The 56,085-nt window shown below is 71.0% G+C and carries 55 protein-coding genes and 1 rRNA gene (1 of these 56 only partly in view); 37 read left to right on the top strand and 19 right to left on the bottom strand.

Features of this window, described 5'->3' with window-relative positions; genetic code table 11:
- The 9 genes from rrf to AB0M29_RS35545 form a co-directional block, all read left to right on the top strand.
- A 5S ribosomal RNA gene (rrf, locus tag AB0M29_RS35505) occupies nt 1–92 on the top strand; the annotation flags it as partial.
- An 80-nt stretch (nt 93–172) separates the two neighbouring features.
- The gene (locus tag AB0M29_RS35510; protein ID WP_365390521.1) at nt 173–826 is read left to right on the top strand and encodes an HAD-IA family hydrolase; all 654 of its coding nucleotides are present in this window, start codon (nt 173–175) and stop codon (nt 824–826) included.
- Between the two features lie 72 nt (nt 827–898).
- Nucleotides 899–2,152 carry an MFS transporter gene (locus AB0M29_RS35515; protein ID WP_365390523.1) on the top strand — a complete coding sequence of 418 codons (1,254 nt, stop codon included), beginning with the start codon at nt 899–901 and terminating at the stop codon, nt 2,150–2,152.
- Nucleotides 2,121–3,293, top strand: a complete 1,173-nt coding sequence (locus tag AB0M29_RS35520; RefSeq protein ID WP_365390526.1) for an acetoin utilization protein AcuC — start codon at nt 2,121–2,123, stop codon at nt 3,291–3,293. Before AB0M29_RS35515 ends, AB0M29_RS35520 begins: the two co-directional genes overlap by 32 nt.
- Nucleotides 3,294–3,502: 209 nt before the next feature.
- Nucleotides 3,503–4,327, top strand: a complete 825-nt coding sequence (locus tag AB0M29_RS35525) for a phosphatase (protein WP_365390528.1) — start codon at nt 3,503–3,505, stop codon at nt 4,325–4,327.
- A 128-nt stretch (nt 4,328–4,455) separates the two neighbouring features.
- Complete coding sequence (locus AB0M29_RS35530; protein ID WP_365390529.1) at nt 4,456–4,671, top strand: helix-turn-helix domain-containing protein; 216 nt, start codon at nt 4,456–4,458, stop codon at nt 4,669–4,671.
- Between the two features lie 137 nt (nt 4,672–4,808).
- Nucleotides 4,809–4,907, top strand: coding sequence for an AURKAIP1/COX24 domain-containing protein (locus AB0M29_RS35535; RefSeq protein ID WP_003948845.1), 99 nt, complete (start codon nt 4,809–4,811; stop codon nt 4,905–4,907).
- Nucleotides 4,908–5,092: 185 nt separating this feature from the next.
- A complete protein-coding gene (locus tag AB0M29_RS35540; protein ID WP_365390531.1) occupies nt 5,093–6,139 on the top strand; it encodes an NAD-dependent epimerase/dehydratase family protein in 1,047 nt (348 codons plus the stop codon).
- A 26-nt stretch (nt 6,140–6,165) separates the two neighbouring features.
- On the top strand, nt 6,166–7,440 hold the full coding sequence (locus tag AB0M29_RS35545) for a lysophospholipid acyltransferase family protein (RefSeq protein ID WP_365390533.1): 1,275 nt from the start codon (nt 6,166–6,168) through the stop codon (nt 7,438–7,440).
- Between the two features lie 84 nt (nt 7,441–7,524).
- On the opposite strand, the gene AB0M29_RS35550 is transcribed toward AB0M29_RS35545, so the two are convergent.
- From AB0M29_RS35550 to AB0M29_RS35560, 3 genes are all read right to left on the bottom strand, one after another.
- On the bottom strand, nt 7,525–8,796 hold the full coding sequence (locus AB0M29_RS35550; protein ID WP_365390535.1) for a DUF5667 domain-containing protein: 1,272 nt from the start codon (nt 8,794–8,796) through the stop codon (nt 7,525–7,527).
- Between the two features lie 249 nt (nt 8,797–9,045).
- Entirely contained in the window at nt 9,046–9,861 is an 816-nt protein-coding gene (locus AB0M29_RS35555; protein ID WP_365390537.1) for an ECF subfamily RNA polymerase sigma factor, BldN family, read from the bottom strand.
- A 337-nt stretch (nt 9,862–10,198) separates the two neighbouring features.
- Nucleotides 10,199–11,221, bottom strand: coding sequence for an HAD-IB family hydrolase (locus AB0M29_RS35560; protein ID WP_365390539.1), 1,023 nt, complete (start codon nt 11,219–11,221; stop codon nt 10,199–10,201).
- A 108-nt stretch (nt 11,222–11,329) separates the two neighbouring features.
- On the opposite strand from AB0M29_RS35560, the gene AB0M29_RS35565 reads away from it, so the two are divergent.
- The 8 genes from AB0M29_RS35565 (at nt 11,330) to AB0M29_RS35600 (ending at nt 19,021) form a co-directional block, all read left to right on the top strand.
- Nucleotides 11,330–11,587, top strand: coding sequence for a glutaredoxin family protein (locus AB0M29_RS35565; RefSeq protein ID WP_365390541.1), 258 nt, complete (start codon nt 11,330–11,332; stop codon nt 11,585–11,587).
- Between the two features lie 134 nt (nt 11,588–11,721).
- Nucleotides 11,722–12,438: an exonuclease domain-containing protein gene (locus AB0M29_RS35570; protein WP_365390542.1), complete on the top strand. Its 717-nt coding sequence runs from the start codon at nt 11,722–11,724 to the stop codon at nt 12,436–12,438.
- A 131-nt stretch (nt 12,439–12,569) separates the two neighbouring features.
- Entirely contained in the window at nt 12,570–13,280 is a 711-nt protein-coding gene (locus tag AB0M29_RS35575; RefSeq protein WP_365390544.1) for a redox-sensing transcriptional repressor Rex, read from the top strand.
- Nucleotides 13,277–14,653 (top strand): glutamyl-tRNA reductase, encoded by a 1,377-nt coding sequence (locus AB0M29_RS35580; RefSeq protein ID WP_365390547.1) that lies wholly within the window; start codon nt 13,277–13,279, stop codon nt 14,651–14,653. Before AB0M29_RS35575 ends, AB0M29_RS35580 begins: the two co-directional genes overlap by 4 nt.
- Nucleotides 14,650–15,627 (top strand): hydroxymethylbilane synthase, encoded by a 978-nt coding sequence (gene hemC, locus AB0M29_RS35585; RefSeq protein ID WP_365390548.1) that lies wholly within the window; start codon nt 14,650–14,652, stop codon nt 15,625–15,627. Before AB0M29_RS35580 ends, hemC begins: the two co-directional genes overlap by 4 nt.
- On the top strand, nt 15,624–17,297 hold the full coding sequence (locus AB0M29_RS35590; protein WP_365390550.1) for a bifunctional uroporphyrinogen-III C-methyltransferase/uroporphyrinogen-III synthase: 1,674 nt from the start codon (nt 15,624–15,626) through the stop codon (nt 17,295–17,297). The genes hemC and AB0M29_RS35590 overlap by 4 nt, the downstream gene beginning before the upstream one ends.
- 127 nt (nt 17,298–17,424) lie before the next feature.
- Entirely contained in the window at nt 17,425–18,399 is a 975-nt protein-coding gene (gene hemB / locus AB0M29_RS35595; RefSeq protein WP_365390553.1) for a porphobilinogen synthase, read from the top strand.
- A gap of 73 nt (nt 18,400–18,472) precedes the next feature.
- A complete protein-coding gene (locus AB0M29_RS35600) occupies nt 18,473–19,021 on the top strand; it encodes a hypothetical protein (protein WP_365390555.1) in 549 nt (182 codons plus the stop codon).
- A 24-nt stretch (nt 19,022–19,045) separates the two neighbouring features.
- Here AB0M29_RS35600 and AB0M29_RS35605 read toward each other — a convergent pair whose 3' ends face one another.
- From AB0M29_RS35605 to argS, 3 genes are all read right to left on the bottom strand, one after another.
- Entirely contained in the window at nt 19,046–19,828 is a 783-nt protein-coding gene (locus AB0M29_RS35605) for a DUF4253 domain-containing protein (RefSeq protein WP_365390557.1), read from the bottom strand.
- A 45-nt stretch (nt 19,829–19,873) separates the two neighbouring features.
- Nucleotides 19,874–21,109: a SpoIIE family protein phosphatase gene (locus AB0M29_RS35610; protein ID WP_365390558.1), complete on the bottom strand. Its 1,236-nt coding sequence runs from the start codon at nt 21,107–21,109 to the stop codon at nt 19,874–19,876.
- Between the two features lie 122 nt (nt 21,110–21,231).
- Nucleotides 21,232–23,004, bottom strand: a complete 1,773-nt coding sequence (gene argS / locus AB0M29_RS35615) for an arginine--tRNA ligase (protein ID WP_365390560.1) — start codon at nt 23,002–23,004, stop codon at nt 21,232–21,234.
- A gap of 195 nt (nt 23,005–23,199) precedes the next feature.
- Here argS and lysS point away from each other — a divergent pair, with 195 nt between their 5' ends.
- Nucleotides 23,200–24,933 carry a lysine--tRNA ligase gene (gene lysS / locus AB0M29_RS35620; RefSeq protein ID WP_365390563.1) on the top strand — a complete coding sequence of 578 codons (1,734 nt, stop codon included), beginning with the start codon at nt 23,200–23,202 and terminating at the stop codon, nt 24,931–24,933.
- Nucleotides 24,934–24,955: 22 nt separating this feature from the next.
- Here lysS and AB0M29_RS35625 read toward each other — a convergent pair whose 3' ends face one another.
- The 3 genes from AB0M29_RS35625 to AB0M29_RS35635 form a co-directional block, all read right to left on the bottom strand.
- Nucleotides 24,956–25,813, bottom strand: coding sequence for an SMP-30/gluconolactonase/LRE family protein (locus tag AB0M29_RS35625; RefSeq protein WP_365390565.1), 858 nt, complete (start codon nt 25,811–25,813; stop codon nt 24,956–24,958).
- A gap of 105 nt (nt 25,814–25,918) precedes the next feature.
- On the bottom strand, nt 25,919–27,394 hold the full coding sequence (locus AB0M29_RS35630; protein ID WP_365390566.1) for a DUF2637 domain-containing protein: 1,476 nt from the start codon (nt 27,392–27,394) through the stop codon (nt 25,919–25,921).
- Between the two features lie 142 nt (nt 27,395–27,536).
- Nucleotides 27,537–28,238, bottom strand: a complete 702-nt coding sequence (locus tag AB0M29_RS35635) for a DUF3558 domain-containing protein (RefSeq protein WP_365390568.1) — start codon at nt 28,236–28,238, stop codon at nt 27,537–27,539.
- Between the two features lie 338 nt (nt 28,239–28,576).
- On the opposite strand from AB0M29_RS35635, the gene AB0M29_RS35640 reads away from it, so the two are divergent.
- Together AB0M29_RS35640 and AB0M29_RS35645 are read left to right on the top strand one after the other, a co-directional pair.
- Nucleotides 28,577–28,996: a YciI family protein gene (locus tag AB0M29_RS35640; protein WP_365390569.1), complete on the top strand. Its 420-nt coding sequence runs from the start codon at nt 28,577–28,579 to the stop codon at nt 28,994–28,996.
- 22 nt (nt 28,997–29,018) lie between these two features.
- On the top strand, nt 29,019–30,425 hold the full coding sequence (locus AB0M29_RS35645; RefSeq protein ID WP_365390571.1) for a sigma-70 family RNA polymerase sigma factor: 1,407 nt from the start codon (nt 29,019–29,021) through the stop codon (nt 30,423–30,425).
- Between the two features lie 78 nt (nt 30,426–30,503).
- Here the strand turns inward: AB0M29_RS35645 and AB0M29_RS35650 are convergent, their stop codons facing one another.
- Nucleotides 30,504–31,298 (bottom strand): hypothetical protein, encoded by a 795-nt coding sequence (locus AB0M29_RS35650; RefSeq protein ID WP_365390574.1) that lies wholly within the window; start codon nt 31,296–31,298, stop codon nt 30,504–30,506.
- Between the two features lie 158 nt (nt 31,299–31,456).
- On the opposite strand from AB0M29_RS35650, the gene AB0M29_RS35655 reads away from it, so the two are divergent.
- The 6 genes from AB0M29_RS35655 (at nt 31,457) to AB0M29_RS35680 (ending at nt 37,766) form a co-directional block, all read left to right on the top strand.
- On the top strand, nt 31,457–32,650 hold the full coding sequence (locus tag AB0M29_RS35655; RefSeq protein WP_365390576.1) for an RtcB family protein: 1,194 nt from the start codon (nt 31,457–31,459) through the stop codon (nt 32,648–32,650).
- Nucleotides 32,651–32,668: 18 nt separating this feature from the next.
- Nucleotides 32,669–32,857, top strand: coding sequence for a hypothetical protein (locus AB0M29_RS35660; protein WP_365390578.1), 189 nt, complete (start codon nt 32,669–32,671; stop codon nt 32,855–32,857).
- 42 nt (nt 32,858–32,899) lie between these two features.
- The gene (locus AB0M29_RS35665; protein WP_365390581.1) at nt 32,900–33,415 is read left to right on the top strand and encodes a hypothetical protein; all 516 of its coding nucleotides are present in this window, start codon (nt 32,900–32,902) and stop codon (nt 33,413–33,415) included.
- A gap of 241 nt (nt 33,416–33,656) precedes the next feature.
- Nucleotides 33,657–34,400: a hypothetical protein gene (locus tag AB0M29_RS35670; protein WP_365390583.1), complete on the top strand. Its 744-nt coding sequence runs from the start codon at nt 33,657–33,659 to the stop codon at nt 34,398–34,400.
- A gap of 366 nt (nt 34,401–34,766) precedes the next feature.
- A complete protein-coding gene (locus tag AB0M29_RS35675) occupies nt 34,767–36,515 on the top strand; it encodes a pentapeptide repeat-containing protein (protein WP_365390584.1) in 1,749 nt (582 codons plus the stop codon).
- A 177-nt stretch (nt 36,516–36,692) separates the two neighbouring features.
- On the top strand, nt 36,693–37,766 hold the full coding sequence (locus tag AB0M29_RS35680; protein WP_365390621.1) for a HoxN/HupN/NixA family nickel/cobalt transporter: 1,074 nt from the start codon (nt 36,693–36,695) through the stop codon (nt 37,764–37,766).
- Between the two features lie 58 nt (nt 37,767–37,824).
- On the opposite strand, the gene AB0M29_RS35685 is transcribed toward AB0M29_RS35680, so the two are convergent.
- Complete coding sequence (locus AB0M29_RS35685) at nt 37,825–38,439, bottom strand: helix-turn-helix domain-containing protein (RefSeq protein ID WP_365390586.1); 615 nt, start codon at nt 38,437–38,439, stop codon at nt 37,825–37,827.
- Between the two features lie 99 nt (nt 38,440–38,538).
- On the opposite strand from AB0M29_RS35685, the gene AB0M29_RS35690 reads away from it, so the two are divergent.
- Complete coding sequence (locus tag AB0M29_RS35690) at nt 38,539–39,042, top strand: hypothetical protein (protein WP_365390588.1); 504 nt, start codon at nt 38,539–38,541, stop codon at nt 39,040–39,042.
- Nucleotides 39,043–39,057: 15 nt separating this feature from the next.
- Nucleotides 39,058–39,477, top strand: coding sequence for a nitroreductase/quinone reductase family protein (locus tag AB0M29_RS35695; protein WP_365390589.1), 420 nt, complete (start codon nt 39,058–39,060; stop codon nt 39,475–39,477).
- A gap of 15 nt (nt 39,478–39,492) precedes the next feature.
- On the opposite strand, the gene AB0M29_RS35700 is transcribed toward AB0M29_RS35695, so the two are convergent.
- Nucleotides 39,493–40,206 carry a response regulator gene (locus tag AB0M29_RS35700; protein ID WP_365390591.1) on the bottom strand — a complete coding sequence of 238 codons (714 nt, stop codon included), beginning with the start codon at nt 40,204–40,206 and terminating at the stop codon, nt 39,493–39,495.
- Entirely contained in the window at nt 40,203–41,900 is a 1,698-nt protein-coding gene (locus tag AB0M29_RS35705; RefSeq protein ID WP_365390622.1) for a sensor histidine kinase, read from the bottom strand. Before AB0M29_RS35705 ends, AB0M29_RS35700 begins: the two co-directional genes overlap by 4 nt.
- A gap of 158 nt (nt 41,901–42,058) precedes the next feature.
- On the opposite strand from AB0M29_RS35705, the gene AB0M29_RS35710 reads away from it, so the two are divergent.
- Nucleotides 42,059–43,483, top strand: coding sequence for a cation:dicarboxylase symporter family transporter (locus AB0M29_RS35710; RefSeq protein WP_365390593.1), 1,425 nt, complete (start codon nt 42,059–42,061; stop codon nt 43,481–43,483).
- Nucleotides 43,484–43,498: 15 nt separating this feature from the next.
- Here AB0M29_RS35710 and AB0M29_RS35715 read toward each other — a convergent pair whose 3' ends face one another.
- The 5 genes from AB0M29_RS35715 to AB0M29_RS35735 form a co-directional block, all read right to left on the bottom strand.
- Nucleotides 43,499–44,260 carry a hypothetical protein gene (locus AB0M29_RS35715; protein WP_365390595.1) on the bottom strand — a complete coding sequence of 254 codons (762 nt, stop codon included), beginning with the start codon at nt 44,258–44,260 and terminating at the stop codon, nt 43,499–43,501.
- Nucleotides 44,261–44,311: 51 nt separating this feature from the next.
- Complete coding sequence (locus AB0M29_RS35720) at nt 44,312–45,073, bottom strand: SDR family oxidoreductase (RefSeq protein ID WP_365390597.1); 762 nt, start codon at nt 45,071–45,073, stop codon at nt 44,312–44,314.
- 120 nt (nt 45,074–45,193) lie between these two features.
- Nucleotides 45,194–45,688, bottom strand: coding sequence for a hypothetical protein (locus AB0M29_RS35725; RefSeq protein WP_365390599.1), 495 nt, complete (start codon nt 45,686–45,688; stop codon nt 45,194–45,196).
- Nucleotides 45,689–45,817: 129 nt separating this feature from the next.
- Nucleotides 45,818–46,135 (bottom strand): DUF1330 domain-containing protein, encoded by a 318-nt coding sequence (locus AB0M29_RS35730; RefSeq protein WP_365390600.1) that lies wholly within the window; start codon nt 46,133–46,135, stop codon nt 45,818–45,820.
- A gap of 240 nt (nt 46,136–46,375) precedes the next feature.
- Complete coding sequence (locus AB0M29_RS35735; RefSeq protein ID WP_365390602.1) at nt 46,376–46,972, bottom strand: hypothetical protein; 597 nt, start codon at nt 46,970–46,972, stop codon at nt 46,376–46,378.
- Nucleotides 46,973–47,078: 106 nt separating this feature from the next.
- Between AB0M29_RS35735 and hemL the strand changes: the two genes are divergently transcribed.
- The 7 genes from hemL to ccsB all read left to right on the top strand — a co-directional run bounded on the left by hemL (nt 47,079) and on the right by ccsB (nt 55,081).
- On the top strand, nt 47,079–48,386 hold the full coding sequence (gene hemL, locus AB0M29_RS35740; RefSeq protein ID WP_365390603.1) for a glutamate-1-semialdehyde 2,1-aminomutase: 1,308 nt from the start codon (nt 47,079–47,081) through the stop codon (nt 48,384–48,386).
- Complete coding sequence (locus tag AB0M29_RS35745; RefSeq protein WP_365390604.1) at nt 48,383–49,069, top strand: histidine phosphatase family protein; 687 nt, start codon at nt 48,383–48,385, stop codon at nt 49,067–49,069. The genes hemL and AB0M29_RS35745 overlap by 4 nt, the downstream gene beginning before the upstream one ends.
- A 347-nt stretch (nt 49,070–49,416) precedes the next feature.
- Nucleotides 49,417–50,697 (top strand): hypothetical protein, encoded by a 1,281-nt coding sequence (locus AB0M29_RS35750; protein WP_365390606.1) that lies wholly within the window; start codon nt 49,417–49,419, stop codon nt 50,695–50,697.
- An 84-nt stretch (nt 50,698–50,781) separates the two neighbouring features.
- Complete coding sequence (locus tag AB0M29_RS35755; RefSeq protein ID WP_365390608.1) at nt 50,782–51,390, top strand: TlpA disulfide reductase family protein; 609 nt, start codon at nt 50,782–50,784, stop codon at nt 51,388–51,390.
- Nucleotides 51,391–51,413: 23 nt separating this feature from the next.
- On the top strand, nt 51,414–52,163 hold the full coding sequence (locus AB0M29_RS35760) for a cytochrome c biogenesis protein CcdA (RefSeq protein ID WP_365390624.1): 750 nt from the start codon (nt 51,414–51,416) through the stop codon (nt 52,161–52,163).
- A gap of 3 nt (nt 52,164–52,166) precedes the next feature.
- A complete protein-coding gene (locus AB0M29_RS35765) occupies nt 52,167–53,996 on the top strand; it encodes a cytochrome c biogenesis protein ResB (RefSeq protein WP_365390610.1) in 1,830 nt (609 codons plus the stop codon).
- A complete protein-coding gene (ccsB, locus tag AB0M29_RS35770) occupies nt 53,993–55,081 on the top strand; it encodes a c-type cytochrome biogenesis protein CcsB (protein ID WP_365390612.1) in 1,089 nt (362 codons plus the stop codon). The genes AB0M29_RS35765 and ccsB overlap by 4 nt, the downstream gene beginning before the upstream one ends.
- Nucleotides 55,082–55,099: 18 nt before the next feature.
- Here ccsB and AB0M29_RS35775 read toward each other — a convergent pair whose 3' ends face one another.
- The gene (locus AB0M29_RS35775) at nt 55,100–55,492 is read right to left on the bottom strand and encodes a PLD nuclease N-terminal domain-containing protein (RefSeq protein ID WP_365390613.1); all 393 of its coding nucleotides are present in this window, start codon (nt 55,490–55,492) and stop codon (nt 55,100–55,102) included.
- Nucleotides 55,493–55,610: 118 nt separating this feature from the next.
- Here AB0M29_RS35775 and AB0M29_RS35780 point away from each other — a divergent pair, with 118 nt between their 5' ends.
- Nucleotides 55,611–56,085, top strand: partial view of a menaquinone biosynthesis decarboxylase gene (locus AB0M29_RS35780; protein WP_365390615.1) — the beginning only. The gene runs 977 nt beyond the window's last position; 475 of the gene's 1,452 nt are visible here — the first part of the coding sequence; it begins with the start codon at nt 55,611–55,613; the stop codon falls past the right edge of the window.

The following is a 56,085-nucleotide window of genomic DNA, read 5'->3' on the forward strand; positions in this document are numbered from 1 at the left end:
CGCCCGGTTACATTCCGAACCCGGAAGCTAAGCCTTTCAGCGCCGATGGTACTGCAGGGGGGACCCTGTGGGAGAGTAGGACGCCGCCGAACAATTTTTGTAGCTCGGGTCCCCCGGATTTATTCGGGGGACCCGAGCTTTTTCGCGTTACAGGCCGCGATAGCGTCTCCTCGTGCGCTACGACCTCGTGATCTTCGACAACGACGGTGTGCTCGTCGACAGCGAGCCCCTCTCCAATCGCATCCTCGCGGGTCATCTGACCGAGCTGGGCCATCCGACGACGTACGAGGAGTCGATCCGCGACTACATGGGTGCGGCCGTGCACCGCATTCACGACGTCGTGTGGGAGCGCTCGGGGCAGCGGCTGCCGGAAGGCTTCAACGAGGCGTACCACCAGCGGGTGTTCGAGGCGTTCCAGCGTGAACTGGAGCCGGTCGCGGGCGTGGTCGACGTACTGGACGAGCTGACGGCGGACGCGGTGCCGTACTGCCTTGCCTCGTCCGGGAGTCATGAGCGGATCCGGGTGGCGTTGCGCAGGACCGGGCTGTACGAGCGGTTCGGGGAGGAGCGGATCTTCTCGTCGCAGGACGTGGGCCGGGGGAAGCCGGCGCCTGATCTCTTCCTGCACGCCGCCGCGGTGATGGGCGTTCAGCCCGGGAGGTGTGCCGTGGTCGAGGACAGTCCGCTGGGGGTACGGGCGGCGGTGGCGGCCGGGATGGACGTGTACGGGTTCACCGCGATGACGCCGGCGGAGCGGCTGGAAGAGGCCGGTGCGACGGTGTTGTTCGGGGCGATGGAGGCGTTGCCGGGACTGCTGTGGGCCTGATCCTGGGCTGATCACAATTGTGACTCCCGCGACCCTACTCATCCGTAGCTTCCGCGCCTACGCTGCTCGCTCATGGACGACGCTGCGAAGAACAGCCCGGTGAGAGCGGCCAGGGCGCCCCGCCAGGAGGACGATCGGCTGCGCCGCGGCCGGGCGGCCCTCGCGGTGAGTTTCTTCGCGCAGGGCACGCTGTTCGCGTTGCTCGTCACCCGTATCCCCGCCATCCAGGACCGGTACGGGATCAGCGACGGGCTGTTGCCGGTCTTCCTGGCCGCGGTGCCGATCCTGGCGGGCGCCGGGAGCGTGGTGACCGAGCAGTTGGTCAAGCGGGTACGGCCGAGCGTGGTGCTGCGCTGGGTGCAGCCCGCGGTGGCGGTGATCCTGCTGGCGCTCGGAGCCGGGAACGCGCTGTGGGTGGCCGCGGTGACACTGGCGCTGTTCGGGGTGTGCGTCGGCGGCCTGGACGCGTCCATGAACATGCTCGGGGTGAGTCTGCAGCACGCGTACGGGCGGAGCATCATGCTCGGCTTCCACGCCTCGTACAGCCTCGGCGGGATCATCGGGGCGTCGCTGGCGTGGGCGGGCGCGCACTGGCATCTGTCGCTGGTGGTGCTCTACGGGCCGGTGGTGGCGGTGCTGATCCCGCTGACGCTGACGGCCAGCCGCTGGTACGCCGACCAGGAGCAGCCGGCGCCGGCGGACGGCGACGGGGTGCGGGAGGCGCAGGCCGTGGTCATGCGGCTGCTGCTGCCGCTCTGCCTGGTGATGGCCTTCGCCTACATCGGTGACTCGACGGTCTCCAACTGGAGCGCCAAGTACCTCCAGGACACGCTGCACAGCTCGGAGCAGCTCTCCACGGTGCCGTACGCCGTCTACATGGTGACGACGCTGATCGGGCGCTCGGTGGGCGACTTCGGGGTGCGGCGGTTCGGGGCCGTGGCGGTGGTGCGGCTGGGGACCGTGGTGGCGATGGCCGGGTTCGCGGTGGTGGCGGCCGCGCCGGGGGCGTGGGTGGGGATGCTCGGGTTCACGCTGCTGGGGCTCGGGCTGTGCGTGATCGTGCCGCAGACCTTCGCGGCGGCCGGGCGGCTGTTCCCGGGGGCGTCCGACTCGGCGATAGCGCGGCTGAACATCTTCAACTACGTGGGTTTCCTGGTGGGCTCCCCGCTGGTCGGCGCCCTGGGTGACGTGTGGAGCTACCGCGGGGCCATGCTCGTGCCGATGGTGCTGGTGGGGGCGACCCTGCTGTACGCCGGATCCTTCGAGCCCGCGCCCGCCGGGTACGGTGTCGGCCATGAACGGCCGCGCACAGTTGATGTGGGATGAGCAGGTAACGCAGTACGACTTCGGCCCGGGGCATCCGATGGACCCCGTGCGGCTGTCGCTGACGCGTGGCCTGGTACGGGCCTTCGGCCTCGACAAGGTGCTGCCGGTGGTGGCGGCGCCGCCCGCCGGGGACTCGACGCTCGCGCTGGTGCACCGGGCGGACTACGTGGCGGCCGTACGGCGGGCTTCGGCGGATCCTTCGGCGGCCGATCTGGCGTACGGGATCGGGACCGACGACAACCCGGCGTTCGCGGGGATGCACGAGGCGTCGGCGCTGATCGCGGGGCAGTCGGTGGGCGCCGCCGAGGCGGTGTGGCGCGGTGAGGTGCTGCACGCCGTGAACTTCGCCGGGGGCCTGCACCACGCGATGCCGGGTTCGGCGGCGGGTTTCTGCGTCTACAACGACGCGGCGCTGGCGGTGGCGCGGCTGCTGGAGCTGGGCGCGGAGCGGGTGGTGTACGTGGACGTGGACGTACACCACGGGGACGGCGTGCAGACGGTGTTCTGGGACGATCCGCGGGTGCTGACGATCTCGCTGCACGAGCATCCGCGCACGCTCTTCCCGGAGACGGGCTGGCCGGAGGAGACCGGCGGGCCTGGGGCGGAGGGGGGCGCGGTGAACGTCGCACTTCCGGCGGGGACCGGGGACGCGGGGTGGCTGCGGGCCTTCCACGCGGTGGTGCCGGACCTGGTGGCCGCGTTCCGGCCGCAGGTGGTGGTCAGCCAGCACGGGGCGGACACGCACATCGAGGACCCGCTGGCGCATCTTGCGGTGTCGCTGGACGCGCAGCGGATCGTGGCCGAGGCGTGTCACGAGCTGGCGCACACGCACGCGGAGGGGCGGTGGGTGGCGCTCGGCGGGGGCGGGTACGCGATCGTCGACGTCGTACCGCGGACGTGGACGCATCTGGTGGCGATCGCCGCGGGGGCGCCGGTGCCACCGGAGACGGAGGTGCCGGAGGAGTGGCGGCACGAGGTGTACGCGCGGACGCGGCAGCAGGGGCCGATGCGCATGACGGACGGCCTTCGGCCGCAGTGGGCGGACTTCGCGGACTCCGGGTACAACCCGGCGGACCGGCTGGACCAGGCGATCATCGCCACGCGACGGGCGGTCTTCCCCCACCACGGCCTTCTCCCCTAGCGGGGAGGGGCTTCTTTTCCCGCCCGCCCACCCGTACAACTCCGATGTCGCCTTCGGTTCTCCCCGCGGCACGACCCGCCGTTGGCGGCTGCGCGTCCTTGGATCGAACAAAATTCAACATCTTGGGGGCGCGCCGGAGGCGTCACTCGCTCGGGGGGTTTTTGGGGGTTTGGGGGGCGGTGGGGCAGTTGGGCCGGGACGATCAGGGGGTGCTGAGTGTGGGAGCGTTGCGCGCGCATCTGGTGGCGGCCCGGTTGGCCGGGACGGTGTCGACGTCGCGGGAGAAGAGCCTGCACAGTTATCGGCTCTTTGCGGCCCGGGACCCGCGGCAGACGTGGGGGCTGGACCCGGAAGGGGCGTGGGGCGCGGCGGAGTTGCTGCGGCTGATGGCGGACCGCTGCGGCGTGTCGCCCGACCCGGGGGAGACGTCGGGGCAGGACGTCATCGACCCCGACTGCACACTCGCGGCGCTCGACGCCTTCGCGGAACGCCTGGCGAGAGCCGCGCAGGACCGGATTCCGGTGCTGCTGGGCACCGGGCACCCGCACCGTCTCCTGGGCTTCTACGCCTCTTTGGCGGCGGCTCTCTCGGCGGCGGGATGTGTCGTCCTCACCCCGGCGTACGGCCGTTGCGTCTACATGCCGACGCAGTTCGGCGTACGTCGGCACAGCCTCTGGTACGTGGGCGGAGTGGCAGTCGTCCGACCTGTGGACGGTGCCGCGGGCACGGACGGCGAGGTCGAGCACGGGGTGCACACCCACTCGCCGCTGCCTGTGCGGGCCGCCCTGGCGGCCGCCGCCGAGCAGGGCGGGGTGCTCCCGGGGCTGGTGGTCGGCGATCACGGATTCATCTGCGGCGCAGGTCAGTTGGGTATCGAGGCGATCGGCCTGGCGGATTCCGACGATCCCGCGGTCTTCGTGGCGGAGGCCGAGGGGCGTGTTTCGGTCGCCGTACCACTGGATGACACGGTGCGATCCGATTACTACCGGCCACTGACGCGCTACGTACTCAATCGGGCGTGGCTGTCACAGTAGTCAACCATTCGCAACTCCTCTTCCCCACTTGCATCATGCGCCCCTAATCTGGGGGGGAGCGCACTTGACTGTTGGAGTCGCCGGAGGGGAAGCCGGTGGCCGTCAGGTGCGGAAGGTTCAGGTGTGTCATGGCTACAAGCGAAACCAGGCCTCTCAACGAGGTCGTGTTCCTTACCGTCGCCGAAGTGGCCGCGGTGATGCGAGTGTCCAAGATGACGGTGTACCGCCTGGTGCACAGCGGTCATCTGCCGGCGATCCGGGTGGGGAGGTCCTTCCGGGTTCCGGAGCAGGCCGTCCACGACTACCTGCGCGAGTCCTATGTGGGGGTGGGGGAATCTGCCTGATACCGCCCGTCGAGGACTGCTGACCGCCTGCGTGGGGCTCGGTTTATGCTCGTCCGCTTCGGGCGGGTAGGCTTGGCCGACGTAGGTCGTGTGGGCTCGGACGCCCCGCACCGAGTGAAAACGAAGCGAGGGTAGTCGTGGGCTCTGTCATCAAGAAGCGGCGTAAGCGTATGGCCAAGAAGAAGCACCGCAAGCTGCTGAAGCGGACGCGCGTTCAGCGTCGCAACAAGAAGTAAGCGGGCCGCGAGCCATTCGTCGCTCTTCCTGCCCCTCTCCACCGCCCGCAGGCGGCGGAGAGGGGCAGTGGCTTTTTCCGGGGCGGGCCGCCGGGTTTCCCCGCCGGGATTCCCGGGCGGGCCGTCACCGGCAGGCAACATCGAACGGGTACGGTGCGTACATCCCCGTAGGAAGGCGCTGAACCGTGGGCAAGGTGGTACTCGTCACCGGAGTCGCGCGACAGCTCGGCGGCCGATTCGTCCGGCGCGTCCAGCGGGAGCCCGACGTCGACCGGGTGATCGCCGTCGACGCCGTACCGCCGGAGCACGACCTGGGGGACGCGGAGTTCGTCCGGGCCGACATCCGGCAGCCGATGATCGCCAAGGTGCTGGCCCAGCACTCCGTGGACACCGTGGTGCACATGGACGTCAGCGGCACCCCGCTGGGCTCGGGCGGCCGGACGCAGGTCAAGGAGACCAACGTCATCGGCACCATGCAGCTCCTGGGCGCCTGCCAGAAGGCGCCGACGATCCGCCGCCTGGTGGTGAAGTCCACCACGAGCGTCTACGGGTCCGCGCCGCGCGACCCCGCGGTCTTCACCGAGTCGATGCCCGCGAAGGCGCTGCCGAGCGGCGGCTTCGCGAAGGACGCCGTCGAGGTCGAGGGGTATGTACGGGGCTTCGCGCGGCGGCGGCCGGACGTGGCGGTCGCGGTGCTGCGCTTCGCGAACATCCTCGGGCCGAACGCGGACACGCCGCTGGCCGAGTTCTTCGCGCTGCCGATACTGCCGACGGTCTTCGGCTACGACCCCCGGCTGCAGTTCGTCCACGAGGACGACGTGACGGCCGTGCTGGTGCTGGCCGCGCTGGAGGCGCGCCGCGGGACGCTGAACTCGGGGACCTTCAACATCGCCGGAGACGGCGTACTGCTGCTGTCGCAGACCGCGCGGCGGCTGGGCAAGCCGACGGTGCCGGTGCTGCTGCCCGCCGTCACCTGGCTCGGGCAGATGCTGCGCACCGCGGGGATCACCGACTTCTCGCGCGAGCAGATCCGGCTGCTCACCCATGGCAGGGTGGTGGAAACCCGGCAGATGCGTGAGACGCTCGGGTTCGAACCCACGTATACGACAGCGGAGGCGTTTCACGACTTCGCACGCAGCCGTGGTCCCGGGCTGCTGCCCCCGCAACGGCTGGCGAGCGCCGTCGACCGTCTCGCGGCGGCGCTCCCGGCAGACGTCGACGACCACGTGTGACCGTTCCAGCAGAAGGAGCCGGAGCCATGGCAGACGCCAAGGTCATCCCGTTCGACGAGGATTCCAGGACCCGTCGTGGGGGCGCGGGCCGGTCGCGGGGGCGGGCGGCGGGTGCGCGGAAGAAGGACGCTGCGGCGGGCGGCGGTGCCGCCTCGGCCGGTGCCGCGGGTTCGGCCGCCGGCCAGCTGCCGCTGACGGCCGTGCCGGAGGCGTCCGCGGCTGATGTGGCCGCCGCGCCGGACGCGGCGGGGGGAATCCCCGGGCAGGGTGCGGGAGGCGGTTCCAGGGCGGCTCAGGCGGCCGCGAGGGGCGGCGGGGCGCGGGCGTCGGTGCCCTTGCCGGCGCAGCAGCCGTCGCCTGCCGGTGCCACGGGCGTACGGCCGGATCCCGGTGCCGCCGCGGCGGCCGCCGTCACCTCGGTCGCCGAGGCGCTCGGCGGTGTCGCGGACCGGATGCTCGGCGGGCGCTGGGACCGCAAGGTCGCGCACGGCCTGTCCTTCCTGCGGCGCCGGGTCACCGGTGACTACGAGGTCGACGAGTTCGGGTACGACGCCGAGCTGACCGACCAGGTGCTGATGTCGCTGCTGCGGCCGGTGTTCGACACGTACTTCCGGGTCGAGGTGAAGGGCATCGAGAACATCCCGTCGGAGGGCGGGGCGCTCGTGGTGTCCAACCACTCCGGGACGCTGCCGATAGACGGGCTGATGGCGCAGGTGGCCGTGCACGACCACCATCCGGCGGGCAGGCATCTGCGGCTGCTCGCCGCGGACCTGGTCTTCATGCTGCCGGTGGTGAACGAGCTGGCGCGCAAGGCCGGGCACACCCTGGCGTGCGCGGAGGACGCGCAGACGCTGCTGGAGCGCGGTGAGGTCGTCGGGGTGATGCCGGAGGGCTTCAAGGGCCTCGGCAAGCCGTTCTCCGACCGCTACAAGCTGCAGCGGTTCGGGCGCGGCGGTTTCGTGGCGACGGCGCTCAAGACGCGGGTGCCGATCGTTCCGTGCTCGGTGGTCGGCGCCGAGGAGATCTACCCGATGGTCGGCAACTCCCGCACCCTCGCCCGGCTCCTGGGCTTCCCCTACTTCCCCCTGACCCCCACCTTCCCCTGGCTGGGCCCACTGGGCCTGGTCCCCCTCCCCACCAAATGGACCATCCAGTTCGGCGAACCCATCCCCACCGACAGCTACCCGGCCGAGGCGGCCGAGGACCCGATGTTGGTCTTCAACCTGACGGACCAGGTCCGCGAGACGATCCAGCACACGCTGTACAAGCTGCTGGTGCAGCGGAGGTCGGTCTTCTTCTGAGGGGCGCTGCGCTGGGCTGTGCGGAGGTCGGTCTTCTTCTGAGGAAGAGGACCGACCTCCGGGGTGCGCTCGGGGGGCGGGGTGTCAGTCGGAGGACTCGTCGCCGCTGAGGCCGAGGCCGGGGAGCAGGCCGGGGAGCAGGGGCGGGAGGGTGACTGAGCGGGGGGGTGTCGCGGTGCCCGAGGGGGTGGTGGTGGCACCGGACTGCGGCGGCGGGTTGAGGAGGTTGCCGGAGCCGCCGATCAGGCCGTTGGGCGCGGTGGTGCTCGGGGCCGGGGTGGCGGTGCCGCCCGGGTGGCCGGAGCTGTCGCCGCCGGTGGCCGTGGTGGACGGCGAGGCCGTACCCGTACTGCTCTGGTCGCCGTTGCCACCGGAGCCCGTACGACTGCCGCCGTGCGAGGACGGCGAGTCGTCGTCGTCCTTCGACTTGGGCAGCACCGACTGCAGCGGCGCCACGTCATGGTCTATGGCGGCGAAGACCGAACTCACCTGGTCGGAGACGTCGGTGAGCTGGCTGGGCAGCTTGCCCCGCAGATCGCTCCAGCCCTGGCGGTGCGTGGCGGCGAAGCTGTTGAGCAGCTCCATCGGCTGCAGCGAGCCGTCCTTCTGATACGCCTGGCTGAGCAGCCGGTGGCCCTCGGCGGCTTCCTGGTGCATGCCGGAGAGCGCCTTGCGGACCTCGCCGACCGACTCGTCGTCGAGCTGCCCGCCGCGGCCGCGGTCCATCAGCCGACGGGCCTCCTGCATACGGGTGGCCGCCATGTCGAGGTAGACCTTGCCGCGGGAGGCGTCGCCGCTGGCCATGTCCAGCTTGAGGTCCTCCATGCCGCGCTTGAGGCCGTACAGGGTGTCGCCGGGCAGCGCGTTGGTGCTGGCCGCCGCGACCCCGCCGAAAGCCCCGGCGGCGACGCCGACGGTCAGGCCGCCGACCGCGAGCCGCCGGCCCAGTTTGGAGCGCGGGGTGAACTTGCGCAGGCCGGTGGCGCGGTGGGCGCCGTGGCCGTCGGTGCGCTGCTCGGGCACCCGGGCCGAGACCTCGAAACTGCCGTCGGCGAGGGCCTGCTCCATCGCGGCGATGAGCTGCGCGCGCTGGACGGTCTTCTTGTCGGCGTCCATCACCGGCGCCGGCCGCTTGCTGATCGCCGCGGCGACCGACAGCAGTACGGCCTGGTCGGGGTCCGCGTGCCGGGCGGCGGCATGGTGGGCGCCGTGGGCCCCATGGGTGCCGCGCTCGCCGCCCGCACTGTCGGCACCGCCACCGGTCTCGCCGGTGCCGGTCTCACCGAGGACGGCAGCGTCCTCCAGGGCCTGGGCGAAGGCGTTCGCCCGGCGATGTGCCGTTGCCTGTCCGATCACGGGCGGCACCTCCTCTCGTCATCCACACTCGACTCCCCGTGCCGTCCGGAGGTTGCGCTCCTCCTCGCCGTCCACCCGATCGAGTGAACAGCACTGGGCAGCGCGCGACACGGAAATGCCTGCATGTGATGCAACGAGTGCCGGTCCAGTTGGGTTACGCAGGTCTGATGATCGGGTCGGCTGTGATGATCGCACTGGTCGGATCGGCCGACGGCCGACAAAGGGGGCAAGGGTCTGGACAACGGTCACTCACCGGGCGTCTTCCGGCAGCAACCGGGCAAGTGTGCGCACCGCCCGGTACTGCAGGGTCTTGATCGCACCCTCGTTCTTGCCCATGATGCGGGCGGTCTCGGCCACCGAGAGGCCCTGCAGGAAGCGCAGCGTCACGCACTCCTGCTGCTGCGGATTGAGCTTGCGCACCGCCACCAGCAGCGCCTCGTTGGAGAGCGACTCCAGGACGGAGTCCTCGGGGCTGCGCTCGACCTCGTTCGCGTCGAGCATTTCGCCGGTGGTCACTTCGAGGCGGAAACGGCTCGACTTGAAGTGGTCGGCGACCAGATTGCGGGCGATGGTGACGAGCCAGGCGCCGAAATCGCGGCCCTGCCAGGTGAAGGTGCCGATCCTGCGCAGTGCGCGCAGAAAGGTCTCGCTGGTGAGGTCCTCGGCCGTGGCTTTGCTGCCGACCCGGTAGTAGATGTACCGGTAGACGGTGTCGGAGTAGTGGTCGTAGAGCCGTCCGAAGGCCTCGGTCTCGCCTTCCTGGGCGCGTTCGACCAGGTCCATCATCCGGCCGCTGTCGGTGTCGGACGCGGGGCGGCGGGCGTGCGCGCCCTGTGCCGTGCCGCGCCCTGCCGGTGTGTCGCCGGTGCTGCCGGAACTGCTGCGGGTGCGTCTGCCTGCGGCTGTGCTGACTTCGGCCAGCGCGTAGGCGTGGCCGGGGACGGTGGGACCGGACGTGGCGAATGCGGGCCCGGCGTACGTGGGGACTGTGCGCATCAGGCGGTCAACCACCAGTGCGCGCAACGCAGCCAGGCCAGAGGTGTCAACCCCGTCGTGTGGGTACACGGGACTCCCAGAGGCAGAACTTTCCATCACGTGCAGTACGGGACCGTTCACCCGTCGTGGCGACGTGTGGGTACCGGAATGCGTCTGAGGAGAATAACGCTTCGTACAGGCGACGCTACACCGAGTTGCCCAAATCGCCGTTTCCGCCACTTCCTGTGCGTAATGGCGATCGACCAATTATCGAACGTGTGGCCTGAGTTGACCACTTCCACTCGTGAAATGGTCGCGCAGAGTGCGTGTTGTGCCCGTGTGAGCCCCCGCCTCCGGCCCCGCCAGGGGCAAGGCGGCCCCTGCCCGGCGGCCGCGCCGGGCCCGTCGGCTCAGGTGCCCGCGCGGCTCAGGAGTGGCGGTGGCGGCGGGTGAGCGCGGCGGCCGCCAGCGCCCCGCCCGCGACCGCTCCCATGCCCGCCGCGGCCGGGATGCCGATCCTGGCCGCCTTGCGGCCGGTGCGGTAGTCGCGCAGCCGCCAGCCCTCGGCGCGGGCGTGCTTGCGCAGCCGCGAGTCGGGGTTGATGGCGTACGGGTGGCCGACCAGGGTGAGTATCGGGATGTCGTTGGCCGAGTCGCTGTAGGCGGCGCAGAGCGACAGATCGAGGTCCTCGGCGGCGGCCAGCGCCCGTACCGCCTCGGCCTTCGCCGGGCCGTGCAGCGGCTCGCCGACGAGACGGCCGGTGTAGACGCCGCCGACGGACTCCGCGACCGTGCCGAGCGCGCCGGTCAGGCCGAGCCGCCGGGCGATGATGGTCGCGGTCTCCACCGGCGCGGCGGTGACCAGCCAGACCCGCTGCCCGGCGTCCAGGTGGGCCTGGGCGAGCGCGCGGGTGCCGGGCCAGATCTTGCCGGCCATGTACTCGTCGTAGATCTCCTCGCCGATGGACATCAGTTCCTCGACGCGGTGTCCCTTGACGATGGACAGGGCGCTGTCGCGCGCGTCCTGCATGTGCTCGGGGTCCTCGGCGCCCGCCATCCGGAAGTACGCCTGCTGCCAGGCGAACCGCACCAGGTCGCGCTTGTCGAAGAACTTCCGCTTGTACAGGCCGCGTCCGAAGTGGAAGAGCGCGGCGCCCTGCATCACGGTGTTGTCCAGGTCGAAGAAGGCGGCGGCGCGCGGGTCCCCGGCCACCGGGAACTCCGGTTCGGCGCCCGCGTCCTCGGCCGGGCTCGTCGCGTCCGCAGTGCCCGCGGTCTCCGCCGCGTCCTCGCCCTTCGTCCGCCGCGCCCGCGTCGCCAGCGCGGCCTCCGCCGCCTCCGCCGCTGCCTCGCCCGCCAGCACGCTGCGTTCGGTGACGGCGTGCCTACGGGAGGTGATGCGCGGCGTGATGTGGGGAGTGAGGGGGGTGAGCCATCTGTGAGCGGCCATATCGCGAGCATAGCCATCCGGCACGGCACTCCAGGACCGTGTGTGGTGCGGGGACGTGAACTCCGGGTATCGGAGGTGTGGCGTGGGGGCCGGTCCACAATGGCTGTCATGACGCATGCGAGCTCCGCGAGGACAGTGACCCTGATCGGCAAGCCCGGCTGCCATCTGTGCGACGACGCCCGTGTGGTGGTCGAGAAGGTCGCCGGCGAGGTGGGCGCGGTGGTGGAGGAGCAGGACATCACCCAGGACGAGGCGCTGTACGCGCGCTACTGGGAGCAGATCCCGGTCGTGCTGGTCGACGGCGAGCAGCACACCTTCTGGCGTGTCGACGAGAAGCGGCTGCGGGCGGCACTCACCGCGAAGTGACCTGGCGCACGGTCACCCACCGCGAGGTCAGCGGTCCGCAGGGTGATTTGGGCGCGTTACCCGTACTCACGCATATTCGATTACCATCGAGGTCGTTTTGTACTGCCGGGGGCGAAGCGTGAGGAGTGTGGCACGTGCTCTCGGTGTCCTCGGGCCGCGGTGGCCGGAGTTCGCGTCCGCCGTACGGCTATGCCGTCGTCGACGTCGAGGCCACCGGTTCGTCCTCGCACCGGCACCGCGTGCTGGAGCTCGCGGTGGTGCTGCTGGGCCCCGATCTCGACGCGCAGGGTGAGTTCTCCACGCTGGTCGATCCGCAGGGCCCGGTCGGCCCGACGCACATCCACGGCATCGAGGTCCACCACCTCGGCGGGGCGCCCCGGTTCGCCGGGATCGCCGCCCGGCTGCTGACGCTGCTGCGCGGCCGGGTGCTGGTGGGACACAACGTGGGCTGCGACCGCGCCTTCCTGGCCGCCGAGTACGCCCGGGTCGGCGTCCCGCTGCCCGTGGTGCCGGAGCTGTGCACGATGCGGATGGCCGCGGCAGGCAGCGCGTACCGGCTTTCCCCGCACGGACTGTCACTGCGCGACTGCGCCGCGGCGGTCGGTGTCACGGACCGGCACCCGCACACCGCGCTCGGTGACGCCCGTGCCACGGCCGCGCTGTTCTCGTACTACGCGCAGGGCGGCGAAACGGTGGAAACCGTGGATCTCGGCGAGCGGCTGGCACTCGCGGCGGCCGTCGAATGGCCCGAGTCACTGGCACTTCCCGAGGTCACGGACGCACTCTGGAAGCGCCGCAGCAACGATTCCGCACGGCGAATGGTGCCCAATGTCCGCAATGGGAGTGCGTGATGCCCATCACTTCGCCCGGGCAAATCGGACACTATCTTTGTGCACGCGTTCACAAAGACATAGCCTGCTGTCCACGGGGCGGCCCCAAAGACCGTGGTCGTCTTCAGCCCAGCTCTACCCGCAGGAGCACCGTGGCAACTGGCCGATCTCACCGACCGGCGACCCGCAGCCGAGGGATTCCCGAGGCCACCGTCGCCAGACTTCCGCTGTACCTGCGGGCACTGACAGCACTCTCCGAGCGCTCGGTGCCCACCGTGTCGTCGGAGGAACTCGCCGCGGCAGCCGGGGTCAACTCGGCCAAGCTGCGCAAGGACTTCTCCTACCTCGGCTCCTACGGCACCCGTGGTGTCGGATACGACGTCGAGTACCTCGTCTACCAGATCAGCCGTGAGCTGGGACTGACCCAGGACTGGCCGGTCGTCATCGTCGGTATCGGTAACCTCGGCGCCGCCCTCGCCAACTACGGCGGGTTCGCCTCCCGCGGCTTCCGGGTCGCCGCGCTCCTCGACGCCGACCCCGCCATCGCGGGCCGTCTCGTCGCCGGGCTGCCGGTGCGGCACATCGACGAGCTCGAGACGATCGTTGCGGACAGCCAGGTCTCCATCGGTGTGATCGCCACCCCGGCCGGCGCCGCCCAGGAGGTCACCGACCGGCTCGTCGCCGCCGGTGTCACCTCCATCCTCAACTTCGCCCCGACCGTGCTGACCGTCCCGGACGGCGTGGACGTGCGCAAGGTCGACCTCTCCATCGAGCTGCAGATCCTCGCCTTCCACGAGCAGCGCAAGGCAGGCGAGGACCGCCAGGAACCGGACGGGGACGTACCCGCCGTGATGCCGGCATGAGTTTGTTGGTCGTCGGGCTGAGCCACCGCAGCGCCCCCGTCAGCGTCCTGGAGCGGGCAGCGCTCGCCGAGGACGCGCGGGCCAAGCTGCTCCACGACACGCTCGCCGCCGAACCGGCCACCGAGGCGGCCGTCCTCGCGACCTGCAACCGGATCGAGCTGTACGCGGACGTCGACAAGTTCCACGCCGGCGTCGCGGAGCTGTCCACACTGCTCGCCCAGCACAGCGGCGTCGGCCTCGAAGAGCTGACCCCGTACCTGTACGTGCACTACGAGGACCGCGCCGTCCACCATCTGCTGTCGGTGGCCTGCGGGCTGGACTCCATGGTCATCGGCGAGGGGCAGATCCTCGGCCAGATCAAGGACGCCCTCGCGCTCGGCCAGGAGCTGCACACCGCGGGCCGCCTGCTCAACGACCTGTTCCAGCAGGCGCTGCGGGTCGGCAAGCGGGCCCACTCCGAGACCGGTATCGACCGCGCGGGCCAGTCCCTGGTCACCTTCGGACTCGCCCAGCTCGCCGCCGCCTCCTCCGGTCTGGCCTCGCTCACCGGTCGCCGCGCCCTGGTGGTGGGCGCGGGCTCGATGTCGTCGCTGGCCGCGGCCACGCTGGCGCGTGCCGGTGTGGCGGAGCTCGCCATCGCCAACCGCACCGTCGCCCGCGCCGAGCGGCTCGCCCGCGTGCTGGCCGAACCGGGCGGCGTCGCCACCCGGGCGCTCGCGATGGCCGACGTGCCCGCCGCGCTCGCCGAGGCCGACCTGGTCGTCTCCTGCACCGGCGCGACCGGCCTGGTGCTCACCGCCGACGACGTGAAGGCGGCGCTCGCCGCCAGGGCGCGGACCGGGGACGGATCCGGACTCGCGCTGCTCGACCTGGCCATGCCCCGCGACATCGACGGCGCGGCGCACGGCATCGAGGGCGTCCACCTGGTGGACATAGAGTCGCTGGCCGCCGCGTCCGCCGACGCGCCCATGGCCGCCGACGTCGACGCGGTGCGCGCCATCGTCTCGGAGGAGGTCGCCGCCTTCGGCGCGGCCCAGCGCGCGGCCCGCATCACCCCGACCGTGGTGGCCCTGCGTGCCATGGCCGCCGATGTCGTGACGGGTGAACTTTCCCGGCTCGACGGTAGGCTGCCCGATCTGGACGACAAGCAACGCGCGGAGATCACCCAGACCGTGCGCCGCGTCGTCGACAAGCTCCTGCACGCGCCGACCGTGCGGGTCAAGCAGCTCGCGGGCGAGCCCGGTGGCGCCGGGTACGCCGACGCGCTGCGTGAACTCTTCGACCTCGACCCGCAGGCGGTCGCCGCCGTCAGCAGGGCCGACACCCAGGGCTCCGCCCCGGGCCCCGCAGACCCGAATCGAGGGCGGCCATGACGAGCCCCACCACCCCAGGCGCCGCCGCGCCGCTGCGTCTCGGCACCCGCCGCAGCAAGCTGGCCATGGCGCAGTCCGGCATGATCGCCGAGAGCGTACGGCGGCTGACCGGGCGCGCGGTGGAGCTGGTCGAGATCACCACGCACGGCGACGTCTCGCGGGAGCACCTCGCGCAGATCGGCGGCACCGGCGTCTTCGTCTCCGCGCTGCGGGACGCGCTGCTCGCGGGCGAGATCGACTTCGCCGTGCACTCGCTCAAGGACCTGCCGACGGCGGACGCCGACGGGCTGACGCTCGCCGCGATCCCGCTCCGCGAGGACCCCAGGGACGCGCTCGTCGCCCGCGACGGGCTGACCTTCGAGGCGCTGCCGGACGGCGCCCGGGTCGGCACCGGCTCGCCGCGCCGCATGGCGCAGCTCAACGCCTGGGCCCGTTCCCGCGGACAGGTGATCGAGACGGTCCCGATCCGTGGCAACGTTGACACCCGCATCGGGTACGTTACTTCCGGCACGCTCGACGCGGTCGTACTGGCCGCCGCCGGGCTGAACCGTATCGGCAGGCTCGCGGAGGCGAGCGAGCTGATCGCCGCCGACGTCGTACTGCCCGCCCCCGGACAGGGGGCACTGGCTGTCGAATGCGCCGCCTCCAGCCTGGAGTTGGCCGCACAGCTCGCCGGGCTCGACGACCCGCTCACCCGGGTCGCCGTGACCGCCGAGCGATCCCTGCTCGCCGCCCTCGAGGCCGGCTGCTCCGCCCCTGTGGGCGCGCTGGCCGACCTTGTGGACGACGGGCAGATTTCCGAGCTGCGCTTGCGCGGTGTCGTCGGCACGACCGACGGCACCTCGCTGGTGCAGATGTCCACCACCGGTTCCGTACCGGCATCGACCGACGCAGCACGGGCCCTTGGCCGCGAGCTGGCCGAAGAGATGCTCGCCAAGGGTGCGGCCGGTCTTATGGGGGAGCGCGCACTTTGAACCCCGCCGCCGTCGCTGCTACGACGAACACTGCCGGACCCGCCGGAACCCCCGGTTCCAAGAACGGGCCCGCGTCCGGCCACGTCACCTTCCTCGGTGCCGGACCCGGAGACCCCGGGCTGCTGACCCTGCGCGCCGTCGAGGCGCTCGCCCACGCCGACCTGCTGGTCGGCGAGGGACATGTACTCGAAGTCGTCCGCACGCACGCCCGCGCGGACGTGGGCACGGCTGAACCCGCCGCCGACGGCGAGGTGTTGGACCTCACGGCCGTCTCCGCCGCTGCCACACAGCTTGTCATGGCGTCCGCGCGGACCGGCAAGCGGGTCGTCCGTGCGGTCGCGGGCGACCCCGGGCTCGACCCTTCCGCGGCCGAGGAGATGCTGGCCTGCGCCCGCGCCGGGATCCCCTTCGAGGTGGTCCCCGGTGTCGCCGCGGCCGTCGGTGTGCCCGCCTACGCGGGGGTGCACCTCAGCGGTGACGTGCGCTTCGTCGACGCGGCCACCGCCTCCGACCGGTGCTGGAACGAGGTCGGCGCGAGCGATGCCACGCTCGTGATCTCCACCACGCTGCAGACGGTGGCGCTGACCACCGCCGAACTCATCGCGTCGGGCCGCAAGCCCGAGACGCCGCTGTCGGTGACCGTCGCGGGGACCACCACCCGGCAGCGCACCTGGACCGCGACGCTGGCCACCATCGCCGCCGAACTCAAGGCCACCAAGGCGCTGCCGACCCCCGAGGGGCCGATCGCCGCGATAGCCGTCGTCGGTGAGCGCACCGAGCAGCGGCAGCACCTGTCGTGGTTCGAGACCAAGCCGCTGTTCGGCTGGCGGGTCCTGGTGCCGCGCACCAAGGAGCAGGCCGCGTCGCTCTCCGACCAGCTCCGCTCCTACGGCGCCGTGCCGCACGAGGTGCCGACCATCGCGGTCGAACCGCCGCGCACCCCGCAGCAGATGGAGCGGGCCGTCAAGGGGCTCGTCACCGGGCGGTACGAGTGGATCGCCTTCACCTCGGTGAACGCGGTCAAGGCCGTCCGCGAGAAGTTCGAGGAGTACGGGCTCGACGCCCGTGCCTTCGCCGGGATCAAGGTCGCCGCGGTCGGCGAGCAGACCGCGCAGTCGCTGGTGGAGTTCGGCGTCAAGCCGGATCTCGTGCCCAGCGGTGAGCAGTCCGCGGCCGGACTGCTGGAGGACTGGCCGCCGTACGACCCGGTCTTCGACCCGATCGACCGGGTGTTCCTGCCGCGCGCCGACATCGCCACCGAGACGCTGGTCGCCGGGCTCGTCGAGCTGGGCTGGGAGGTCGACGACGTCACCGCCTACCGCACGGTGCGGGCGTCGCCGCCGCCGGCGGACACCCGTGAGGCGATCAAGGGCGGCGGGTTCGACGCGGTGCTCTTCACTTCGTCGTCGACCGTGCGGAACCTGGTGGGTATCGCGGGCAAGCCGCACAACGTCACGGTGATCGCCTGTATCGGTCCGGCCACCGCCAAGACGGCCGAGGAGCACGGGCTCCGGGTCGACGTGATGGCCCCCGAGCCGTCCGTCCACGCCCTCGCCCAGGCCCTCGCCGACTTCGGCACGGCCCGCCGCGTGGCGGCTTCCGCCGCGGGTGACCCGGTGACCCGCCCCAGCGAACGCCGCCCCGGCAGCCGCCGCCGCACCCGGGTCTGAGGGCGCCCCTATCGGGGCTAGGTCTTCCGCGACCCGGCCGGAGGCCGACTTGGCGTCGGCAAAGGCACCCCGGGGGCGGGCGTACCGTGGAAGCGGCCTGTAGGACGCGAGGAAGGCGGCGACGCTGATGAGTGGGTTTCCGGGGGTGCGGCCGCGGCGGCTGCGGACGAGTCCGGCGATGCGCCGGCTCGTCACGGAGACGCGGCTGAGCCCGGCCCAGCTGATCCTGCCCGCCTTCGTGCGCGAGGGCATCGGTGAGCCGGTTCCGGTGTCGTCGATGCCGGGAGTGCAGCAGCACACAAGGGACTCGCTGCGGAAGGCCGCCGTGGAGGCGGCCGAGGCCGGCGTCGGCGGCATCATGCTCTTCGGGGTGCCCGAGGTGAAGGACGCCGTGGGCAGCCAGGGCACCGAGCCCGACGGGATCCTCCAGGTCGCGATCAGGGACGTCGTCGCGGAGGTCGGCGACGCGATGATCGTGATGTCGGACCTTTGCCTGGACGAGTACACCGACCACGGCCACTGCGGCGTCCTGGACGCGGAGGGCCGCGTCGACAACGACGCCACGCTGGAGCGCTACGCCGAGATGGCCCAGGTCCAGGCGGACGCGGGCGTCCATGTGGTGGGCCCCTCGGGGATGATGGACGGTCAGGTCGGCGTCGTACGCGACGCGCTGGACGAGATCGGCAAGCAGGACGTGTCGATCCTGGCCTACACCGTCAAGTACGCCTCCGCGTTCTACGGCCCGTTCCGGGAGGCGGTGAACTCCTCCCTCAAGGGCGACCGCAAGACGTACCAGCAGGACCCGGCGAACTTCCGCGAGGCGATGCGGGAGTTGGAGCTCGACCTGGCCGAGGGCGCCGACATGGTGATGGTCAAGCCCGCGCTGCCGTACCTGGACGTGCTGCGGAAGGTCGCCGACGAGTCCAGCGTGCCCGTGGCCGCCTACCAGATCTCCGGCGAGTACGCGATGGTCGAGGCCGCGGCGGCGAACGGCTGGATCGACCGCGAGCGCACCATCATGGAGTCCCTCACCTGCATCCGCCGCGCGGGCGCGGACATGATCCTGACGTACTGGGCGACGGAGGCCGCACAGCGGTTGTAGGACCGCTCCGGCGGCGGGCGGGTAGGCTGCGCCGCAGGGGAGTCAGCGAGGGGAAGGCAGGGGGATACGTCACATGGCTCGTGGCATACCGTCCTGGGCCGCCGTGTCCGGGCTGACGGCGGCGGCGTTGGTGGCCGTGTCGTTCCTGGCGATACAGGCGAGCGGCCAGACTCCGCAGACCCCGCGGGCGGTGGCGAGCCCGCACCCGACCGCGTCCCACCCGCACACCCCGCCGCCCCCGCCCGCCGTGCCGGGCACCTCGGGCACCGGCAAGCGCGTGGTGTACTCGCTGAGTCAGAAGCGGGTGTGGATCGTCCCGACGACCGGCAAGCCCGTCGACACCTTCGTGGTGCACCCCGGCACGGTCGCACCGAAGGTGGGCCTGCACCATGTGTCGGGCCGCAAGGCGACCAGCGTCGGCAGCGACGGCGCCAACGTCGAGCACGTGGTCTTCTTCTCCTTCACCGCCGAGACATGGATCGCCTTCTCCGCGCAGCTGGACGACAAGCTGCCCCCCGACGGCGCGACACTGCGGACCGGCGCGGTCAGGACGCACCGCAAGGACGGCGACGCGCTCTGGAACGCCACCGCGATCGGCACTCCGGTCATCGTCGTCCCCTGACCCACCGGTCGGGCGGCAGCGCCGTCAGTCCCACCAGAAGTGCCAGGCCTCGCGGTCGAGGACCTCGTGCTCGGCGTACGCGGACAGCGTCTTGTGGTGGCCCTGGTCGATGTTGTCCGGGCAGAAGGCGTAGTGCTCCGCGGCGATCGCCTCGGCGTCCTCCAGAGTGCGGGGCGGGGCGGCGACCGACAGCGTGAGCTGGTCGAAGGTGAGCGCCACCACGCGTATGCCGAAGCGGTCCTCCCAGGAGCGCAGCACCGCGCACAGCACCGCCACGTCGTTCTCGTGGTTGAGGGGGCCGCACCAGCCGATGGAGGCGGGGATGTCCGCGCTGCGGCGGGCGTGCACCAGGGCGGCGCGCGCATGGCGCAGACCGCCGCTCTCCACCAGCGACCTGGTCACCTCGGCGGCCCGGGTGTCCGGGTCGGTCTCGAAGGCGGCCGCCGCCGGGGCCAGGCCCGGCCACTCCTCGTCGGCGCACTCCTCCCACAGCTCGGCGAGCACCTCCTCGGCGTCGTGACCGCCGGGGTAGGACATCATTCCGGGCGCCAGCTCCCAGTGCTCCAGGCCCTTGTACTCCACCCCCGCCTCGATGAGCACCGGGTGCAGCCCCGCGGCCGCCCGCGCGGGCAGCAGCCGCGACCAGGTGTCGGAGGCGGCCGGCTCGTCCGCGTACCAGAGCAGTGGCTCCAGCCACGGGCCGTCCGCGGTCGCGTCGATGAGCGCGCCCGGGGGGAGTGCGAGGCCGAGCGTCCGGCCGGTCGGGTCGGCCGCCAGTTTCGGGAGGGGGTTCGGAAGCATCGCCATGGGCCCGACTCTAGAGCCAGGGTCTGACAGCGCGTGGGCGTCGGGTCACAGCCGCAGGATGACCAGGGCGGTGTCGTCGGAGTCGCCGCCGTCCTGGAGCAGCTCGGCCAGCAGCGCGTCGGCCAGCTTCTCCGGGTCGGCGCCCTGGTGGCGGACCAGGGAGTCCGCGAGGCGGGCGAGACCGGTGTCGATGTCCTCGCGGCGGCGCTCGATCAGCCCGTCGGTGTACAGCACCAGCGTGGAGCCCACGTCGAAGGCTGTGCTGGCCTCGATCCTGGGCAGGTGCTCGGGCCGGGCGCCCAGCGGCGGATCGGTGGCGTCCTCCAGGAACCGTACGGTGCCGTCCGCGGACAGCAGCGCGGGCGGCGGGTGGCCGGCGCTGCTGTAGGTGAGGGTCAGGGTGGACCAGTCGATGAGGGCCATGACCGCGGTGGTGGACTCTGCGCCGTCGATCGAGCGCGAGTACAGCCCCAGTGCCTCCAGGGCCTGCGCGGGGCCCTCGGCGACCCGGCTGGCGGCGCTCAGCGCGCTGCGCAGCTGGCCCATGACGCACGCCGCCCGCAGCCCGTGCCCGACGACGTCCCCGACGGCGACCGCCATGTTGCCGTCCGGCAGGTCCACCAGGTCGTACCAGTCGCCGCACACGTGCAGCGCCCCGACGGCGGGCTCGTACCGTACGGCCGCGCGGTGGGCGCCCCCGTAGAGGGTGGGCAGCAGTGCCGCCTGGAGGGCGAGTGCCACCTCGCGCTCCCGGGCGTGTGCCTGCCGCAGCCGCTCGTTGAGTTCCTGCAGCTCGCGGGAGCGGGTGTAGAGGTCGGCTTCGAGGACGCGGGTCTGGTCGGAGTCGTTGCTGTTGTCGGCGCGGGCGCGCGCCTTCACCAGTTCGGTGACCTCTTCCACCCGGTGCACGATCATCGTGAGTTTGCCTTCGGCGTCGTGCACGGGGGTGTTGACGGTGCTCCAGTACCGCTCCTCGAACACGCCGGGGCGGTCGACCGGCTGCACGTCGTAGCGGTTGAGCGCCATGCTGTCGCGCTCGCCGGTGTCCAGCACGCGGTTCAGCGACGCCCTGAGGTCGTCCACGCCGGAGGTGTCGCCGTTGCGCGGGTTGTCGGGGAAGACGTCGAAGACGTAGTGGCCGACGAGCTGGTCGGTTCGCCGGCCCGACAGCCGTAGATACGCGGCGTTGACGTGCAGGTACTCCAGTCGCGGGGTGAACAGCGCCACCGCGCCGGGGAGGGCCTGGAAGACCGCCGCGAAGTCGATCTCCGAATCGTTCACGTGCCGCCGCCTGAATCGCTACCGCGTCGTGGGTAGTCTCACGATAGGCCGCGCCAGGGCCGCGGGCGACCCTGGCGCTCTTGACCTGCGTGTTCGCCGATCCGTACGGGTTCGGCTACGGCTCAGAGCCGCTCGGGGGTGCGGATGCCCAGCAGGGTGAGGCCCTGCCGCAGGGTCCGGGCGGTGACGTCGCAGAGGAAGAGGCGGTTCTCGACGACCTCGGGGGCGTTGGCGTCGTCCAGCACCTTGCACTGCTCGTAGAAGGTCGCGAAGGCCGACGCCACCTGGAAGAGATACGCGGCCAGCTTGTGCGGCTCGTAGGTCTCCACGGTGGAGTCGAGGACCGCCCCGAACTCGTCGAGCAGCAGGCCCAGCGCCCGCTCGGCGGGGGCCAGCGGCAGCTCGGGGTGGGCCACCGGCCGGGCGTCGCCGGAGCGCCGGATGATCGACTGGATACGGGCGAAGGCGTACTGGATGTACACGCTCGTGTCGCCGTTGAGGGAGACCATCCGGTCGAGGTCGAAGATGTAGTCCCGGCCGAGCGAGGTGGACAGGTCGGCGTACTTCACCGCGCCGATGCCGACCTCGCTGCCGCGCGCCTCGATCTCCTCGTCGGTGAGGCCCTGGCCCTCGCCCTTCTCCCGGACGACCGCGGTCGCCCGCTCGATCGCCTCGACGAGCAGGTCCTCCAGGCGTACGGTCTCGCCGCCCCGGGTCTTGAACGGCTTGCCGTCCTTGCCCAGCACGGTGCCGAACGGGATGTGCTTGGCCGTCACCTCGTCGGTCAGCCAGCCCGCCCGCCGGGCGGTCTCGAAGACCATCCGGAAGTGCAGCGCCTGCCGGGCGTCCACCACGTACAGCAGCGTGTCGGCGTGCAGGTTGCCGGTGCGGTCGCGGACCGCCGACAGGTCGGTGGCCGCGTAGCCGAAGCCGCCGTCGGCCTTGCGGACGATCAGCGGGACGGGTTCGCCGTCCTTGCCCTTGATGTCGTCGAAGAAGACGCACAGCGCCCCGTTGGACTCCACCGCGACGCCCGCCTTCTCCAGCAGGTCGCAGGTCTCCACGAGCATGTCGTTGTAGCCGGACTCGCCGACGATGTCCTCGTCCGCGATCTCCATGTCGAGCTTGTCGTAGACGGAGTAGAAGTAGATCTTCGACTCGTCCACGAACCGCTGCCACAGCGCCAGCGTCTCCGGGTCGCCCGCCTGGAGGTCGACCACCCGGCGCCGCGCCCGGTCCTTGAACACCTCGTCGCTGTCGAAGAGGGCGCGGGCGGACTTGTAGATCCGGTCCAGCCGCGACATCGACGCCTCACCGGCGTCGTCCCTGGCGGACTCGGTGTGGTCCAGCTCGTGCGGGTGCTCCAGCAGATACTCCACGAGCATGCCGAACTGGGTGCCCCAGTCGCCGATGTGGTGCCGCCGTACGACCTTCTCGCCGCCGAACTCCAGGATCTTCGCCAGCGCGTCACCGATCACGGACGACCGCAGGTGGCCGACGTGCATCTCCTTCGCCACGTTCGGCTGGGCGTAGTCGATGACCGTGGTGCCCGGCCGCGCGGCCGGCGGCACGCCGAGCCGGTCGTCGGCGGCGCGGGCCGCCAGGTTGGCGGTGATCGCGGTGTCGGCGACGGAGATGTTGAGGAAGCCGGGGCCCGACACCTCGATCTCGGCGATCAGGTCGTCCACGGGCAGTGCGGCGGCGACGGTGGCCGCCAGCTCCCGCGGGTTCGCCTTGTTCCGCTTGGCGAGGCCCAGCACGCCGTTGGCCTGGAAGTCCGCCCGGTCGCTACGTCGCAGCAGCGGGTCGGCACCGTCGGCCGACGGGACGGCTGCCGCGAGGGCGGCCGACACACGCTGCTGGATCGAGGCGGCAAGGGAAGTGACCGAGGCCATGGGGTGGGTGCCGTTTCGTTGGTAGGGGTGGGTCGGGACCATTCTCCCATGCGGTTACTGCGCTGTTGGCGCATTATCGTGTGTGCCACAGCGCTGTGCGCCGGCCGGGAGCACCGGCCGGGGCCGGGCGCCGGGAACACTCCGGCAGCACCCCGGCGACACCCCCCAGGTACACCCCCAGGAAAGAAGAGGATCGTGGCTCAGAGCACCGAGGCCGACTGGGTCTCCCGTTTCGCGGACGACGTCATCGCCGAGTCGGAGCGCCGCGCACCCGGGAAACCCGTCGTCGTCGCGTCCGGGCTGAGCCCCTCGGGCCCCATCCACCTGGGCAACCTGCGCGAGGTCATGACCCCGCACCTGGTCGCCGACGAGATCCGCCGCCGCGGCCACGAGGTGCGGCACCTGATCTCCTGGGACGACTTCGACCGGTACCGCAAGGTGCCCAACGGCGTGCCCGGCATCGACCCGTCGTGGGCCGAGCACATCGGCAAGCCGCTGACCTCGGTGCCCGCTCCCGCCGGGTCGGCGTACCCGAACTGGGCCGAGCACTTCAAGGCGCAGATGTCGCAGTCGCTCGCCGAGATGGGCGTCGAGTACGACGGCATCAGCCAGACCGAGCAGTATCTGGCGGGCACCTACCGCGAGCAGATCCTGCACGCCATGCGGCACCGCGGTGACATCGACGCGATCCTCGGCCAGTACCGCACCAAGAAGGCCCCGGCCAAGCAGGGCCAGAAGGCGTCGCAGAAGCCGGTCGACGAGGCCGAGCTGGAGGCCGCCGAGGGCTCGGGCGCGGCGGCGGAGGACGACGGCAGCGCGGGCGCCGACTACTACCCGTACAAGCCGTACTGCGCGGCCTGCGGCAAGGACCTCACCACGGTCACGTCGTACGACGACGAGACCACCGAGCTGACGTACACCTGTGCCTGCGGGCACGGCGAGACGGTACTGCTCAGCGAGTTCAACCGCGGCAAGCTGGTGTGGAAGGTCGACTGGCCGATGCGCTGGGCGTTCGAGGGTGTGATCTTCGAGCCCAGCGGTGTCGACCACTCCTCGCCGGGGTCGTCGTTCCAGGTCGGCGGGGAGATCGTCGGGCCGATCTTCGGCGGTGTGCAGCCGATCGGGCCGATGTACGCCTTCGTCGGGATCTCCGGCATGGCGAAGATGTCGTCCTCCAAGGGCGGTGTGCCGGTCCCCGCGGACGCGCTGAAGATCATGGAGCCGCAGATCCTGCGCTGGCTGTACGCCAGGCGGCGGCCGAACCAGTCGTTCAAGATCGCCTTCGACCAGGAGATCCAGCGGCTGTACGACGAGTGGGACGCGCTGGAGCGGAAGGTCGCCGACGGCACCGCGCTGCCGGCCGACGTGGCCGCGCACGGCCGTGCCGCCCGTACCGCGGCCGGTGAGCTGCCGCGTACCGCGCGCCCGCTGCCGTACCGCACCCTCGCCTCCGTCGCGGACATCACGGCGGGCGCCGAGGACCAGACGCTGCGCATCCTGTCGGAGCTGGACCCGGCCGATCCGCTCACCTCGCTGGACGAGGCGCGGCCGCGGCTGGACCGGGCGGAGAACTGGATCACCACCCAGGTCGCGCCCGAGCAGCGCACCGTGGTGCGCGCGGCGCCCGACGCGGAGCGGCTGGCCGCGCTCGGGGAGTCCGAGCGGGCCGGGCTGAAGCTGCTCGTGGACGGCCTGGACTCGCACTGGTCGCTGGACGGGCTCACCACGCTCGTCTACGCGGTCCCCAAGGTGCAGGCCGGTCTGGAGCCGGACGCCAAGCCGACCCCGGAGCTGAAGGTCGCCCAGCGCGCCTTCTTCGCGCTGCTCTACGAACTCCTCGTCAGCCGTGACACCGGCCCCCGGCTGCCCACCCTGCTGCTCGCCGTCGGCCAGCAGCGGGTGCGGGCGCTGCTGGGCGCCGAGGGCTGAGACGGCGTCGGTCGCGGGCCGCTCACGGGCGGCCCGCGGCGGCGGACGGGGCGCGGGTGGTGAACACCACACCGGTGCGGTCGCCGCCGAACATGTGCTCGGGGCCGCGCCACTCCGCGGCGAGCACGAACAGGGTGCGGCCGTCGGGGCCGCCGAGCGCGCAGGCGAAGCAGCCGCGGTCGAGGTCGACGGTCCGCAGCACCTCGCCGCCCTCGCGGACCCGCACGCAGCGGCGGTTGGGCACGTCCGCGTACCAGACAGCCCCGTCGGCATCGAGGCAGATGCCGTCGGGGACGCCGTCGCCGAGGTCGGCCCACACCCGGCGGCCGGACAGCCCGCCGTCGGCCGCGATGTCGAACGCGGTGAGCCGGTGGCCGTAGCTCTCGGCCACGATCAGGGTGGAGTCGTCGGCGGTCACCGCCATCCCGTTGCCGAAGGCGATGCCGTCGGCCACCTTCCGCACCTCGCCGCCCGGTGTGACCACCACGACGCCGCCGGGCGCGAACGGCTCCCCGGCCATCAGGTCGAAGCCGCCGCCGTTGACGAAGACGTTGCCGCGTCCGTCGACGACGATCTCGTTGAACCCGCGGTCCACTGCGCTGAGGTCGGCGTGCGTCACCAGCGCGCCGTCCGGCTCCTGCCGCAGCAGCAGCCCGTCGGGCCCCGACACGATCAGCAGCCGCCCGTCCGGCAGCCAGTCGATCGAGTACGGCAGCGTCGTGGACGGCACCCGCGCCACCACCTCGCTCTTGCCCGCGTCGTCGACCGCGACGACCTCGCCCGTCCCCCAGTTCGCCAGCCACAGCCGCCCGTCGTGCCACCGCGGCGACTCCCCGTACGCCAGCCCGCTCAGCAGCGTCCCGATCTCCGTACCGCCCATCACACCCGCCTCCTCATCGCCGGGGCCGCCCGGTGCGGGCGACCCTCCCCGTGAACGAAACGAACGGGGCGGGCCGAAATCGACACCTGGGTGCGGAAGACGGGGTTACGGGATGTACTCGGTGTCCGATTCGGACTGGTAGCGGTAGCGCAGGTCGCGCAGCGGACGGATGAGGTCGCGCTCCTCGGGCGGGGTGCCCGCGTAGATGTTGGCCAGGTAGCGGGCGAACTGGCGGGCGTTGGGGAAGATGCCGTGCTCGCGGACGTAGCGGCGGTAGGCGGCGAAGTACGCCTCGGCGGGCGGGATGCCGTCGGGGAGTTCGAGGCCGGAGATGTACTCGGACTCGGGTTCCGGCTCCGGCTCCGGCTCGGGCGCGGGTTCGGGTTCCGGCTCCGGTTCCGGGGTGAACTCGGGCTCCTGGCGGGCGGCTTCGGTGCGCTGGCCGGGGAAGGGGCGGCCGTTTGCGCCGTTGGCGGGCGTGAAGATCCCCGCGCCGCCGAGGGGGCGGGAGCGGTTCGGGCCTGACGGGACCATCACCTGCGGGGCCTGCTGCTGGGCCTGCTGCTCGTACTGCTGCTGCTCGTACTGCTGTTGTTCGAACTGCTGCTGCTGGTACGCCTGCTGGGCCTGCTGCGCCTGCTGGGCCCGCAGTTGGGCCTGGAACCAGGGGCTGTCGTGGGCGCCGGGCACGTCGTACGCGACCTCGTACGGGCCGAACTGCTCGTACTGGTCGCGCTGTTGCTGCTCGTACGGGCCGTACTGCGCGTACTGCTGCTGTTCGCGGGCCTGTTGGTGCTCCTGGCCGCCCGATTCCTGGGTGGGCGCGGGCGCGGGGGCCTGCTCCCTGGCCGGTGCCGGGGCGGCGGGCAGTTCCTTGGCGCTTGCCCGCTGGATCTCGATCCCGGCCGCTTCGAGCCCCGCCTCCGCGGTGTCGGCCAGCGGCACCCCGTACTTGGCCAGCCGCAGCGGCATGATCGCCTCGACCGGCGCCTTGCGGCGCCACGCGACGCCGTAACGGGCACGCAGCCGGGCGCGGTAGACGAGACGGTCCTGCTCGCGGCGGATGACCTCCTCGTAGGACCGCAGCTCCCACAGCTTCATGCGGCGCCACAGGCGGAAGGTGGGGAATGGCGCGAGCAGCCAGCGGGTGATGCGGACCGACTCCATGTGCTTGTCGGCGGTGATGTCCGCGATCCGCCCGATCGCGTGCCGGGCGGCCTCGACGGAGACCACGAACAGCACGGGGATGATCGCGTGCATCCCGACGCCGAGCGCGTCCGGCCAGGCGGCGGCGCCGTTGAAGGCGATGGTGGCGGCGGTGAGCAGCCACGCGGTCTGCCGCAGCAGCGGGAACGGGATACGCAGCCACGTCAGCAGCAGGTCCAGCGCCAGCAGGACGACGATGCCCGCGTCCACGCCGATCGGGAAGACGTTCGCGAACCATCCGAAGCCCTTGTGCAGGGCGAGCGTGCGCACCGCCGCGTACGAACCGGCGAAGCCGATCCCGGCGATGACCACCGCACCGGTGACGACCACGCCGATCAGCACACGGTGAGTCCGGGTCAAACGTATCGCGGCCACCCGCGACCCCTCCTGCCAACTCGGCGACCAGGGCCTGTCCCAGCGCCTGTTCCAGCGGGGTCAGACTGCCATATGGGTCAAGCGCGGACCCACCGGGTTGACGTACAAACGCACGAATACCGGGCGGGCGGCGCGGTAGTTGTTATCCGTTCGCCGCAACGACCGCCGCGAGCGCGTCCTTCGCCGCCCGTTCCGCGCCGCTCTGCACGGTCTGCGCGGTGGGGTTCTTCTTGCCCTCGAAACCGGCCCCGTTGTACTCGACGATCACCACGACGTTGCCGGAGCGCGCCAGCAGCGTGTCGTTCTGCGTGGTGATCTTCGCGACGGTCGCCTTGCCGCCCACCGACGTGGCCTGGTCGCCGTAGCCGGTCAGCGGTGTGGCGGTGGCGCCCGGCGCGTGGCCGAGGGTGGTGACCTGGCTGACGTAGCGGCTGCGCGCCTGGTCCTCGCCCGAGCCCAGCGCGGCGGAGGAGTCGAAGCGCTGCAGGGTGACCGACAGCCAGCGGTACTGGAAGCCGTCGGCGCCGTTGCCCGTCCACGAGCAGGTGCTGCGGGCGTTGGCGTCGTCGGAGGTCTCCGGGGTGCCCGCGGCCCGCTTCGCCTTCGGCACCAGCGCCGCCACGGTCGACTGCGTCGCCGACTTGCAGGCGTCGGGGAGCTTGGCGTACTTGACGGGAGCGGGCGCCGCCGACTTCGAGGAGCCGGCCGGGGAGGACGTCGACCCCTTCGACCCGCTGTCGGAGCTCGACCCTGAGCTGGAGGAGCAGCCGGCGAGCGCCATCGCGGGGACGGCGGTCGCGGCGAGCAGCAGGGCGAGTCGCGGGGCGGTGCGGCGTCGTTCCATGGTTCCTTCGCTCACTCTCGCGCGGTCAGCGCATCGCTACGGGTCCGATCGGCCACCCACCCTAGGGCCTGACCGTGACAGCCCGCGATGCGCTCGGGGCCGCGCCCCGGCCCCGCCCGGCGCCGCCGGGAGCGCCCTGGCCTGGGATCCCGCGCGCGATCGCGGCCCGGCGCGGGCCCCCATCCTTGAGACGAACGTCTCGCGCGGCAGCCGGGCGCGGACCTCGGCGTCCGCCCGCCGGGAAAACGTTCCGGGGGCGTGTCGATTCGCCGCTGCGCCGTTCGACCTTGGGGTGAGAGGGTCGAGGAGCGGCCCCCCGTAGTGAGGAGAGAGCGACGATGCCGAAGTACATGCTGATCATGCGAGGCACGGACGAGACCATGGGCAAGATGATGGAGACGCCGTTCGAGGAGATCCTCGAGACGATGGGTCGCTTCAACGAGGAGCTGATCCGGGCGGGCGTGCTCGTCGCCGCCGAGGGCCTGGACGACCCGGCCCAGACCGTCGTGGTCGACTTCAGCGGGGAGACGCCGGTCGTCACCGACGGCCCGTACGGCGAGACGAAGGAGCTGTTCGGCGGCTTCTACCTGCTGGACGTGGCCTCGAAGGAGGAGGCCGTGGAGTGGGCCAAGCGGCTCCCCGCGTTCCCCGGGACGAAGGTCGAGGTCCGGCGGGTGCCGACCATCGACGAGTTCCCGCAGGACAACGAGTGGGTCGTCAAGGAGCGGGCGTGGCGCGAGCGGACCGGCCAGGCCTGATACGGACCACCGGCCGTATCCGATGACCGAGTCTGCGGGCGGGCCGCCGCGGGACAGCGCTCCCGCCGGCGGCCCGCCGGACGCCGAGGGGGCCGGTGGGCGGCGCGATGCCGAGCCGGGCGCCGAGTCTGTCGGCGGCCCGACCCTGGGGGACGCCGAAGGTGCGCGGCGGGCCGTTGATGCCGTGTGGCGGATCGAGTCGGCGCGGATCGTGGCCGCGCTCGCCCGCTACACCCGCGACTTCGCCCTCGCCGAGGACGTCGCGCAGGAGGCGGTGGCGGAGGCGCTGGTGGCCTGGGCGCGCGAGGGCGCCCCGGCGAACCCGGTGGCGTGGCTGCTGGCGACCGCCCGGCGGCGCGCCATCGACAGCTTCCGCCGCCGTTCCGCGCTCGACGAGCGCTACGCCCTGCTCGCCGGGCAACTGGCCGAGGGCGAGGCGCTGTCGGGCGCCGCGCCCCCCGACGACCGGTCCGGCGACCTGCCCTGGGATCCCGACCGGGTGGAGGACGACATCCTGGCGCTGATGTTCGTGGCCTGCCATCCGGTGCTCTCGCCGGAGGCGCGCGTCGCCCTGACGCTGCGCGCGGTCGGCGGCCTGTCCAGCGAGCAGATCGCCCGCGCGTTCCTGGTGTCGGTCCCGACCGTCCAGGCCCGGATCACCCGGGCGAAGAAGACGATCGGCGCGGCGGGGGTGCCGTTCGAGCTGCCGCCGTACGAGCAGCGGCGCGAGCGGCTCGGCGGTGTGCTGAGCGTGCTCTACGTGATCTTCACCGAGGGCTCGACCGCCACCGCGGGCGACGACCTGCTCCGGCCCGACCTCGCCTACGAGGCGATCCGGCTGGCCCGGATGCTGGCCGCGCTGCTGCCCGACGAGCCGGAGGTGCACGGACTGCTGGCCCTCTTCGAGCTGACGGCCGCGCGCTTCCCGGCGCGTACCGGCGCGGACGGCGAGGCGGTGCTGCTGGAGGACCAGGACCGGCGGCTGTGGGACCGGTCCGCGATCCGCCGCGGCCTGGCCGCCCTCGCCCGCGCCTCCGCCGTCGGGCGGGGACTGGGACCGTACGGGCTCCAGGCGGCGATCGCGGCCTGCCACGCCTCGGCGGCGTCGGTGGCGGAGACCGACTGGGAGCGGGTGGTCCTGCTCTACGAGGCGCTGGGCCGGGTGGCCCCGTCACCGATCGTCGAGCTGAACCGGGCGGTCGCGGTGGCGATGGCGAGCGGGCCGCTGCGGGCGCTGGCCCTTGTGGACGATCTGATCGCGTCCGATCGTCTCGCGGGCTCCTACCTGCTGCCGAGCGTGCGCGGCGAACTCCTGCGCCGCCTCGGCCGCGTCAACGAGGCTCGCGCGGAGCTGGAGCTGGCCGCGCGGCTGTGCCAGAACGTCCGCGAGCGGGCGGTGCTGCTGCGCAAGGCGGCGGCGCTGGCGTAGCGACGTACGCGTACCGGGGCCGCCGGACCGCGCCGGCGGCCCCCTCGGCGCTCCCTGGTGCTCGACCTGGAGCTCGCCCTAGTGCTCGACCTTGCGCTCCAGCTGGTCCGCCACCTGCTGCGCGCCCTGCTGCATGTCGGCGCTGGAGGGCTGCTTGCCGCCGCGCGGTGAGGTCTCGGAGTACGTGATCCGCACCAGGACGTTCGCGGTGCGGAACATCAGCGTCACGTCGCGCCGGGGGGCGGCGGGGGAGTGGGTCTTGAGCACGTCGTCGATGAACGCGGCGTTCCCCACGTCCGGCAGGCGGCGCGGCGCGAGGTCGGGGCTGCTGCCGCCGGACCCGGTGCCGTCCGTACTCGCGCCGCCCGCGGCGTCGCCGGTCGTCGTCGGGGTGCCGGTGGGCGTCGGGGTCGTGGTCGGGCTGGAGCCGGCGTCCGGCGGGATGGACGCCAACCCGGCCTGGTTGTCGAAGTCCGCACCGGCCTGCACCTCGGCGCTGACCGCGGGGTCGTACGAGACCACCCGCTCCATGTCGATCGTCAGCGTGTCGGACGTACCGGCCGCCGTACGCCCGGTCCACGAGCAGCCGACGCGGCGGTCCGTGTCGTACGTCAGCGCCTCGGTGCCCGAGAGGTCCTTCGCGGCCGGGACCAGCGTCTTCAGCATGTCGGGGTCGACGGCCGTGCACGGTTCGGGCAGCGTCTGGTACTTCCCCGGCGGAGCGGGCGAGACCGTACTGCCACCGCCGATCGGCACCGCCTTGCCGTCGCTGGCCGAGCCGCCCGACCGCCCGCCCCCGGAGCACGCCCCCAGGACGGCGACCGCCAGCACGGCCGCCCCGAGGGCGACCGGCAGTCTTCGCGTGGACCGCACTGGGCGAGCCCCTTTCCTGGTGTCTGCCGCGACGTAAACCTTTGGCGCGTGTGAGCGAGTCCTGGACACAATGTCTACCGCAAGCTTCACCGAAACCGCCCGCTGGGGTAGTGCTATCGGGCGGAGCATCCTATTTCTGGCGTTACTGGGGGATTGTCATGTCGTACACCGAGGTGCCGGGTATCCGCGTACCGATCCGCATGTGGACGGATCCGTCCACGGTGGAGGACGGTGCGATGCAGCAACTGCGCAATGTCTCCTCCCTGCCGTGGATCAAGGGCCTCGCCGTCATGCCGGACGTGCACTACGGCAAGGGCGCCACCGTCGGCTCGGTCATCGCCATGCACGGCGCCGTCTGCCCGGCGGCCGTCGGTGTCGACATCGGCTGCGGCATGAGCGCGGTCAAGACCTCGCTCACCGCCAACGACCTCCCGGGCGACCTCTCGCGGCTGCGCTCCAAGATCGAGGAGGCCATCCCGGTCGGCCGCGGCATGCACGACTCCCCGATCGGCCCCGACGCCGTCCACGCCCTGCCCACCGGCGGCTGGACCGACTTCTGGCAGCGCTTCGACGGACTCGCGCAGTCCGTGAAGTTCCGCGAGGAGCGGGCGACCAAGCAGCTCGGCACCCTCGGCTCGGGCAACCACTTCATCGAGTTCTGCCTCGACGAGTCCGGCGCCGTCTGGCTGATGCTGCACTCCGGCTCGCGCAACATCGGCAAGGAGCTCGCCGAGCACCACATCGGCGAGGCCCAGAAGCTGCCCCACAACCAGGGCCTGGTCGACCGCGACCTCGCCGTCTTCATCTCCGACACCCCCCAGATGGCCGCCTACCGCAACGACCTCTTCTGGGCCCAGGAATACGCCAAGTGGAACCGCGCCCTCATGATGGCGCTGTTCCAGGACGTCGTCCGCAAGGAGTTCAAGAAGGCGAAGCCGACCTTCGACTCCGTCATCTCCTGCCACCACAACTACGTCTCGGAGGAGCGCTACGACGGCATGGACCTCCTGGTCACCCGCAAGGGCGCCATCCGCGCGGGCAGCGGCGACTACGGCATCATCCCCGGCTCCATGGGCACCGGTTCCTACATCGTCCGCGGCCTCGGCAACACCGCCGCCTTCAACTCCGCCTCCCACGGCGCCGGCCGCCGCATGAGCCGCAACGCCGCCAAGCGCCGCTTCACCACCCGCGACCTCGAGGACCAGACCCGCGGCGTCGAGTGCCGCAAGGACTCCGGCGTCGTCGACGAGATCCCCGCCGCCTACAAGCCCATCGAGCAGGTCATCGACCAGCAGCGCGACCTGGTCGAGGTCGTGGCAAAACTGAAGCAGCTCGTCTGCGTCAAGGGCTGACCCCCAGGAGCCGGCCCGATGAGCAGACGCCGCTACGTCGCCCGTGGCGTCCCAGGCGGCTACCGCATCTGGGACACCACGGGCCGCCGCTGGTGGGGCGACCACTACGAGCTGTGCCCCGACGACCTCCTCACCGAACTGAACACCACGGCCGACCCGCAGCGACTCACCGCCTTGCTCAAGCGGTACCGGGCGCTGAAGCGCTGAGCGGGGGCTCTGGGTCCGGCAGCGGATTGGAGGGCCGGCGAGATGACAGCTCCGGGACGGCACTACCGCTACATCGGACCTGCTGATGTGAAGGCCGCCGTCCGCCCCGGACGCGAAGGCGCAGGCATTCGGACGCCTGAAGACCTTGCCGAATGGGCGGCAGGGCGGACGTCGGAGGAACTGGCGGAACCGTTCACCTTCGTCATCGGCGCGGACGGCATCCTGCGGTTGTCTCCGCGCCGGAGCGAGCACGTCGCGTGCGCGGGTGGAGACGTCGTGGCGAGCGCCGGTGAGATCGCCTTCGTACGCAACGCGGCGGAGTGGGTGGTTGACGAGGTCAGCAACCAGTCGACCGGCTACTGCCCCGACGTCACCTCATGGTCGGCGGTGGCCGAGTCCCTGGACCAGATCGGGCTGAGGCACCCCGGTGCCTTCACCCACGAGGTGGTCTTCCGGCGCTGTCCCGTCTGCCAAGAGCACAACATCGTGCGGGAGGCGCACTTCGTCTGTGTCTACTGCGACGCGGACCTACCTGCTGAGTGGAATATCGACACCTGAGCGGTCGCTCGTAGCCCACGAAATGCCTTGGGCAAGGTCTTCGATAGGGACTACGAGTTCCGCATCCCTTGGGGCAGGATGGCTTATCCGGCCCCGTCGATCTGTGCTTCGACCATCCACTCGTCGTAGGGGACGAGGTCCTGGACGTAGAACTGCCCGTGATCCGCGTCGATCAGGAACCGCAACGAAGTGTCAGCCACCGGCGCAGGCTATCGAAATGGGCCCTGGCTAGGCTTCGGCCATGATGGAGCATCCGGGTTTCAGCGTGCCGCTGGCGCGGTTGCTGGGCCACAGGGAAATTGGCGCCCAGGAGCTGGCCGACCGCGCGGGGCTGGCGGCAGGCGAGGTCCACGCCGTTCTTGCGGGGAACAACCCGGGCGAGGGACTGCTCCGGCGGCTGGCACCGGCGTTGAATTTCCGCGCCGTCGATCTGTTCATCCTCGCAGGGCTGGCGGTCCCGGAGGACATGGCGCCGCTGGATGCCACCGCCGCGCAGTCGATAGCGAGTGCCGTGACGGATGCGGTGCGCCTCCCCGCAGCAGGACGCCGTGAACTTCTCCAGATGATCCGCTCGATGCCGCAAGAGGAACGGTGTTCCCGCTTCTCCCCGAAGTCCCTCATGCCTCTCACCGGCGGTCCGGGTGCTTGGGTCATCCGCATGCTCCAGTACCGCAACTTGAACTGGACGGGCATGGCAAGGACGCTTGCCTTCGTGACGCCCACGTACCTGTCGGCGGCCACTTACGGGGTGATCGGTTCCGGTCGCAAGGCGCTGTCTCCGCGCCTGGTGACGGACTTCGCTGCCCTTCTCGGAATCGACGCCCGTGAACTGGCCACGTTGACAGGCGTCGCTCTGCGCGGGAGGCCGGCCCCTCCCTCCCCGGAGGCCGTGGACGCGGCAGAGTTCCTGTGGGCGGCGCGGCAACTGTCCGCCGCCCAGGCGCAACACGTCTCGGAGCTGGCACGTTCCCTCCGCCGGGGCTGACTCAGCGTGTGTCGCAGCAGGCCGCCGATGCGTAACGAAGCGGGAGAGACGTCGCCGAGCGGTCCGGCGATGGGCTAACACCGGGGCATGGCTACTGCTGCGCCCCGTTCGTGGGCCCACTGCGGAGACGGTGCGGGTACGACTGATTCCTTCCACGATTGCGGCGGGCTCAACGTCACCGGCTCCGGCCGGTGTCTCGCCCATGCCGACGCCGCGGAGCAAGACGCGTTTCTGGCTTCCCTGTCGCCCGGTAGCGATCTGGACTTACGGGGGACGACCATCAGCGAAGGACTTCTAGGTCGGATACTCGCCCGGGTCACCGACCCGGCTACCGGGGCGCCGAAGATAGGCACAGCCAGATTCCACTTGGCCGTCTTCACCGGGGACGCCGCGTTCGGATCCACCACCTTCGCTGGGGACGCGTGGTTCCGATCGGCTTTCTTCGGCGGGACCGCCGGTTTCGGAGCGGTCACCTTCGGCGGGGATGCCTGGTTCAGGGGAGCTGAATTTCGAAGGGACGCCGGATTCGGATCGGCCGACTTCACGCGAGGCGCGGTGTTTGAGTCCGTCACCTTTGCCGGGGATGTGGTGTTCGACCGGGCGAACTTCAGCGGGACCTCGGAGTTCATGTCGGCGGTGTTTGCCGGAACTGCCTGGTTCTACTCGGCCACCTTCGGCGGGGACGCCGTGTTCGAGTTGGCCACTTTCGACGAGCCCGCCATGTTCGACTCGGCCACCTTCACTACGGATGCCTGGTTCGTCTCGGCGGACTTCAACGGGGACGCCGTGTTCGTCTCGGCCACGTTCAACGGGCGGGCCGGGTTTCGGCGGACCACCTTCAACCGGGACGCGATGTTCGCCTCCGCCGTCTTCGCCGGGGAGGCACGGTTCTACTCGGCCGCCTTCAGGGGAACCGCCGGTTTCGTATCAGCTGTTTTCGCGGGGGACGCCTCGTTCGGCTCGGCCTCCTTCAGAGGGACCGTCGATTTTCGATCGGCGACGTTCAAGAAGGAACCGTTGCTGGGGCCCCTGGTGTGCGAGGGGACGGTGGATCTGTCCGGCGCGTCGTTCACCTCGCCGATCAGTGTCGTGGTGGCAGCGAGAAGGGTTGAGTTCCAGCGCACACGGTGGGAACAGAAGGCGACGGTTTCGCTGCGCTACGCCGAAGCCGATCTCACCGACGCGGTGTGCGAGTACCCGCTGGTGATCGTCGGCACGCAGCGCCCCTTCGTCACCGACTCGGCCACAGCGGTCGATGAGAGCGTCCTGGCCGGGGTGCCGGAGCGCGCTCGTGTGCTCTCGTTGCGAGGCGTGGACGCCGCCCACGTGGTTCTCACCGATATGGACCTGAGCGCCTGTCTGTTCGCGGGCACCATCCACTTGGACCAACTGCGTCTGGAGGGCGACTGTGTCTTCGCCCCCGCGCCGAGTGGCATCCACCAGCGGGGCCGATTGCTGCCGTTGCGTCACGCCCGCCGCAGAACCCTCGCGGAAGAGCAGCACTGGCGCGCTACGGGGCCCGGTGCCAACCCGGGATGGCTGGCCGCTCCACCATCGGCCGAAGTGGTGCAACCCTCCACGTTGGCGGCCGTTTACCGCGCCCTGCGCAAGGCGTACGAGGATTCCAGCTACGAGCCGGGCGCCGCGGACTTCTACTACGGCGAGATGGAGATGCGCCGCGCTGACTCCGGCGCCGGCAAGGCCGAGCGCGGACTGCTGACCGCGTACTGGGCTCTCTCCGGCTACGGGCTGCGAGCCGCTCGCGCCTTGGGCTGGCTGCTGGCCGCCGTCGCGGTGACCATGCTCGTGATGATGCTGTGGGGGCTGCCCCGACAGGGCACGCCCGCCCTCAGCACCGGCACTGTCATCGGCCATCGCATCACCTTGACCACCGACGATCCGGCCCCTGCCAACCCCCAGGGTCCGTTGACGAGGCGCCTGACGAGCGAGCGCTTCGAGAAGAGCCTGCGCGTCGTTGTCAACAGCGTGATCTTCCGTTCCTCCGGCCAGGACCTCACCACGACCGGCACCTATACGGAAATGGCCTCTCGCCTGACCGAACCCGTCCTCCTCGGCCTCGCAGCCCTCGCCCTCCGGAGCCGCATCAAACGGTGAGGACCCCGCACTCGCCAGGCTCCGCCCCCGGGGCCTTATTGCGTATGAGTTGCAACTAGAAGCCGTGCGCGTCTAGCTTGTCCTTCGGGCCGACGACGAAGGACGGACTGATCCATGACCACCACCGCTCCCGCCCCGGCCACGGCCGGGTCCCGTTGGCGCCGGATTTCTGGCGCCATGACCCGGGCCGAATGGGGTCGGATGGGCGGGATGGTGGCGTTCATCGTGGCGCTGCATGTGATCGGGTGGTTCACGCTGGTGGCGATCGTCGCGCCCGAGCACTACAGCCTGGGGACGAAGTCCTTCGGGGTGGGGATCGGGGTGACGGCGTACACGCTGGGGATGCGGCACGCGTTCGACGCCGATCACATCGCGGCGATCGACAACACGACGCGCAAGCTGATGCACGAGGGCAAGCGGCCGCTGTCGGTCGGGTTCTGGTTCTCGCTCGGGCACTCCAGCATCGTGTTCGGGCTGGCGTTCCTGCTCTCGCTCGGCGTCAGGTCGCTGGCCGGCCCGGTCGAGGACGACGGTTCCGGGCTGCACAGCGTCACCGGCTGGATCGGCACCACCGTCTCGGGGACGTTCCTCTACGTCATCGCGTTCATCAACATCGTGATCCTGGCCGGGATCTGGAAGGTCTTCCGGCAGATGCGCGACGGCCACTTCGACGAGGCCGCGCTGGAGGAGCAGCTCAACAGCCGCGGGTTCATGAACCGCATCCTCGGCCGTCTGATGAGGTCCGTCACCAAGCCGTGGCAGATGTACCCCATCGGTCTGCTCTTCGGCCTCGGCTTCGACACCGCCACCGAGATCGCGCTGCTGGTGATGGCCGGCTCCGGCGCCGCCTCTGGCCTGCCCTGGTACGCGATCCTGTGCCTGCCGGTGCTGTTCGCGGCGGGGATGTGCCTGCTGGACACCATCGACGGCTCGTTCATGAACTTCGCCTACGAGTGGGCCTTCTCCAAGCCGGTCCGCAAGGTCTACTACAACCTCACCATCACCGGCCTGTCGGTGGCCGTCGCCCTCATCATCGGCACCGTCGAACTCCTCGGCCTCATCGGCGACAAGGCCCACCTCCACGGCGCCTTCTGGGACTGGATCGGCGGTCTCGACCTCAACATCGTCGGCTACGTCATCGTCGGCCTCTTCTTCGTCACCTGGGCGGTCGCCTTCGCGGTGTGGCGCTTCGGCGACATCGAGGAGAAGTGGACGGCGGGGCTGCGGGCGGCGGAGCAGGAAGCCGACTGAGGAGGCGATCCCCGCGGGCTGCCGCGGGCTGACCGGGGCTACCTGGGGCTACCGCGGACTACCGGGGGAGATCGTCCCGCGGGTTGTCCGTGGCGGAGTTGAGGGCGCCCAGCAGGGCGCCGAGGCAGACGTCACGGAGGGCCTGGCGGGAGAAGGTGGCGTGGCTGAGCCATTCGACGCACAGGGCGCGGACGAAGACGAGCCAGGCGTAGAGGGCGGCGGAGGCGACGTCGCGGTCCAGGCCGCCGAAGTCGTAGGCGTCGAGCATGCGGCGGCGCAGTTCGCCGAGTTCGTCGGAGATGATCGCCTGGATCATCGGGTCGCCCGCCAGGACACGATTCGCGGAGAGCACGGTCTGCCGGTTCGCCACGAAGTAGTCGATGTGGGCGTCGAGACAGGCCAATACCTGGTCCGCCATCGGGGCGGAAGGGTCGACTTTCGTGGCCGTGAGCAGTCCCTCGGCCGCGTCCCGATAGATGGCGGCGAACAAATCGCGTTTGCTCGGGAAGTAGCGGTACAAATTGGCGCGCGATACACCCGCCCGTTCCGCCACGTCTTCCATCAGGACAGCGTCATAGGGCCTGGTGGCAAACAACCGTGCTCCGGCTTCACGCAACTCACGGCGCCGGTCGTCCGGCATCAGCCGACGGCGTGGACTCGTACCCGTACCCATGGCTCAAGACACTACTTGACGTGTGTCTCTTAGCGGACATAGCGTGGGCGGAGTTCTTTTCGGTAACACACGTCTACAACGTCTACGAGGGAGCGTTGCGTGACGAATACCGAGCTGAGTGCCGGGCGGTCCGCGAAACGGATCGCGGTGCCCGACGAGGCCCGATTACGATCGCCGCTGAAACGCCCCGACTACCAGGACACGTTCGCCATCGGCGCCCCGGGGGCGGACGCGGAGAGCGCCGAGCAGTGGGCGCGGCGGGTGTTCGAGGCCGCGCCCGCGCCGGTGCGGATGATCACCCGGCTCGGCTGGCTGTCGTTCGGCGCCAAGCTCGGGCCGGCCGGCTCGCCCGGCCATGTGGCGGGCTGGACGATCGGGCAGGCCGAGAAGGACTGGATCCGGCTGGAGGTGGTGTGGGCCGTGGGCCTGCGCGCACACCTCGTGCTGCGCCCGAGGACGTCCTCCTTCGCGCTGTCCACCTTCGTCGAGTACGACCGCCGGGCGGCCAGGTTCGTGTGGCCGGGGGTCATGCCCGTCCACTGGGTGATCGTGCGTTATCTGCTGGGCCACGCGGCGAAGACCTTCGCGGGCGAGAGGGCGTAAGTGGAACGGCCGTTCGTGATCTGGTACCAGCGGAATCTGGTGAATCCGCTGGCCCGCAGATTCTCCCGCTTCATTCCTGGTTCGGCCGTCATCGAAACGGTGGGGCGGAATTCCGGACTGCCGCGGCGTACTCCGGTGGGCGGCCGGGCGGACGGCTCGACATTCTGGTTGGTCAGTGAATTCGGCCGCCATTCCCAGTACGTGCGGAACATCGAGGCGAACCCGAACGTAAGGGTCCAGGTCAAGGGCCGCTGGCACACCGGGAAAGCCACGCTCGTCGATGACGACGACCCGCGGGAAAGGCTCAGGAGCCTGCCCACGATGAACAGCGCCGTCGTACGGATGGTCGGCACGCGCCTGCTGACGGTCCGAATCGATCTGGACGACGACCACGGCGACATCGACGTCATCGACGACCGCGGTGCCCCGCGCTGACTGCCGGACTCCGGCTCACGGCTTTCCGGAAGCGGAACCGGATCCGGCCCCCGACCCCGCCCACCGGTAGCAGAGTTCCGGGCGCCCGACCTGCCCGTACTGCGGCGTGCGGACCGCGCGCCCCGAGTCGACCAGGTGCTCCAGATAGCGGCGGGCGGTGATCCGGGAGACACCCGCGGCTTGGGCGGCCGCGTTCGCGGACAGGCCGTCGTCGGACGCCTGCCGCAGCGCTGCCGTCACCGCTTCCAGGGTCGGGCCGCTCAGGCCCTTGGGCAGGACGGCGGCCTGCGGGGTCCGCAGCGCGGCCAGCGCGCGGTCGACCTCCTCCTGACCCGCGGCCTCGCCGCCCCCGGCCAGCTCGCTGCGGTACCGCTCCCAGCGCTCCAGCCGGTCCCGCAGCGACGGGAAGGTGAACGGCTTCAGCAGGTACTGCACCACCCCGACCGACACCGCCTGCCGTACGACGCCGAGGTCGCGGGCCGAGGTGACCGCCACCACGTCCGCGGTGTGGCCCGCGGCGCGCATCTTCCGTACCAGGTGCAGGCCGTGGCCGTCCGGCAGGTTGAGGTCGAGCAGCACCAGGTCCACCGGGGTCTGTGTGAGCGCCCGGAGGGCGGCGCCGCCGGTGTGGACGACGGCCGCGACCTCGAAGCCGGGCAGCCGCTCCACGTACATCCGGTGCGCGTCGGCCGCGACCGGATCGTCCTCGACGACCAGCACCCTGATCATGTGCGCGCCTCCTGCCGCGAAGGCCGCGAGGGCCGCGTCGGCCGCGTCGGCCGCAGCGGCAGCCGTACGGTGAACTCCGCGCCGCCCGCCGCGCCCCGGTCGAGGCCGACCGTACCGCCCGCCCGCCGTGCCGTCTGCTCGACGAGGGCCAGGCCCAGGCCGTGGCCCTCGCTCTTGGTGGTCCAGCCGCGGCGGAAGACCTCCTCGATGGTGGCCGGGTCGACGCCCCGCCCGGAGTCGCTGACCCGCAGCAGCAGTTCGCCGTCCTCGACCCGGGCGACCACGGTGACCGACGGGCGGCCGCCGTCCTGCCCCGCGCCCTCGATGGCCGCGTCGATCGCGTTGTCGATCAGGTTGCCCAGCACGGTGACCAGGTCGCGGGCGACCAGCGTCGGGGGCAGCACCCCGTCGTCGATCCTGCTGTCCTCGCTCACCGTCAGCTCTACGCCCCGCTCGCTGGCCTCGGCGGCCTTGCCGAGCAGCAGGGCGGCCAGCACCGGCTCGCCGACGGCCGCCACCACCTGGTCGGTGAGCGCCTGGGCGAGCCGCAGTTCGGAGGTGGCGAAGTCCACTGCGTCGTCGGCGCGGCCCAGTTCGATCAGCGAGACCACGGTGTGCAGCCGGTTGGACGCCTCGTGCGCCTGCGAGCGCAGCGCCTCGGCGAAGCCGCGTACGGAGTCCAGTTCGCCGGTGAGCGCCTGGAGGTCGGTGTGGTCGCGCAGGGTCACCACGGTGCCGCGCGCGTCGCCGCCGCGCACCGGCGAGGTGTTGACCACCACGACCCGCTCGGCGGTCAGATGCACCTCGTCGATCCGCGGCTCGGCGGCCAGCAGGGCGCCGGTCAGCGAGACGGGCAGGCCCAGTTCGTGCACATAGGAGCCGACCACGCCGGTGCCCAGGCCGAGTAGTTCGCGGGCGGCGTCGTTGCAGAGCACCACCCTGCGGTCGGCGTCCAGCAGCACCAGGCCCTCGCGCAGCGCGTGCAGCGTCGCCTGGTGGTAGTCGTACATCCGGCTCAGCTCGTCGGCGGCCATGCCGTGGGTGTGGCGGCGCAGCCGCCGGTTGGCGACGTACGTGCCCAGGCCGCCGAGGGCCAGCGCCGCCAGGGCCACCGCCACCAGGACGGTGAGCTGGTCGCGCACCTGGTGGCTGATGGTGTCGACCTTGATGCCGACGCTGACCAGCCCGACGATCGCCGTGCCGTCCCTTATCGGCGTCACCGCACGCACCGACGCGCCGAGGGTGCCGGTGTAGGTCTCGGTGAAGGTCCGCCCGCGCAGCGCGGGCGCGATGTGGCCGAGGAAGTGCTGGCCTATCAGTTCCTCGTCGGGGTGGGTCCAGCGGATCCCGTGGGTGTCCATGATCGTGACGAAGTCGACCCCGGCGTCCTTCTGCACCCGCAGCGCGTACGGCTCCAGGGTGGCGCTGGGGTCGGGGGAGCGGGCGGCGCCCACCACGGAGTCGGCGTCGGCGATCGCGGTGGCGGCGGCCACCACCCGGTGCCGGGCGGCGGTGTCGGCCTGGCCGCTGTCGTTGACGTAGGCGAGCACCGCGCACCCGGCGACCACCACGGCCACGATCACGACCTGCATCGCGAAGAGCTGACCGGCCAGGCTGCGCGGGCGCCGCGTGCGAGGCGTACGCCGTGGGGCACGGCGAAGGGCACGCCGTGCGATACGGCGCTCCCTGATCATGCTCAGCACGTTCGGCATGCCAACAGTGTGCACACCGGGCGCGAACTCAATGAACGCAAACGTGACCTGCCTCACTTCGGAAGCGCATAGTCACCGGGACCCGACCGACCACCAGCGCCCGGGACGGCGCTCGTGGACCGAGACCGAGGGAGACCCAGGTGTCATCCGAAGCCACTCCCGGCACCCCGAGCCGTAGAGACCGCACCCACTACCTGTACCTCGCCGTGCTCGTGGCGACCCTGGCCGGCGCCGTGCTCGGCCTGGTCGCCCCGGACGCCGCAGTCCAGCTCAAGCCGGTCGGCACCGGCTTCGTGAACCTGATCAAGATGATGATCTCGCCGATCATCTTCTGCACCCTGGTGCTCGGCATCGGTTCGGTGCGCAACGCCGCGAAGGTCGGCAAGGTCGGCGGGCTCGCGCTCGGCTACTTCGTCGCGATGTCGTTCGTGGCGCTGGCCATCGGCCTGCTGGTCGGCAACATCCTGCACCCGGGCGACGGGCTGCACCTGACCACCGCGCTCAAGCACGCGGGCCACGCGCAGGCGGCGAACGCGCCCGCCGAGGGCGTCGACTTCGTGCTGGGCATCATCCCGACCACCCTGGTGTCGGCCTTCACCGAGGGCCAGGTGCTGCAGACCTTGCTGGTGGCGCTGCTGGTCGGCTTCGCGCTGCAGGCCATGGGGCCGGTCGGGGCGCCGGTGCTGCGCGGGGTGGGGCATCTGCAGAAGCTGGTCTTCAAGGTGCTGTCGATGATCATGTGGGCGGCGCCGATCGGCGCGTTCGGCGCCATCGCGGCGGTCGTCGGCTCCGCGGGAGTCGACGCGCTCAAGGCGCTGGCCGCGATCATGCTGGGCTTCTACGTGACCTGCCTGCTCTTCGTGGTCGTCGTACTCGGGCCGGTGCTGCGGGTCTTCACCGGGGTGAACCTCTTCCACCTGCTGCGGTACCTGGCGCGGGAGTTCCTGCTGATCGTCTCCACCTCGTCGTCGGAGTCCGCGCTGCCGCGGCTGATCGCCAAGATGGAACACCTCGGGGTGAGCCGCCCGGTGGTCGGCATCACGGTGCCCACCGGCTACTCCTTCAACCTCGACGGCACCATGATCTACCTGACCATGGCCTCGCTGTTCATCGCCGACGCCCTGGACCAGCCGCTCTCCTTCGGCCAGCAGGTCCCCCTGCTGCTGTTCATGATGATCGCCTCCAAGGGCGCGGCGGGGGTGTCGGGCTCCGGCATGGCCGTACTGGCCAGCGGGCTGCAGTCGCACAAGCCCGCGCTCGTCGACGGCATCGGCCTGATCGTCGGCATCGACCGCTTCATGAGCGAGGCCCGGGCGGTCACCAACTTCGCCGGGAACGCGGTGGCGACCGTGGTGATCGGCACCTGGACCGGCGAGTTCGACCGCGAGCGGGCCCGGCAGGTCCTCTCCGGCGAGCTGCCGTTCGACGAGACGTCGCTGGCCGACGAGACGGGCGAGAGCGGCGAGGCGGGCGAGAGCGGTGAGTACGGCGAGGTCGCCGGCGGGAAGGCGGGCGTACCGGGACAGCCGTCCGCGGGACCCGTCAGCGAGCCGACCACCGTCTGAGCGGGGAGTCCGCGCTCAGGGCGCGCTGACGCCGTCCGGCTCGCGCAGGGCCGCCATCACATTGCGCACCGACTGGATCAGCGCGGGCTGGAACTGCCCCATCTCGGGCGGCTGGGGCAGCGAGCCGTTGGTGACCGGGTCCTGGATGGTGGCGGTCCACTGGCTGTAGCCGCTGATCTTCAGGGTGATGACGGCGCCGCCGTGCAGCACCTTCAGCTCCTGGGCGCGGTCGCTACGGGTCACCAGATACGCCTCGTCGCCGAGGTCGGGGACGGACTCGATCTTGTCGGCGGGGGACAGGCTCGGGTCCTCCAGCTTGCGCTGGTCCTCGAACTCGGCCCGCGGGTCGGTCGTGCGGTGCAGATCGACGGCCAGGTCGGCGGAGAAGGTCGCGGTGCCGCCGTTCTCCAGGGGCGCGTCCGCGGTGAGGGAGCAGCGGGCCTGGTCCAGCGCGGGGCCGTTGCGCAGTTCCGCGGGCGCCTCGGTGACCCGGGTGGCGCCCGCGGTGTCGGTCAGCGGTTTGAGGGTGAACCCCGTGCAGGGGTTGTCCGTCACCTGGTATCCGTGCAGGTCGGGGTGGGAGTGCTGCCAGAATCCGGAGGCGTACAGGCCCGCTCCCCACACCGCGGAGGTCAGCACGACCGCGCCCAGCGCCAGGGTCCAGGGTGTCCGCCCGGGGCGGAAGGTTCCCGGCTCGCGGTCGACGTCGCTGACGAGGTCGACGGGCTCCGTGCCGTTGGGCTCTCCCGAGAGTTCCAGCTCCGATATCACTCGCATACCCCCGTGTAGGCGTGTTCACGGGACAGTATGCGAGCCGCCATCACGATGTCACTGGGTCTGCTCGCGATAGACCTTGTAGTTCGACGCCTGGGCGCGCGGGCGCAGCACCAGAAGGTCGACGTTGACGTGGGCGGGGCGGCCGACCGTCCAGGCGATGGTGTCGGCCACGTCGTCGGCGGTCAGCGGTTCGGCGACGCCCGCGTAGACGGCGGCGGCGCGCTCGGCGTCACCGCGGAAGCGGGTCAGGGCGAACTCGTCGGTCTTCACCATGCCGGGGGCGATCTCGATCACCCGCACCGGCTTGCCGTTGAGTTCCAGCCGCAGCGTCTCGGCGATCACATGCGCGCCGTGCTTGGCGGCCACGTATCCGCCGCCGCCCTCGTACGTGGCGAGGCCCGCGGTCGAGGAGAGCACCACGACCGTGCCGGCGCCCGAGGCGACCAGGGCCGGGAGAAGCGCCTGCGTGACATTGAGCACACCCAGGACGTTGACCTCGAACATCAGCCGCCAGTCGGCCGGGTCGGCGGTGGCCACCGGGTCGCTGCCCACGGCGCCGCCCGCGTTGTTCACCAGGACGTCGCAGCGGTCGAGCCCGGCGGCGAAGGAGTCGACGGCGGCGCGGTCGGTGACGTCCAGGGCGTGGACGGCGACGCTGCGGCCGTCGGCGGTCAGCTCCTTGGCCAGCGCGTCCAGCCGGTCGGTGCGGCGGGCGGTGAGCACGACATGGAAACCGGCCTCGGCGAGCTTGCGGGCGGTCGCGGCACCGATGCCGCTGCTCGCGCCGGTGACCACTGCGGTACGGGTGCTCATGTCGCGCTGCCTCTCGGTTCTGCGGATCTGCGGTGGTGCGTCGCGGTGGCTCCCCGCCGCGCCGGACGGGGCGCCCCCGTCAGCAGCATAGGCGGCCCGTTCCGCGGCGGTCCGACCCGCTCAGGCGTTGAGCGCCCGCAGCATCACCCGCTGGTCGAAGGCGAGCAGCGCGACCGTGCTGCCGCACATCAGGACGGCGAAGGCGAGGTGTGCGGGGCCCGAGGTGGCTGCCACCCCCACCGCGCCGAGCGCCATGTGCACGCCCATCCGCAGCGCGATCAGGCCCAGCGCGATCTTGCGGGTCCGCTTGCCCTTCAGCATCGCCTTGGCCATCTTCAGCCGCCCGCGCAGGACGGTACGGGCCAGCACGATGTTCACCACGAGCGCCGCCGCCAGGAACATCCAGGCGCCGGAGTACGACTTGGCCACGTCGTACCCGGCTCCCATCAGCCCCTCGAAGCCGAAGAACCAGACGGGGACCGGCCGGTAGACGGTCTTCGCGTCCTTGTCGGCAGCGGCAGCAGCAGCACCGGTGGTGTCGGCGGCGGTGGTGTCGACGTCGGTGGCGGTGGTGCTGCGGGTGTCGCTCGCGGTGACTGCCTCGGTGAGTGCCATGGCATGAGCTTCCCGTGGCGGGGGGTACCCGCGGCAGAGCCGGAAATCCGCGTTCGGCCATGACAGATGTCACGGGTCGGCCGCCGCCGTACGTCAGTTGGCGGCTCCGCAGCGGAGCCCGGCCGCGCGCTAATGGCCGGAACTCGCCCGGTAGCCCTCCGGCACCCCGGGGGCGAACACCACGTCGCCCTCGATGTGGTCGGTCCGCAGATGCAGGATCTCCTGGTACGCCTCGGACGCGTACCAGGCCCGTACCGCCGCGTCGTCGGGGAACGCGATCACCACGACGAACCCGGGCCACTGCCCCTCCACCACCTCCAACTCGGTCCCGTGCACCAGGAACCGGCCGCCGAAGGGGTCCAGCGTGTCGGAGACCCGGTCCAGGTAGAGCCCTATCTCGGGGTGCGGGGTGACGCTGCGCAGATGGGCGATGGCGTACGCGGTCATGGTCGGCTCCTTCGTCGTGTGCCCCGACGGGGTCCTTCGCGGATTCCCTGTCGCTTCCGTCGAGGACGACGCTACGGACGCCGCCCGCCCGCCGAATCAGTCATCGTTAGGTACTCGGCGTCAGGCAGTCGGCGCACCGGTCCGGAAGCCGGTTTCGGGGGGTGTGGCGTGTTGGAGCCGTGGCGGTGATCCGCCAGAGACGAGATGGGTGCAGAGCCGGACGAAACGGGCGAATCGCCGCTACGGCCAGACCAGGCAGTAGAGCTGATGGCCGGATTCCTCGCACCGACGGGCGAAGTCCTGCCATTCGTGCAGCATTCGGTAGATCACGAACGCGTCGCGCGGGCCGCGGCGGTCGGGGACCGTGGACCAGATGAAGGCGGCGGCGCCCAGCGACTCCTCGTTGGCGGTACGCAGCGGCTCGACGACGGACGCGGGCAGCCGGACCACCGCGTAGTCGGGGTGCAGCACCACGAGTTCGAGCGGCGGCACCTTGGCCGGCGGTATGCCCTGGATGCCGGTGAGGACCATCGCGGCCATCGTCTCCGGCTTGACCTTGGTGTACATGCCGTGGCCGAGTTCGTCGCCGCCGAGTTCCTCGGGGCGCATCGAGATCGGGACGCGTGCCGCCGTGGCACCGTCGGGTGCACCGAAGTACTTGTAGGTCACCCCCACTCGGCCACCCCTGCTCCTGCCTTCTGCGGTCGATCGGCGCTCTGTTCCCTGTTCAGTGCGGTCGGCACGGCCGTCGGACCGACGCCGCCTGCCGCGCGGACGGGCGTGTTCGGGCTCATGCTCGCCCGGTCCTTCGCCCGGTCCGCCACCGCGCTGCTGCATTCCACTACCCGACCATCCGCAGACCCAACCATGCAACCCGATCATCGTCTCAGATGCAGGGTTGAGACGTTGCGGCGCAACGCCCTGCGTTTGAGAGCATGTGTCCGTGAGCTATCCGTACGAAGCACCAGTGTCCCAGGAACTCTTCGACCGAGCGGCGGCCGTGACGCCGGGCGGCGTGAACTCTCCGGTGCGGGCGTTCCGCGCCGTGGGCGGCACCCCGCGGTTCATGGTGTCCGGCACCGGGCCGTATCTCACCGACGCCGACGGGCGGGAGTACGTCGACCTCGTGTGCTCGTGGGGCCCGATGATCCTGGGCCACGCGCACCCCGAGGTGATCGCGGCCGTGCAGGCGGCCGTGGTGCGCGGCACGTCCTTCGGGACGCCGGGTGAGGGTGAGGTCGCGCTCGGTGAGGAGATCGTCGCGCGTGTCGAACCCGTGGAGCAGGTGCGGCTGGTGTCGTCCGGCACCGAGGCGACGATGTCGGCGATCCGGCTCGCGCGCGGGTTCACCGGGCGGGCGAAGGTGGTCAAGTTCGCGGGCTGCTACCACGGTCATGTAGACGCGCTGCTGGCCGCCGCGGGTTCCGGCGTTGCCACTTTCGGGCTGCCGGACACCCCCGGGGTGACGGGCGCGCAGGCGGGCGACACCATCGTGCTGCCGTACAACGACCTGGAGGCGGTGCGCGCCGCCTTCGCCCTGCACCCCGGTGAGATCGCCTGTGTGATCACCGAGGCGTCGCCGGGCAACATGGGCGTCGTTCCGCCCCGCGAAGGCTTCAACGCCGGGCTCAAGCAGCTCTGCCAGGACAACGGCGCGCTGTACATCTCCGACGAGGTGATGACCGGTTTCCGGGTGAGCAGGGCCGGTTGGTACGGGCTCGACGGTGTCCGTCCCGATCTGATGACCTTCGGCAAGGTGATGGGCGGCGGCTTCCCGGCGGCGGCGTTCGGCGGTCGCGCCGATGTCATGGGGCGGCTCGCCCCGGCCGGGCCGGTCTACCAGGCGGGCACGCTGTCCGGTAACCCGGTGGCGACCGCGGCCGGGCTCGCCCAGCTCCGGCTGCTGGACGAGGCGGCGTACGCCACCACCGACGCGGTGTCGCGGCAGATTCAGTCCCTGGTGACGGAGGCGCTGAGTAAGGAGGGCGTCGCGCACCGGGTGCAGACCGCGGGCAGTATGTTCTCCGTCTTCTTCACGGACGACGAGGTCCGTGACTACGAGGACGCGAAGCGGCAGGAGGCGTTCCGCTTCACCGGTTTCTTCCACTCGATGCTGGCGCAGGGCGTGTACCTGCCGCCGTCCGCGTTCGAGTCCTGGTTCGTGTCGACCGCACACGACGAGCGGGCCGTGGAGCGTATCGCCGCCGCGCTGCCCGCCGCCGCACGTGCCGCAGCGGAGGCCCACGCATGACCACCACCAGCTCCGACCTGACCGTCGTCCACCTGATGCGGCACGGCGAGGTGCACAACCCCGGCGGGGTGCTCTACGGGCGCAGCGCCGGCTACCACCTGTCCGAGCTGGGCCGTGAGATGGCCGACCGGGTCGCCGGGCACCTCGCCGGGCGCGACATCACGCATGTGGTGGCCTCGCCGCTGGAGCGGGCGCAGGAGACGGCCACCCCTATCGCCAAGGTGCTCGGGCTCGACCTCGCCACCGACGAGCGGCTGATCGAGGCCGCGAACGTCTTCGAGGGCAAGACCTTCGGCGTCGGCGACGGGGCGCTGCGCAAGCCGGCGAACTGGAAGTACCTCACCAACCCGTTCCGGCCGAGCTGGGGCGAGCCGTACATCGAGCAGGTCGTACGGATGATGGGCGCGCTCGACGCGGCCAGGGACGCGGCGCGCGGCCACGAGGCGGTGTGCGTCAGCCACCAGCTCCCGATCTGGGTGGTCCGCTCCTTCGCCGAGCGGCGGCGGCTGTGGCACGACCCGCGCAAGCGGCAGTGCACCCTCGCCAGCCTCACCAGCTTCACCTACCAGGGCGACAAGATCGTCTCGGTCGGCTACAGCGAACCGGCCCGCGACCTGGTCCCGGCCCATCTGCTGGCCGGCGCCAAGCCGGTGAAGGGCGGGACGAAGGCGTTCGGCGCCTGACGCGGCGCCCGCCCCTGTACCCACCTGGGCACGTCACAGCCCCCTGATCGGGTGTCATCACCCGATCGGGGGGCTTCCGTTTGTCGCCGCGCGCCGTTTTGTGCAGTCCGCGCGCCCCGTGGGTAGGCGGGCCGTGGAGCAGCGGCAGCGTCCTGGGGGAGCGGGGTCCGACCCGGATGGCGGAAGCCCCGTGGGCGCTGCAGTGAAATCTCTGGGCCGTTTGGGCGTCTTCTGGGAAGTTTTGCAGGGATCGCCGTAACCATGAGGAACCTGTGCACGTCATGGTGGGTAAGCAGATTTTCTGCTCATACGCCTATTAGGCCGGGAGCCGAGAGACGGGATCGCACATGAGTGCTTTGAGCCGCAGGAACCTGCTGAGTACCAGTGCCGCGGCGGCCGCCGGTCTCGCGGTCGCGGGGTGCTCGTCGAGCGGTGGGACCGGCGTCCAGGGCGCGCCACCATCGGTGCGGAAGACCGGCGAGAAGTCCGGGGCGAGCGGGCGCAAGGCCCCGACCAGGAAGGTCGAGCTGATCGGCGACGGGTCGACCGCGAAGACGGGGAAGCAGCCCAACCAGCCCACGATGGAGCGGCTCGAGCCCGGCCAGAAGCCGCCGCAGTTCGTGATCTTCTCCTGGGACGGCGCGGGCGAGGTCGGCAACGGCCTGTTCCCCCGGTTCCGCAAGCTCGCCCAGGACCACGGCGCCACCATGACGTTCTTCCTGTCCGGTCTCTACCTCCTCCCGGAGGGCAAGAAGCACCAGTACCTCCCGCCGAACAACGCCCCCGGCGCCTCCGACATCGGCTATCTCACCGACGAGCACGTCCGGGCCACCCTGGACAACGTCCGGCAGGCATGGCTCGACGGCCACGAGATCGGCACCCACTTCAACGGCCACTTCTGCTCGGGACACGGCACCGTGGCCCGCTGGACGCCGACCGACTGGAAGAGCGAGATCGACCAGGCGAAGTCCTTCGTCACGAGCTGGAAGACCAACACCGGCTGGGCCGACGCCGACCCGCTGCCGTTCGACTACGAGGCCGAGCTGGTCGGCGGCCGCACCCCCTGCCTGCTCGGCCAGGACAACCTGCTGCCCACCGCCAAGGCCCTGGGCTGGCGCTACGACGCCAGCTCGCCCGGCGGCAACCAGGTCTGGCCGACCAAGCGGCACGGGGTCTGGGACCTGCCGCTGCAGCTCATCCCGTTCCCGGGGCACCGCTTCGAGGTGCTCTCGATGGACTACAACATGCTCGCCAACCAGTCCCACGCCGCCACCAAGTCCGCCCCCGGCAACTACCCGGGCTGGCGCCGGCAGGCCACCGCCTCGTACATCGCGGGCTTCCAGCGGGCGTACGAGACCAACCGGGCGCCCTTCTACATCGGCAACCACTTCGAGCAGTGGAACGGCGGCATCTACATGGACGCCGTCGAGGAGGCGTTCAAGCACATCGCCGCCGCCGGGCAGAAGGACGTGCGCATGGTGTCGTTCCGGCAGTTCGTGGACTGGCTCGACGCCCAGGACCCCGAGGTGCTGGCCAAGCTGCGCACCCTGGAGGTCGGAAAGGCCCCCACCGAGGGCTGGCAGCGGTTCATGACCCCGGCACCCGTGGTCACCAGCACGGCTACCTGATCCTTACTTGGGGCAATTGCCGTTTTTGGGGATGCCGCCGGGGGGTGGAAAAGATCGGCTACGGGCACATGCGAAACTTTTCACATGAGTCCTACGCGCGGCCCCCGGCGCCGCACGATCCACAGTGCCGCGGCGCTCTCCGGCGTCGCGGCACTGGCGCTGACCCTGGCCGCCTGCTCGTCGTCCTCGGGCTCCGGCACCGACAACTCGAACTTCGTCGGCGGCACCGGTGAGATCAACACCGTCAAGCCGGCCGACCGCAAGCCCGCCCCCGAGCTGTCCGGCAAGACCGTCGGCGGCGGCCAGGACAGCCTGGCCGCGTACAAGGGCAAGGTGGTCGTGGTCAACATCTGGGGCTCCTGGTGCGCGCCCTGCCGCGCCGAGGCCCCGAACCTGGTCAAGGTCGCCAACGCCGACAAGGCCAAGGGCGTGCAGTTCCTCGGCATCAACACCCGAGACCTGGACGTCTCCAACGCCGCCGGGTTCGACAAGCACTTCCAGGTGCCGTACCCGAGCCTGTTCGACCCCTACGGCAAGCTGATCCTGCGCTTCCCCAAGGGCAGCGTGAATCCGCAGAGCCTCCCGGCCACCCTGATCATCGACCGGCAGGGCAAGATCGCGGTGCGCGCCCTGAAGCCGCTCAGCGAGGACGAGCTGAACCAGATCATCGATCCGCTCGCGGCGGAGAAGTAGCAGTGACGGGCGCGCTGACCGTCATGGCGGTCGACACCACCCACACGGTGCTCTCCGGAGCGCTGCTGGCCGCCATACCCATCGCGATGGCCGCCGGGCTGATCTCGTTCTTCTCGCCCTGCGTGCTGCCCCTGGTGCCCGGCTACCTGAGTTACGTGACCGGCGTCGCGGGCACCGACCTCGCCGAGAGCAAGCGGGGCCGGATGCTGCTCGGGGCGTCGCTGTTCGTCTTCGGCTTCAGCGCGGTGTTCGTCTCCGGCGGCGCGCTGTTCGGCAACTTCGGCGCCACACTCCTGGTCCACCGCGAGATCCTGTCGAAGATCTTCGGCGCGCTCACCATCGTCCTCGGCCTGGCCTTCATGGGCATGGTCGGCGGCGTCACCCAGCGCGAGTTCCGGTTCCACATCAAGCCCAGCATGGGGCTGGCCGGGGCGCCGCTGCTCGGGGTGCTCTTCGGCCTCGGCTGGACGCCCTGCGTCGGCCCGACGCTGGGCGCGGTGAACTTCCTCGCCTTCCAGGACGCCAGCGCGGTGCGCGGCGCCGTGCTGATGACGTTCTACTGCCTGGGCCTGGGCGTGCCGTTCATCGTGGCGGCCATAGCTTTCAGGCGTACGCTCGGCGCGTTCGCGTGGGTCAAGCGCCACTACGCGTGGGTCATGCGGATCGGCGGCGGCATGCTCGTCGCAGTCGGCGTGCTGATCCTGACCGGCGTCTGGGACCACGTCACCTACCAGATGCAGATCTGGACCAACGGCTTCAGCACAGGGATCTGACCCATGACCATCACGGAAGACGCCGAGCGCGGCGCGGCCGGCGAGAGCGAAGAGCTGGGCGCGGCGGGCGCGCAGCTCAGCACCCAGCCCACCGACACCCTGCGCAACGCACCCGCGCTCGGTCTCGTCGGCACCCTGCGCTGGATGTGGCGGCAGCTCACCTCGATGCGGGTCGCGCTGATCCTGCTCTTCATGCTGTCGCTGGCCGCGATCCCCGGGTCGCTGATCCCGCAGCACACCGACGCGCTCAAGGTCGCCACCTTCAAGCGCACGCACCCCACGGTCAGCCCGATCTACGACCGCCTGGGGATGTTCCACGTCTACAGCTCGCCGTGGTTCGCGGCGATCTACATCCTGCTCTTCATCTCGCTGGCGGGCTGCATCATCCCGCGCACCTGGCAGTTCGTCGGCCAGCTGCGCGCCCGGCCGCCGGCCGCGCCGCGCCATCTGACCCGGCTGCCGGCGTACACCACCTGGCGCACCGACACCGAGCCGGAGCAGGTGCTGGAGGCCGCCCGCAAGGCCCTGCGCGGCCGCCGCTTCCGCACCCACCTGTCGGAGTCCGGCACCTCGGTGGCCGCCGAGAAGGGCTATCTGCGCGAGACCGGCAACCTGGTCTTCCACATCGCGCTGTTCGGGCTGCTGATCTCCTTCGCGATCACCTCGCTGTACAAGGCGGAGGGCGGCAAGCTGATCGTCGAGGGCGACGGCTTCTCCAACAACCTCACGCAGTACGACGACTTCGGCGGCGGGACGCTCTACGGGGCGAACGACCTCAAGCCGTTCGGCTTCGACCTCGACAGCTTCAACGCCAGCTACGCCAGGACCGGCCCGGAGAAGGGCACCCCGCGCACCTTCCAGGCCAACATCCACTACTGGAACGGCGTCGACGGCAAGCTGGTCAAGTCGTCGATCGCGGTGAACAAGCCGCTGGACATCGGCGGCGAGAAGGTCTACCTGATCAGCCACGGCTACGCGCCGGTGGTGTCCGTGAAGGACGCCACGGGCACCGTGGTCTTCCGCGGCCCGGTGCCGTTCCTGCCGCAGGACGGCAACCTGACCTCGACGGGCGTGGTGAAGGCCCCCGACGCGCTGGGCAAGGACGGCAAGGCCGACCAGCTCGGTTTCACGGGCCTGTTCACCCCGACCTTCGACATCGACAACGTGCGCGGCCCGCACTCGTCGTTCCCCGGCCTGGACTACCCCGCGCTGATCCTCACCGCGTTCCACGGTGACCTCGGCATGGAAGCGGGGATCTCGCAGAACGTGTACCAGCTCGACACCCGCCACATGAAGCAGTTCAAGGACGCCCAGGGCAAGATCGTCAGCAAGGCGATGCGCCCCGGTGACGTGCTGACGCTGCCGAACGGCGCGGGCTCGCTCACGTTCGACGGCGTCAAGACCTGGGCCAGCTTCACCATCTCCCACCAGAGCGGCAACATGGGCGCGCTGGTCAGCGGCGCCGCCGCGATCCTGGGCCTGGCCGGTTCGCTCTTCATCCAGCGCCGCCGGATCTGGGTACGGGCGGTGCCGGGCGCCGACGGCGTCACCGTCGTCGAGATGGGCGGCCTCGGCCGCAGCGAGTCCGCGCGGATCGCCGACGAACTCGGCGACGTCGCCTTCCAGCTCCAACCGGAGGCACCCGCCCTGCCGGAGCCGGAGGAGCCGGAGGAGCCGGAGGAGCCGGAAGCGGCACCCGGGACGGCGGACGAGACCGCGGACACGACGCCCGACGAGACCGCGGACACGACGCCCGACGAGAAGACGGACCAGAAGACCGACGGCTCAGCCGAGCCGACCTCGCAGACAGACGACGAAGGAGCCCGCGCGTGAATATCGCGGCCGCGGTCAACGAGAACTTCGCGAACTACAGCAACTACCTGATCCGCTCGGCGATGTTCGTCTACGCGCTGGCGTTCCTCGCCCACCTCGCGGAGTGGGTGTTCGGCAGCCGCAGCAAGGTGGCCACGCAGTCCGCCGCCCTGGCCGCCGCGCGGTCCGCCGCGGCCCCCGCGGCGACGGTGAAGGTGAAGGTCGCCACCAGCGCCGGCACCACCACGCTGGAGCGCCCCAAGGTCATCACCCGCGCCTCCGCCAGCGACCGCGGCATCGCCGACGGCCCGGGCGCGGCGGGCGGCGACGAGAAGGGCGACCTCTACGGGCGCATCGCGGTGTCCTTCACCGTGCTGGCCTGGCTGCTGCACCTGGGCGGCGTGGTGTTCCGCGCCGCGTCCGTGCAGCGCGCGCCCTGGGGCAACATGTACGAGTTCTCCACCACCTTCGGCATGGTCGCCGTCGGCGCGTACCTGGTGCTGCTCGCGCTGAAGAAGAACGTCCGCTGGATCGGGCTCTTCCTCACCACCACCGTGCTGCTCGACCTGGGCCTGGCCCTGTCGGTGCTCTACACCTCCAGCGACCAGCTCGTGCCCGCGCTGCACTCGTACTGGCTGTGGATCCACGTCTCCTGCGCGATCATCTCCGGCGCGGTGTTCTACCTCGCGGCCGTCGGCACCATGCTCTACCTGGTGCGCGACCGCTACGAGACCGCGCTGGTCAACGAGACCCCGCAGAACGCCAAGTGGGCGGACATCATGTCCCGGCTGCCCGCCGCCGCCAGCCTCGACAAGTTCGCGTACCGGATGAACGCCCTGGTCTTCCCGCTGTGGACGTTCACCATCATCGCGGGCGCGATCTGGGCGCAGGCCGCCTGGGGCCGCTACTGGGGCTGGGACCCCAAGGAGACCTGGTCGTTCATCACCTGGGTCGCCTACGCCTGCTACCTGCACGCCCGCGCCACCGCCGGGTGGAAGGGCCGCAAGGCCGCGTACCTGGCGATGATCGCGTTCGCGTGCTTCCTGTTCAACTACTACGGCGTGAACATCTTCGTCACCGGCAAGCACTCGTACGCGGGCGTCTGACAGCGGCGACCGGGGGCGTCAGTCGGCGTCGGGACCGTTCTCCCGGCGCCGCAGCTCTTCCTCGCGGCGGCGCAGGTCCGCCTCCCAGTCCTTGAGCATCGCCTCGTCCTTCTTGTTCTCCTCCTTGAGGGAGCGCAGGAAGTCCGGGTTGTCGTCCGGGGCGACCCACTCCCGGCGGCGGTCCTGGTACCCCTCCAGCGGGGTGCCGGTGGCGGCGGTGACCGGGCCGCGCCGCTTGCCCGCAGCCAGCCACGCGATCGGGCCGATCAGCACCTCGCCGAAGAACAGGATGATCAGCACCCACACCACCTTCGGCAGCCCCCGCACCTCCTGCTCAGGGGTGTTGAGGCAGTCGACGAAGGCGTAGATCCACAGAGCGAGAACCAGCAGGTACGGCAGATACCGCAGCATGAGACGGGAATCCCCCCAGGGACGGCGGCGCGGGAGCGGGTGTCGCTCCCCGAGGGGACCAGCGTAGCCACGGCGGCCCGGACACCGGGCGCGGGGCGGGGATGGGAGACTGGGGCGCATGGCTTACGACGATCTCCGCTCGTTCCTGCGGGCCCTGGAGAAGGACGGCGACCTCCGGCGGATCAAGGCCGAAGTGGACCCGTATCTGGAGGTCGGCGAGATCACCGACCGGGTCAACAAGGCGGGCGGCCCCGCGCTGCTCTTCGAGAACGTGCGCGGCTCGTCGGCCCCGCTGGCGATGAACGTCTACGGCACCGACCGGCGGCTGCTGAAGGCGCTGGGCCTGAACGCGTACTCCGACATCAGCGAGAAGATCGCCGGGCTGCTCAAGCCCGAACTGCCGCACGGCTTCGTAGGGGTGCGGGAGGCGTTCGGCAAGCTGGCCGGGATGGTGCACGTGCCGCCGAAGAAGGTGAAGGACGGGCCCGTCCAGGAGGTCGTGCTCACCGGCGACGACGTGGACCTGGACGCGCTGCCCGCGCTGTTCACCTGGCCGCAGGACGGCGGGTCCTTCTTCAACCTGGGCCTGACCC

It is taken from the genome of Streptomyces sp. NPDC051976, from assembly GCF_040680795.1.
Classification (GTDB): Bacteria; Actinomycetota; Actinomycetes; order Streptomycetales; family Streptomycetaceae; genus Actinacidiphila.

Bases quoted from the DNA above. Each gene is read 5' to 3' on its own strand.
- AB0M29_RS35515 (WP_365390523.1), top strand. From the start codon at position 899: ATGGACGACGCTGCGAAGAACAGCCCGGTGAGAGCGGCCAGGGCGCCC.
- AB0M29_RS35520 (WP_365390526.1), top strand. From the start codon at position 2,121: ATGAACGGCCGCGCACAGTTGATGTGGGATGAGCAGGTAACGCAGTAC.
- AB0M29_RS35530 (WP_365390529.1), top strand. From the start codon at position 4,456: ATGGCTACAAGCGAAACCAGGCCTCTCAACGAGGTCGTGTTCCTTACC.
- AB0M29_RS35545 (WP_365390533.1), top strand. From the start codon at position 6,166: ATGGCAGACGCCAAGGTCATCCCGTTCGACGAGGATTCCAGGACCCGT.
- AB0M29_RS35560 (WP_365390539.1), bottom strand. From the start codon at position 11,221: ATGGCCGCTCACAGATGGCTCACCCCCCTCACTCCCCACATCACGCCG.
- AB0M29_RS35565 (WP_365390541.1), top strand. From the start codon at position 11,330: ATGACGCATGCGAGCTCCGCGAGGACAGTGACCCTGATCGGCAAGCCC.
- AB0M29_RS35580 (WP_365390547.1), top strand. From the start codon at position 13,277: ATGAGTTTGTTGGTCGTCGGGCTGAGCCACCGCAGCGCCCCCGTCAGC.
- hemC (WP_365390548.1), top strand. From the start codon at position 14,650: ATGACGAGCCCCACCACCCCAGGCGCCGCCGCGCCGCTGCGTCTCGGC.
- hemB (WP_365390553.1), top strand. From the start codon at position 17,425: ATGAGTGGGTTTCCGGGGGTGCGGCCGCGGCGGCTGCGGACGAGTCCG.
- AB0M29_RS35600 (WP_365390555.1), top strand. From the start codon at position 18,473: ATGGCTCGTGGCATACCGTCCTGGGCCGCCGTGTCCGGGCTGACGGCG.
- AB0M29_RS35605 (WP_365390557.1), bottom strand. From the start codon at position 19,828: ATGGCGATGCTTCCGAACCCCCTCCCGAAACTGGCGGCCGACCCGACC.
- argS (WP_365390560.1), bottom strand. From the start codon at position 23,004: ATGGCCTCGGTCACTTCCCTTGCCGCCTCGATCCAGCAGCGTGTGTCG.
- AB0M29_RS35625 (WP_365390565.1), bottom strand. From the start codon at position 25,813: ATGGGCGGTACGGAGATCGGGACGCTGCTGAGCGGGCTGGCGTACGGG.
- AB0M29_RS35635 (WP_365390568.1), bottom strand. From the start codon at position 28,238: ATGGAACGACGCCGCACCGCCCCGCGACTCGCCCTGCTGCTCGCCGCG.
- AB0M29_RS35640 (WP_365390569.1), top strand. From the start codon at position 28,577: ATGCCGAAGTACATGCTGATCATGCGAGGCACGGACGAGACCATGGGC.
- AB0M29_RS35645 (WP_365390571.1), top strand. From the start codon at position 29,019: ATGACCGAGTCTGCGGGCGGGCCGCCGCGGGACAGCGCTCCCGCCGGC.
- AB0M29_RS35655 (WP_365390576.1), top strand. From the start codon at position 31,457: ATGTCGTACACCGAGGTGCCGGGTATCCGCGTACCGATCCGCATGTGG.
- AB0M29_RS35660 (WP_365390578.1), top strand. From the start codon at position 32,669: ATGAGCAGACGCCGCTACGTCGCCCGTGGCGTCCCAGGCGGCTACCGC.
- AB0M29_RS35665 (WP_365390581.1), top strand. From the start codon at position 32,900: ATGACAGCTCCGGGACGGCACTACCGCTACATCGGACCTGCTGATGTG.
- AB0M29_RS35670 (WP_365390583.1), top strand. From the start codon at position 33,657: ATGATGGAGCATCCGGGTTTCAGCGTGCCGCTGGCGCGGTTGCTGGGC.
- AB0M29_RS35680 (WP_365390621.1), top strand. From the start codon at position 36,693: ATGACCCGGGCCGAATGGGGTCGGATGGGCGGGATGGTGGCGTTCATC.
- AB0M29_RS35685 (WP_365390586.1), bottom strand. From the start codon at position 38,439: ATGGGTACGGGTACGAGTCCACGCCGTCGGCTGATGCCGGACGACCGG.
- AB0M29_RS35700 (WP_365390591.1), bottom strand. From the start codon at position 40,206: ATGATCAGGGTGCTGGTCGTCGAGGACGATCCGGTCGCGGCCGACGCG.
- AB0M29_RS35705 (WP_365390622.1), bottom strand. From the start codon at position 41,900: ATGATCAGGGAGCGCCGTATCGCACGGCGTGCCCTTCGCCGTGCCCCA.
- AB0M29_RS35715 (WP_365390595.1), bottom strand. From the start codon at position 44,260: ATGCGAGTGATATCGGAGCTGGAACTCTCGGGAGAGCCCAACGGCACG.
- AB0M29_RS35720 (WP_365390597.1), bottom strand. From the start codon at position 45,073: ATGAGCACCCGTACCGCAGTGGTCACCGGCGCGAGCAGCGGCATCGGT.
- AB0M29_RS35725 (WP_365390599.1), bottom strand. From the start codon at position 45,688: ATGGCACTCACCGAGGCAGTCACCGCGAGCGACACCCGCAGCACCACC.
- AB0M29_RS35730 (WP_365390600.1), bottom strand. From the start codon at position 46,135: ATGACCGCGTACGCCATCGCCCATCTGCGCAGCGTCACCCCGCACCCC.
- AB0M29_RS35735 (WP_365390602.1), bottom strand. From the start codon at position 46,972: ATGCAGCAGCGCGGTGGCGGACCGGGCGAAGGACCGGGCGAGCATGAG.
- AB0M29_RS35745 (WP_365390604.1), top strand. From the start codon at position 48,383: ATGACCACCACCAGCTCCGACCTGACCGTCGTCCACCTGATGCGGCAC.
- AB0M29_RS35750 (WP_365390606.1), top strand. From the start codon at position 49,417: ATGAGTGCTTTGAGCCGCAGGAACCTGCTGAGTACCAGTGCCGCGGCG.
- AB0M29_RS35755 (WP_365390608.1), top strand. From the start codon at position 50,782: ATGAGTCCTACGCGCGGCCCCCGGCGCCGCACGATCCACAGTGCCGCG.
- AB0M29_RS35760 (WP_365390624.1), top strand. From the start codon at position 51,414: ATGGCGGTCGACACCACCCACACGGTGCTCTCCGGAGCGCTGCTGGCC.
- AB0M29_RS35765 (WP_365390610.1), top strand. From the start codon at position 52,167: ATGACCATCACGGAAGACGCCGAGCGCGGCGCGGCCGGCGAGAGCGAA.
- AB0M29_RS35775 (WP_365390613.1), bottom strand. From the start codon at position 55,492: ATGCTGCGGTATCTGCCGTACCTGCTGGTTCTCGCTCTGTGGATCTAC.